Below are 57,671 nucleotides of genomic sequence, written 5' to 3'. Positions count from 1 at the left end.
TAAATTCTCTGGATTATCTGCATCTAAAAAAGTAAACTCAGAATTTTTTATAATATCTGCTTTTAAATCAATAAATTCATAATCTATTTCATCAATACTTTTCATATCAACAATAGCAGAAACCATTTCGCCACATTCATCCAAAATAGCCATATATGTTGGTGTTCTTCCATTTTCTAAAATCAAAGACTCTTGCATGTCATATCCAATAAGCTTAGAATGTTCTAACATACTGCGACCTTTTTCATCATTTCCTAAAACTGAAATAAATTTTGTGTTTACTCCTACACGTGCCATATTCTCAGCAATATTTCTACATACTCCTCCAAATGACATTTTTATACTACCTGGTGTAGAATTATAAGGTCTATAATTAACACTACTGAAACCAAAAATATCAACAATTGAAGCTCCAAAAACTAAAATATATGGTTCATTTTTAATACTCATCCTTGCTGCCTCTCCTTCCAATTATCAACCATACTATTTTATCACATTTATATTCATTTAATAGTACATATTTCGTTTTTTCTACATTTTTCATTCAGCTGTTAGCATAATTTATAATATTATCCTTTAATTGTTATTAAGTATTTTAGAAAACAAAAATAGCGAGGCTGCTCACCTCACTATTTTTTATTATTTCAGTATTATTTTACCTTCTTTTAATTCTACCTTTATATTAGAACCTTCACCAAATTTATTTTCAAGATACTGCTCAGCAATTTCATCTTCAATGTATTTTTGGATAGTCCTTCTTAAAGGTCTTGCACCATATTTTTCATCATATCCTTTTTCTAATATAAAATCTTTTGCATTATCTGAAATTTCTATATTAATTCCTTTTTCTTTAACTTCATCAATTACTTCTTTTAACATCAAGTCAATAATTTCTCGTAATTCTCCCTTATTAAGCTGTGTAAATACAATGGTTTCATCCACTCTATTTAAAAATTCAGGTCTAAAGGTTTCTCTTAAAACATCTTTTACTCTACTTTCAAGAGCATCATATCCACCTTTTCCAAATCCAATACTATTCCCCTTGAAATGAGTACCTGCATTAGATGTCATAATGATTACAGTATTTTCAAAGAAAACAGTTCTGCCTTGACTATCTGTTAATCTTCCATCTTCAAGAATTTGAAGCAGCATATTAAATACATCTGGATGAGCTTTTTCTATTTCATCCAGTAGGATAACAGAATATGGTTTCCTTCTTACCTTTTCAGTAAGCTGACCTGCCTGTTCGTATCCCACATATCCAGGAGGCGCTCCAATTAGCTTTGAAACTGTATGTTTTTCCATGTACTCAGACATATCTACACGAATCATTGCTTCTTCACTTCCAAAAAGTTCACAAGCCAATGCCTTTACTAATTCTGTTTTACCTACTCCAGTAGGTCCAACAAAAATAAATGATGAAGGCTTTTTCTTTTTTCTGAATCCAGAACGATTGCGTCGTATTGTTCTTGCCAAGCTTACAATCGCCTCATTTTGACCTATAACTCTCTTATGAAGTCTGTCTTCTAAGCTTAAAAGTTTTTGTGCTTCCTCTTCCGTTATTCTTTGTACAGGGATTTTAGTCCAAGCTTCAATAACAAATGCAATATCTTCAACAGTAATGTGTACATCATTATATTTTTTCTCTGATTCTTTAATCTCTTCTGTAACTTTGCATTCCTGCATCTTACATTCTGCCGCTTTTTCATAATCATTATTATGTGCTGCCATTAGTTTTTCCTGTTGAATTTTTTCTAACTCTTCTTTCAAAGCTTTCAGCTCTATTAGCCCTTGATTTTTAAGATTTGCTCTTGACCCAGCTTCATCAATTACATCTATCGCTTTGTCAGGCAGATATCTGTCCATAATATACCTTTCTGATAACTTCGCAGCAGCTTCAATTACTTCATCAGATATTTTTACTTTATGATAGTCTTCATAATAATTTTTTATACCTTGTAAAATTTCTATAGTTTCCTTAACAGTAGGTTCTTCAACTAGTACAGATTGAAATCTTCTTTCCAGTGCAGAGTCCTTTTCAATATGCTTTCTATACTCATCTATGGTAGTTGCACCAATTACTTGTATTTCTCCTTTAGCAAGAGCAGGTTTTAAAATATTAGCCGCATTCATAACACCGCCCTGCACTTCTCCTGCACCCATAATATTATGAATCTCATCAATAACTAATATAACATTTTCATTTTCTTTAGCTTCTTTTATAATTGATTTCATACGGCCTTCGAATTGTCCTCTAAATTGAGTACCTGCTACTACAGCAGTTAAATCCAAAAGATAAATTTCCGAATCAATCAATTTGGCTGGAACCTGTTTTTCAACAATTCTTACAGCCAAGCCTTCTGCAATAGCTGTTTTCCCAACACCAGGTTCTCCAATAAGTATAGGATTGTTCTTAGTTCTTCTATTAAGAATTTGTACTACTCTATCTATCTCTCTATTTCTTCCAATAATCCTGTCAACTTCATTTTTCTTTGCCTTTTCCGTTAAATTTGTACCATACATTTCTAGGTTTTTTCTCTTTTTTTTGAAAACTTTACTCTTCTCTTTAATATTTGATTCTTCTTTCACTTCAGAAGAGCTCTCTTTATTCTCCAAATTAATGTTTGCATCTTTTGTATTTTCATCATTCATTTGTGGGAAAGCACTATTAATCAGCTTAGCAAATAAGTTATTCTCATCAGATTCTTCTGAATCCATATCTAAATCTAAATCTATCTCTTGAAACATATCATTAATTTGTTCAGTCAAATTTTCAACTTCTTCTGAACTCATTCCAGTTTGCTTCATAAGCTGATCCATAACAGGTATACCCATTTTTTTTGCGCATTCTATACATAATCCCTTAACTTCTGACTTTCCTTCTTGAATTATTGATGCAAATATAGTTGCTACATTTTTCTTACAAACAGAACACATCTTCATATAACCATCTCCATAATTCTATATGTTAAATCCAATTGTCATTATATTATAAAGTATAACATATTTTTTATCTACATTATTTTTATCAATAAATAGTTTATAAAAAATTTACTACCTATGAAGTTTATAACAGAACTTCATTATACATTATATTTATCATTTATTACTTATGATACGCTTTTTATAAATACATATTCTGAGTATTTCTTGTCTTTTACTATATGGCATATAAAAAATAACTGTTGGTATACCACCAACAGTTATTTTTTATACAAAGTTCTTTAACTACATTATTACTTTAATGCAAATTCAACTGCAGAAGTAGCATGTATTGTTGTTGTATCAAAAACTGGTATGCTAACATCTTCCTGCTATATGTAAAACTTTGATTCCTGCATTATTTTCTATATCATTAGCCATTTTATGCATAGTATTAGTACATATTATAATAAAATCAGCTCCACTATTTTTTAAACATTTAGCAGCATTTATCATTATATTTGTTAATTCACTCCATTTATTTTGATGCTGTAATATTTCGATTTCTTGAAAATCAACAGAATACATTAAGCATTTTGCAGAATGAAGTCCACCTAGTTTTGCTTTAACAGTTTCATTTAAAACTCTATAATATTCCAATGATGATTCCCAACTCATTCCACCTATTAGTCCAATTGTTTTCATAATGCACTCCTTTTTCCAAGGATTTTTTTATTAATAACTTAGAATCTATATTATTGGAAATTTTACACCAGATATAATATCCACCTTTAGGAATTTTAAAAGAAATTCCATCCAAAAAATTTTGTTGAAGCTCTTTAATCATTAAATTCCTTTTAGCCAAATACTCTTTCTTTATTCTTTTAAGATGATTTTCATAATAATCATTCTTTAGAAATTGACATATCATAGTTTGACTTAATGTATTAACCTGTAAATCTGTTATCTGCTTTAATGAGCTTAACTTTCCTATTACTTTTTCTGGTGCAGCTATCCACCCTACTCTCAATCCTAGAGAAATAGTTTTTGAAAATGTACCTAAATAAATGACTTGATTGTGTATATCTAATGCTTTTAATGAAAGTAAATCATCGCCTTCATATCTCAATTCTCCATAAGCATCATCTTCAATTATTGGAACATTATACTTTGAAGATATTTTTATAAGTTCATATCTTCTCTCCAAACTCATAGTTATACCTGTAGGATTATGAAAGGTTGGAATAGTATAGATAAATTTAGGATTATGTTTATTTATTAAATATTCTAATATATCAATACAAATACCATCATCATCCATAGGAACTCCTATAACTCTTGCCCCTACTGTATTAAATAATTGAATAGCTCCAAAAAATGTAGGTTCTTCTACTAAAATCACATCACCAGAGTTTATAAAAGTTCTAACTATAAGGTCTAGTCCCTGCTGTGAACCAGATGTAATCATTATTTCCTTAGTTAATGCTTTAATTCCTATATCTAACATTAACTTGCTAATTTCCTTTTTAAATGAACTACAACCTGATACTGGGCTGTGAGAAAATATTTTTTCTATCTTACCTTTTAGTAAGTCAATTTGAATTTTTTCAAATTCTTCTTTAGGAAATAAATCGGGTGATGGAATTCCTCCTGAAAATGAAATTATATTTTCACTGCTAGCAATATTCATTATCTCACTTATAATATCACTATAATTCTTCCTTGTACTATTACTATATATTTCATCCCAAAAGAAAGGCTGTGCAAAATTATTTGTTTTACTACCATCCTCTTCATCATGATAAATAACATAAGTTCCTTTACCAATTTCCGAATTAACTAACCCCTCTGCTTTGAGCTCTTGATACGCTTTAATAACCGTACTTCTATTGACATCTAACCTTTTAGCAAGCTCCCTTTCAGATGGTAATATGTAATTTTCCGGAAACTTTTTAGAGTAAATTCTTTTTCTTATTTGATTTCTTATTTGAATATATAGAGCTTCTCTACTATTTTTATCTATGTAAATTCTCATCTAATCACTCTCTCAAATTAATTCTCTAAATAACTTAAACTTATTATATCAATTTAACTAGATTTGAAAACGACCAATTTTTACTTTTGTTAACCCATCCAATTTAAATAAAAATTTTATCACTACAAAATAAAAACGAGGTATACGACCTCGTTTTTATTTTACTCAATACATTATAAATATTTTTTCATAGAAATATGATTAATTCCAGCTTCCTCAAAAATTTCACCATAAGCTTCAAACCCTAAATTTTCATAAAAATTTTTAGCATAAAATTGAGCATGTAATCTAATTTCTTTTGCCCCTAAATCTTTTGCCTTTGTTAATATATTTTCCATGACTATTTTACCATATTGCTTTCCTCTAAATTCCTTTAGAACGGCTACTCTTCCTATTACATAATGATTTCCTTTCTCCAACAATCTTCCAACAGTAACTGGCTTATGATTTTCATATATTACTATATGATGTGCTGCATCATCAAATTCATCCATTTCAATTTCTATTGGGACATTTTGTTCCTTTACAAATACTTCTTCTCGAATCATACTTGCATCTTTTAAATCTTCTTTTCCTTTTGACCATTTTATTTGCATCGTATATTCCTCCAATTTAATTAGTGATAAATACTTTGTTCATATATATTCTATAATTTTTTAAGCAGTTTATATATTTCTCTTAGGTTCAGAAAAATAATATCCTTGTGAAAAATCTATATCCATACTACTTACTTTTTTATATATTTCCTCGTCTGAAACAAATTCCGCAATTGTATTTATGCCTAGCTTTTTTGCAAAACTGACAATAGTCTCTGCCACAACTTCTGCTGATTTATCTTTATTTATATTTTTTATTATTGAACCATCAATTTTTATATAATCAACCTTTAACTTTATCAGATAACTAAAATTCGAATAGCCTGTGCCGAAATCATCTATTGCTATTTTAGCTCCAATTTTTTTTATCAATTGTATAAACTTGTTTACTTCACTAAAATTTTCAATTCCTTCTGATTCCACAATCTCAAATACAATTTGTTTAGCCAATCCTGAAGTTTGTAATTTTTCAATAATAAATTCTCTTGTTTTATTGTCTAATATATCTTCTACCGATAAATTAATTGCAAATTCATAATCGGTATTTTTAAATCTACCAACAGTCTTATTAATCACTATTCTAGTAAGCTCATTATATATTCTAGCTTCTTTTGCAATATCTAAAAAATAATATGGAGTTATAACCTTTCCTTCCTTATCTATCATCCTAATTAACGACTCAAACTTTTCTATTTTTCCAGTATGATTATTGAATATAGGCTGAAAATACGGTACTATTCTATCATCTTCAATGGCATCATTTATTTTTTTTGTCCAAATTAAATTGTTCTCATAGGATTTTAAAATATTCAGATTTTCATCATATATCTGAAAGTTTTTTTTATGTTTTTTAGCATAGTTAAGAGCCATATCTGCTTTTTCAATAAGTTGAACATCTTCTGTAGCTATCCCTACGCTTACATTTATGAAAAATTTGTGCTCCATATAAAAGAAACACTGCTGTTTTATGATTTTTTGAAGATTACTTAAAACTTCTTTAAATGTTACATCATCAACATCATCACTACTGACTAAAGCAAAAGTATTAGCATGTATTCTATATGCTTCAAATCCTTTTTCTTCTGCAAAATATGTCATTAATTTCGCTAATTCAATCAATATAACATCTCCAACTTTATTTCCATAAAAATCATTAAGTTCTGTAAACGAATTTATATCGATTAATGCTAGCTTTCTATATTTTTTTTTCAAAATATCCACAGTCAATCTGTTTCGATTAGGTAATCCTGTTAATAGATCCGTATAATACTGTCCCTTTAATTCTTTTCCACTCACTTCACCTCCTACTGTTTTGTCTTTTACTATCTTATTTTCATTAAATATAAAAGCTTCTGATTCACTTCCTATACTTGCTGTAAGACCTCCTGCAATAATACTCTCTTTTGATACAGAATCTATTCCTCGTAAAAATTCTTCACCATTCAAATTAGTTTCATCATCAAAGATAATTAAAACCTTTGCATTTTTTTTCACAAGTTTTTGTCCTAGAATTTGTCCACATTGAAAATCAGATAAATTATCTTTCCTGGCAGTATGGGCAGTTAACTCTAGATTATTGAAAACAGTTATAGAAATTCCACAACTATTATTTATAATATTTTCATTTAAAATATCTCCTGAAGAAGTTATTCCAATAACTTTTGCCTGCGGCAGAACATTTAATATATCCTTTTTTATTTTGCAAACACAATCTTTATTTCCTATTCCACTATAAATCTGTACGAGAATTTTATTATAGCTGCTAATATTATTTTTACAAATATACTCATTTAAACTATGGAAATCTTCATAAATAAAATTATATGTTTTCATAAAACACCCCGATTCCATTTAATCACAATATTCAGTGTACTTTTTGTACCTAGCCTGCTTTAACACAAACTTGTTTCTATAATATAAAAAAGTATTAATAATTATGTATATTAATTTTTCTTATAAAAAATAAGCAGCATTATAAATTACTGCTTATTTTAATAGTATTAAACTTCTTTATTATCTATTCTTAACATATTAACTAAATTCTTATTTTTTAATATATATTTGAACAAAGGATATCCAATGATTGTTACTACCACAAATTCTCCTATAGCTACCTGTAAAGCAGATAGCCAAAATGGCAAACCTAAAACATAATAAAGTTCTGCTCCTACAATAACACCATTTATTATAGTAGACCAAAGTGAAGCTATAAATAAATTTTTTGTCTTGCTTATCAAATATGCACTAATAAGTGTAGCAAAACTTCCCACAACTATATCTACAATTCCTATGGTACTAGTTACATTTGAAATAGCACACCCAAGAACTAATCCTGGTATATATAAAGGATCTATAAATGCCAGCAGTGTCATAATGTCTGCTATTCTAAATTGAATTGGTCCATAGCTCATAAAACCCAGTATCATTGTCAGAGCTGCATAAAGACCAGCTACTACCGCACTTTCAACTAAAAATTCTGTTTTTATATTTTTCTCCATTAAATTTTTCCTCCAACTATAAAATTATCATTATTCCATAAAATCTCTATGTATTCATTTTTCCCCCCTTTCCTTTCTCAACTATTTAAAATTTTAACTTTTGAAATTCCACACTACAAACACAAAAAAACTGCCTTAATAAACATAAGGCAGTCATATCAATCTAAAACATAAAAAACTACACACAAAATACAGCATAGTATATATACGTACACTTTGATTGTTATGCCTTAGTTTTATTTACAGACAGGAGGCTCTCGAACTGTCTTTTATTAGCTTGTTTAAAACTTACTTTATAATTATATCACCATTATTTGTTATTTTAAAGACAAAAAATATATAGTGAAGCTTAATATAAATTAAGGGTATGTCTCAAAATAGAAATTGCATTCTATTTTGAGACATACCCTTTAAATTATTCTTTTAAAATTTTTATATGAATTCAACAATGTATAACTGTATTTTAAGCACTCTGCTCCTGTGACAGTTCTTTTAAATCTATACTAATGACTTGATTTCCAGCCAAATCTCTTTGCACACCTACTATGCGAGTCTTGATTTTTTCCCCATTAAGGTTGATATATAATACACTATGCTCTCCTTTTCTTGCTATGTATTTTTGAAATTCATTTGCACTAATGCAGAAAGGAATATTTCCTCTGTATCCACCATAAAGTATTCCAGGTAATTTGCCAACTCGTCTTGCTTTTTTAGCTTTTTCATTAACATCTCGTACACTTGCTAATAATTCATTCATAACAAAATCCCCCTTTACTTTTATCAAAATAAACCTCATATTAAAATGATAGTAAATTTTTTCCATTTTGTCAATAATTTTCTTAATATTTCGAAATTTCCAACCCAAAAACAGAGTACATTTATGCTATTTGCATAAATGTACTCTGTTTTTTTAATCCTTATAATATCTAAGAGTAAGTCTTACAATTCTTTCACATAATCTTTTTGCTACTGGATAAGGTACCCCATACCTTACCATAGTCCTCAAAATTCCTGGATTATATCTTTCTATCATTCTACATATTCTCTCAACATCTCTATAATTATAATCTTTGTCATAATAATCTTTATCACCATAATAATCTTTATCTCCGTTGTTCTTGCTGTTCTTCTCTCTATATTCTTCTTCTTTTTCATCTTTATCTACTTCCAGTGATGACAAATCCTCTACAATAGGATCTATAGTTCTTGGCATGTACATATAATCTGATATTTCAAAAGGCATCATGTAATTAATTTCTTCCATATTATTATTGTTGTACAATTTATATACCTCCATATTTTTACTACTACATTAGTAAAATATGGTTTTTTATGAATTTTGCTACTAAAATTCATAAAAGCTATGGAGTAATTTTATTTTAAACATATATATATTACTTTAATAAAGTATACGCTTTTCCATTACGCTGCAATAAACTAAATTCATTAAATCTAATTTTTTGATTTATGAATGTATCATGTTTTATGTCTACATCAAATTTACCCCAGAATTCTTGTAAAAACTCCTTTTGAGAGGCCTCTATTGTACTTAATCCAGTTTTTTTGGATTTTTGTACCATATCTTTAGCCTTTATAAGTAATTTTTCTTTTGGACAATCTTTTGAAGTAAAATATGAAATATACTTGTTAAATTCTATCTTTTTATTTACCTTACCGTCCATTGTATATACTACTTCTATTTTTTTATCATATTCCTTAGCTGCTACTTCAGATTCTCCTTCACATAAAAGCTGATTTTCCATACCACAAACTACTACAAACTTTGTGGTAGTGGTTTCTGAAGTTATTGCTCCAAAGCTTTTTATCACTTCTTTTTTTAATACATTTAAGCTTTTTTTCTTTAAAGTTGAAGCTGATTTTAACTTTTTTTCCTCTACACTATTTGTAATATCTCCATCTATAGAAGATATAATTTTAATTTTTCCTGAAAAATTAAGTGGAATCACCTGATATGAAATAGTTGCTAAATGTATATTTTCAAAACTAACCATTCTTTTAGTGTTAATCTCTACTCTTTTTCCTTTTGGTGATTGCCAAATTAAATGTCTATGTAAAATTCCTTCTTTCAGATCAAGCGTTCTATTATATTCAAATATAGTACCTTTCAGCATATTGAATTCTTCATCTTCTATATATATCCTTATAATTTTCTCATTAATTACATTAAATATATTTTCATTTTGCCCAAAATAAGCACATGCTTCTTCACTATCTACATTAGATTGTACATCATATATTCCCTTAATATACGTACCTTTTTGTTCATAATCCCCTTCTTCAAAACCACCCTTTATTCCTATATATCCATTTCCAAGATAAAATACTACTTCTTCTAAAAAGTTATATTTAACATTAAATTCTTTTTCAATGATTTTCCATCCATCAAAAATATAGCTGCTATTATTTTTTAAATTTTTGTTATTCACTGACGTTCCCCCTTTTCATTCAAGAAATCGTTCTCAGAAATACTTATTGAATAAAACCATCTTTTATTTTAACTTTTGTTTTTCCTTTATTTACCATAAATTATATACTATTTATACACTTTTTTCAATTTATTGAAACATATATTCGCTAAGATAATATTTTATTCTAAGTTTGAACTTTTAACTTTTCAAATTCTATATCTATTATTTTTTTTGTAAATTTGAAGGATTTTTTTAACGTTAATAGAATTTTATATTAGTTAATACTTTGTATAATAAAAATGACCTTGTAAGTAAATTAGTATAATTATTTTTATGTAAAAATATTAAAAAAATATTTCAAATACAACTTTATGAAAACGTTTTAAATTTTCCGAATATTCCTTTTGTTTAGGGTTGTTTTAATATTTTTACATTTTCACCATTACATTTTTTTGTTTTTATAATGTTATTTTTTTATCAAATTTATTTATGATTGAGGGGGTAAAAGTAGTGTGTACAAATATTTTAGCTAATGAAAAGTTTCAAGAATTAGAATATTTCATTGATACTCTTGAAGATAAACAAGGCGCATTAATTGAGGTACTTCATAAGGCTCAAGGATTATTTGGTTATCTTCCAGAAGAGGTTCAAAGATTTGTAGCTAAAAAATTAAATATCAATGTTGCAAAAGTATGTGGTGTTGTAAGCTTTTATTCTTATTTTACTACAGAACCAAGAGGTAAATATGTAATAAGTATCTGTATGGGAACAGCTTGTTTTGTAAAGGGAGCTGGAGACGTATTAAAAGAATTTGAAAAGCAGCTAAATATAAAAGCAGGCGAAACTACACAAGATTCAAAATTTACTGTTGATGTGTTAAGATGCGTAGGGGCCTGTGGTCTTGCTCCAGTCGTTACAATAAATGATAAGGTTTATGGTCATTTTACAACTGATATGGTAAGTAAAGTATTACAAGATTATGCTGAATTGGAGGGATAAACCTTGAGTAAAATTAATTCAATTGCAGAACTTAAAACACTCAGAGATAAATACAAAGATTTAGTTGATATGCGTAAATTATCTGAAGATATCGAAGTGTGCAGTAAAAATACTAGCTCAAAAAGAGAGATACTAATCTGTGGAGGTACTGGTTGTAAATCCTCTAGAAGTGATGAAATATTAGAAAATTTAAAGCTGGAAGTAGAAAAAGCTGGATTATCGGATAAAGTACATATTTCTATAACAGGGTGTTTTGGATTCTGTGAAAAAGGTCCTATAGTAAAAGTAGCTCCAGATAATGTTTTTTATGTTCATGTTTCACCAGAAGATGCAGAAGAAATTATCCAAAAACACTTGCTTAAAGGTGAAGTAGTTGAAAGACTTCTATATATTGAACCTACTATCAGAGAAAAAGTACAGAAACAAAATGAAATGTCTTTCTACAAAAAGCAGATGAGAATTGCTCTTAGAAATTGTGGATTAATAAATCCTGAAAAAATTACTGACTATATAGGAGAAGATGGATATCTTGCTCTTGGTAAAATACTCACTGAAATGACTGGTGATGATGTCATTAAATTAATTTCTGATTCTGGATTACGTGGACGTGGAGGCGGCGGCTTCCCTACAGGTAGAAAGTGGTCTTTTGCAAAAATGTTCAATGCTGACCAAAAATATATAATCTGTAATGCTGATGAAGGTGATCCAGGTGCTTTCATGGATCGTTCTATCTTAGAAGGAGACCCTCACAGTGTTCTTGAAGCTATGGCTATAGCAGGATACGCTATTGGGGCTTCTATAGGATGTATCTATATAAGAGCAGAGTATCCTCTTGCAATACAAAGATTAAGAACGGCTATAAGCCAGGCACATGAATATGGCCTTCTTGGAAATAATATTTTAGGTAGTGACTTTAGCTTTGATATTAAAATAAAATATGGTGCAGGAGCTTTTGTATGTGGAGAAGAAACTGCATTAATTCACTCAATTGAAGGATGCAGAGGTGAACCTACAAACAAACCTCCATTCCCTGCTGAAAACGGATTATGGGACAAACCTACATGTGTAAACAATGTTGAAACTCTATCTAATATACCTGCTATTATAAACAACGGTCCAGAATGGTACAGTTCAATCGGTACGGCAACTTCTAAAGGAACAAAGGTATTCGCTCTTGCTGGAAAAATAAATAACGTCGGTCTTGTGGAAGTTCCTATGGGTACAACTCTTAGAGAGATTATCTATGAAATTGGCGGCGGAATTAAAAATGGCCGTAAATTTAAATCTGTGCAAACTGGCGGACCTTCCGGTGGATGTATACCAGAACAATTTCTAGACATCCCTATAGATTATGAATCATTATCCTCTATAGGCTCTATGATGGGGTCCGGTGGTATGATTGTTATGGATGAAGATAATTGTATGGTTGATATTGCTAAATTCTATCTTGATTTTACTGTTGAAGAATCCTGTGGAAAGTGTACTCCTTGCCGTATAGGAAATAAGCGTTTGCTTGAAACTCTCGAAAAAATAACAGCTGGCAAAGGTACAGCCCAAGATTTAGAAAATTTAAAAGAATTAAGTGAAACAATAAAAGATACTTCTCTTTGCGGACTTGGACAAACTGCCCCGAATCCCATTCTAAGCACTATGAAATATTTCATGAATGAATACGAAGCTCATATATACGAAAAACGCTGTCCTGCTGGTGTTTGCAGTAATCTTCTTAAATATGAAATCACAAGTGGCTGCATAGGATGTACTAAATGTGCAAGACAATGCCCTATGTCGTGTATTAGTGGAAAAGTTAAAGAAAAACACATTATTGACCAAGAAAAGTGTATCAAATGTGGTCAATGCTACAGTGCATGTCCAGTTGGCGCAATAATAAAAAAATAATAAATTAAGTAGTAATATTATAAAGGAAGAGGTGTAAGATTTGAGTCTAGTAACTCTAACTATAAATAATAGACAAGTTCAAGTAGAACAAGGTACAACTATTTTAGAAGCAGCAAAAACACTTAATATTGATATACCTGCATTATGTCATTTAAAACTGCACGATAATAAAACTGTAAATCATCCTGGTTCTTGTAGAGTTTGCGTTGTTGAAGTAGAAGGAAGACGTAACTTAGCTCCATCTTGTTCAACTCCTGTTAGTGAAGGAATGGTTATAAAAACTAACTCTATAAGAGCTATTAAAGCCCGTAGAAACATTGTAGAACTTATGCTTTCAAATCACCCTCAAGATTGTTTATTATGTGAAAAAAATACATCTTGCGAACTTCAAAAACTAGCTGCTGACTTAGGTATACATGAAATAAAATATCAAGGGGAAAAAACAACATTTCCTAAGGATAATTCAAGTCATTCAATAATAAGAGATATGGATAAATGCATACTTTGCAGACGATGTGAAACAGTCTGTAGTGAAATCCAAACTGTAGGTGTATTATCTGCTATGAATAGAGGCTTTAATACTATTGTCAGTCCCGCTTTTAACCTTCCTATGTCAGAAACAAAATGTACTTTCTGTGGTCAATGTGTAGCAGTCTGTCCTACTGGTGCTTTAACTGAAGTTAACTATGTTTCACAAGTATGGGATGCAATAAATAATGAAGATAAAGTAGTTATTGTACAAACTGCACCTGCAATTCGTGCTGCTCTTGGAGAAGAATTTGGTCTTGAACCTGGTACACCTGTAACAGGGAAAATGGTATCTGCTCTTCGTGCACTTGGCTTTGATAAGGTATTCGATACAGATTTTGCAGCAGACTTAACTATAATGGAAGAAGCTAGCGAATTTTTACACAGAGTTAACCATGGTGGAAGACTTCCAATGTTAACTAGCTGCTGCCCTGGATGGATTAAATTCATTGAACATGATTTTAGTGATCTTTTAGATATTCCATCTACATGTAAATCTCCACAACAAATGTTTGGTGCAATAGCAAAAACTTATTTTGCTGCAAAAATGAATATAGATCCTGAGAACATAGTAGTAGTTTCAGTTATGCCTTGTCTTGCTAAAAAATATGAAGCTGCAAGACCTGAAATGAATACTAATGGTATACAAGATGTAGATATTGTTATAAGTACAAGAGAGCTTGCTAAAATGATAAAAGAAGCGGGTATTCATTTTATTTCATTAAAAGATGAATATTTTGATTCTCCTCTTGGTGAATCTACAGGTGCTGGTGTAATATTTGGTGCATCTGGTGGAGTTATGGAAGCAGCATTACGTACAGCTTATGAATGGATAACTAAAGAGTCTATTCCTAATTTAGAATTTAAAGCTGTACGTGGCCTTGAAGGAATAAAGGAATCTACAATCAAAATAAAAGATATGGATGTAAAAGTAGCTATTGCAAATGGTCTTGGAAATGCTCGTAAGCTTCTAAAAGCTATCCAATCTGGTGAATCAAACTATCATATGATAGAAATCATGGCTTGCCCTGGTGGATGTATAGGCGGTGGCGGACAACCTTATAGCCAAGCAAATAGTGAAGTATTAGAAAAAAGAATCGAAGCCCTTTATAAAGAAGATAAAAATAAAGCGTTAAGGAAATCTCATGATAATCCATATATAGATAAATTATATAAAGAGTTTTTGGGCGAACCATATGGTGAAAAAGCTCATAAACTTCTTCATACACATTATACAAAGAGATAAGAAATTAAGTACATTGCAGACGGAGCGTAGAAATAATCTACGCTCTGATTTTTTTTTCTTAAATTTACATTAAATTTATTGTTTTAAGTATAATTTCACAATGAACTATGCTAATATTTAGCTATAAATGTAAATCATTTAATTATTTACATTTATATGAATAAGATTATATGAAAAAGGGGGGAATTGCTCAATTTTCAGAGCAATAATATTATGAAAAATAATAAACTTAAAAACTTTACGTGTTTTTTAACAACTTTGTTGTTACTGTTATGCATCAAGCTTCCTACTGCTTTTGCAAAAGAAGGAACAAACAATTATAAAATTAATGCTTCCTTCAACGAAAGCACCAAAACACTTACCGTTAACGAAACCGTTACTTTCAAAAATACTTATAATACTTCCTTAAAAAATATAGTATTTCATCTTTATCCTGATGCTTACAACAAAGCTGAAACTAAACCTCGAATTGGCGGACAACCTGAAGAATTATCTAAAGATGAAGTAGGCGATATAACCATAACTAAAGTTTTTGTAAATGATAAAAAAGTTAATTTTACTCAAGATAATCAAGTACTTAAACTTAATCTTGATAAAGCTATCATAATAAATGAAGAAACTAAAGTATATATTGAGTTTACATTTAAACTTCCATTTGGTACTGATCGTATGGGATATTTTGAAGATATATATTCCTTTACTAACTGGTATCCAATTTTATCAATTTATGATTCACAAACTAATAGATGGGATGAAAATCCTTTCCATCCTGTTGGAGAATCCAATTATGCAAACTCTTCAAACTATGATGTTACATTAAATGTTTCTAAAGATATGAAAGTGGCTTCTACTGGTGTAGATAAAAATATAAGCTATAAAAATGATATTAAAACCATAAACATAAAAGCAGAAAATGTTAGAGACTTTGTGTTTGTTATGAGCCCTAAATTTAAGATTATATCTAAACAGATTAATGGCACTAAAGTAAACAGCTTCTATTATGAGGAAAAGGGTGAAGACAAAAATTCATCAAAAAAGAGAGCTTCTATAATTCTTGAAGCTGCAGCAGATTCTTTAGATTTTTTCAGCAATAAATTTGGGAAATACCCATTCGAAGAATACGATGTTGTCGAAACTTACCTTAGTGGTGGTGCTATGGAATATCCTCAACTTATCCAAATGGGTAACTACCACTTTGATACTGAAAATTTATCCTATGAACTAGGAAGTTATATACCTTTTGAAATTGAAGCTGCTGTTCATGAAACCGGTCATCAATGGTGGTTTTCTTTGGTTGGAAATAATGAATTTAAACAATCTTTCTTAGATGAATCCTTAACTGTATACTCCACAGCTTACTATTTTGAACAAAAATACGGCAAATATTGTCCTGCTGGAACAATTATAAATTTCAGAATGTATCCTTACCGCAGCTATGGAAACGACCGTGCGCTCAATACAAGTGTTGATAAATTCAATTCATGGATGGATTATAGCCAAACAATATATAATAAAGGACCTTTAGCTTTTGAAGACTTACGACAAAGAGTTGGAGATGAACAATTCTTAAAGGTTCTCCAAACTTATTTCAAAAAATATGAATATAAAAATGCAACAATTGATGGTCTTCTAAATACAATTGAAGAAGTTGCTGGTAAGGATGTTAGAACGGCTATGCATACTGCTATAACTTCTAAAAACTATTCTCCTGAAAACATAGCTGTTTCTGATGAAGAAAGAGAATTAATAGATAGAGAAAGATTAAAAGCAGATATTTTACAAAGAGAAAAAACATACGGTCTTTCCCTACTTAGTATTCAAACTAAAGCAATTCTTGGAGAAAAAATTTATATAGTTAAACCTTCTAATTTGTCTGAAGACCTTACTAAATCTATAGACAATTTTATTGAAAATATTAAATCACAATGTGAAAATTTAGGTATAGATAATAATCTGATTGTAAAATTTGATAAAGATTTAACTTCTGAAGAAATGCACAGTAATAACTTAATACTAATAGGTAACCCTTGGACTAACGCAACACTAAATTCATTAAATACAAGCCTTCCGATTTCATTAACTAAATACTCATTAACTATGGAAGATACAAATATATATAATTCTAATGTAAGTGGAAGTTTTGTAGCTAAAAATCCTTACAATAAAGATAAAACTTTGCTAGTAGTTTTTTGGAATAAGGATCTAAACCTTGAAAATTTAATTGAAAATACTTCTTATGATGACGATGCAAATCAATTTTTAATAAATATAAATAACAAAAAAAGATTATCTGGAAGGTTCTAGCAACAATAATCAGATTGTTAATTTATACAAATATTTTCATATACTGTACCCAGCAATAAAAAACTGTAACTTAGTTTATTTTAATTTTATAAGCTAAGCTACAGTTTCTTTTTAGTTTGTAATTTTTTATTTGATAAAACCTACTGGTTACTATAACTTACCATTCCCTTGAAATACTTCTCGTGCGATTTGTACTGCTTCCTGAGCATCCTTTGCATAGTAATCTGCCTTTATCATATCTGCATATTCTTGATTAAGCACAGCTCCTCCTACGAACACTTGGCATTCTACATTATTTTCTCTAAGAGCCTTTATAGTTTCCTCCATACTCTTTACTGTAGTTGTCATAAGTGCACTAAGTCCAACAAGCTTTATGTTTTCTCTTTTAGCAGTTTCTACTACCATTTCTATTGGAACATCCTTGCCTAAATCTATAACATCAAAACCATAATTTTCAAGGATAACCTTGACAATATTTTTACCTATATCATGTATATCACCTTTTACTGTGGCTAAAATAATCTTCCCTTTTGAAATTGTTCCCTGATTGTCTTGAAGCATTTTTTCTTTTATAATTTCAAAGGCTTTTTTTACTGTTTCTGCTGACTGTATAAGCTGTGGTAAGAATATTTCACCTTTTTCATATTTATTACCAACAATATCCAAAGCTGGTATTAAATATTCATCCACAATTTCTATACTGGCTTTTGTTTTTAGTAATTCTTTTGTCCTTGCTGCAGCTTCCTCTTTTATCCCTTTTACAATTATCTCTCTTAAAGTCTTATCCTGATTTTGAATCGTAACATCCTTATTCTCGGTTGTTTGAGAATATATCTTTACATACTCCTTAGCCTCTTTATCATCATTGGAAAGCACTTTAAAAGCATTTATAGTATCCATGACTTCTTTGTTATTAGGATTTAATATTGGAGCATCCAAGCCTTGTGATAAAGCCATAGCCAAAAACGTTTTATTTAATAATCCCCTGTTTGGTAATCCAAAGGATACATTACTTACTCCAAGAAGTGTTTTAACTCCAAATTTTTCTTTTACCATTCTTACGGCTTTTATTGTTTCTATAACTTCTTGCTGTTGAGCTGACGCTGTTAGCACCAAACAATCAATCAGTATATCTTCCTTTTTTATTCCATATTCTTTAGCTGTATTTATAATTCTCTCAGCAATTTCAACTCTCTCTTCAGCTTTAGCAGGAATTCCGCTCTCATCCAATGTAAGTCCTACAACACAGGCCCCATATTTTTTAGCAATAGGAAATATTTCTTCCATAATTTCTTTTTTACCATTTACTGAATTTATCATTGGTTTTCCATTATAAATTCTAGCAGCAGCTTCTATAACTTCTGCACTGGAACTATCTATTTGAAGAGGTAAATTTATAATAGACTGTATTTCCTTAATAACCTTTACCATTACTTCTTCTTCATTGATTTCAGGAAGCCCTACATTTACATCTAATATATCTGCACCAGCTTCCTGCTGATTAATAGCTTCCGTCAATATATAATCTAAATTATTATTTCTAAGAGCTTCTTTAAACTTTTTCTTTCCTGTTGGATTTATCCTCTCTCCTATAACCTTTGCCCCTTCACCTAAAATTACAGTTTTAGAAGATGAACTTGTAGCTGTAATGTTCTTCTCTTTTACCTCTAAAGGTTTTAATTCTCCTAACTCCTCTATAATTGTTCTTATAAAATCATCATTTGTTCCACAACATCCACCCAGAATAGATACTCCCTTTTGACCCATACTTTTTATGTAATAGGCAAATTCTTCTGGAGTAATATCATATATAGTTTCACCATTCTCAACCCTTGGAAGCCCTGCATTTGGCTGCACCATAACAGGAATTGACGAGTATTCCAGAATTTTTTCTACTGTTGGCAGCATTTCCTTTGGTCCAAGAGAACAGTTTAATCCCAAAGCATCAACTCCAAGCCCTTGTAAAACCATAACCATAGTAAGTGGATCAGTCCCTGTAAAGGTTCTTCCATCCTCTCCAAAGGTCATAGTACAAAATACTGGCAAGCTGCTGTTTTCTTTTGCAGCAAGAACTGCCGCTTTTGCTTCATATAGATCTGAAATAGTTTCAATTAAAATAAGATCACAGCCTGCTTCTACGCCTGCTTTTACCTGTCTTTCAAATATTTCATAGGCTTTTTCAAATTTAAGTGTGCCTATTGGTTCTAATAACTGACCAGTAGGTCCTATATCTAACGCAACATATTTATTCTTATTATCTTTTTTAGCTTCCTTAGCAATTTCTACAGCTTTGCTTATAACTTCTTCAACAGAATATCCTGTTTCTTTAAGTTTTAATTCATTAGCTCCAAAAGTATTAGTAGTTATTATATCTGCCCCTGATTTGATATATTTTTCATGAATATCCCTTATTATTTCTGGATGTAATATATTATAAAGTTCTGGTATTTCTCCTGCTTTAAGCCCTCTGTTCTGCAGCATAGTACCCATAGCTCCATCGAAAAATATAAATTTCCTGCTAAGTATATCCTTAATCTCCACAGTAGTTGCCCCCTTTTTTGTACTCACAATTTTTATTCCTACTGCAGCTTTTACATCCCGGATGTTCACTTATAATATTTCTATCTTGAAATCCTATTACTGCAGTTACTGACTTTCTAGGTATTAGAATACTGTCCTCTGTAACAGAAAGACCAATTTTTTTCTGTGCCTCTAAAATATCCAATATATTCTTCTGAATATCTATTGGAAAATCTCCATATCCAGGACTATATCTATAAGTTATTCCTAGATTTGTTTTCAAAGCCTGCTTTCTAATTTCCTCTTGTACTTCATCACAGGCACTTTCTATCAGAGTAGTAGCACAGGCATCTAAAATTAAGGCCTTTGTCAAATTAAATTTTTCATAATATCTTATCTTTTCATCCACTAAACTTCCTAGAGTTATAGCCATAACAGCACATTGTTCAGAATATTTAAGGTGTTCTTCAATATCCCTACCTTCAAATACTAAATTGCTATTTAATACTTCTACCCCTTTTATATTTTTAACTATATCAAATACTTTAAAGTTAAAGTTTAAACTTACATATTTCTTAATCTCATCTATACATTCATCTATTAATAAATTTATAGACTTTTCAACTATTTGATTTTTATGTCCTAAATAGCGTAATACTTCTTTTTTATCAATATTCAAACAATTCCCTCTTCTCAAAATAATAGTTACTTTTTATCTATAAAAGTTAGTGCTAAAGCCTTTATCCAATACATACTTTGCGTATTCCTTTGCCCCAAATAAAGATAAATCTCTATAATTGCCGCATTGTATATAATTAGCTGCCGGGATTTCTTCTGCATCTAATACTTGTCTTAAAGAAAGGTCTAACGCCTCCTTAATAACTTTCGGCTCTACATCTCCCCAAAGGATAAGATAAAATCCTGTTCTGCATCCCATAGGAGATATATCAATTATTTTATCCAAATGCTCTCTTAAAAATCCTGCTAAAAGATGCTCAAGCGCATGTAGTGAAGCAGTTGGTATAGCTTCTTTATTAGGTTGTACAAACCTTAAATCAAACTTTGATACTACATCTCCCTGTTCACCAGTTAATGTACAGCATTTTCTTACATAAGGTGCCGCTACCTTTCTATGATCTAATTGAAAGCTTTCTACTTGTGGCATCAAAAATTCCTCCCCTTGTTCTTAAACTAAATAACAACATTACGATTTAATGCATATACAATAGATGATATGTTTTGAACTATTCTCTTTGCAACCTCTGGATTGTTCATAGTATAAATATGAATACCATCTATTCCAGAAGACAATAAGTCAATTATCTGTTCAGTAGCATAAGCAATTCCTGCATCCTTTAAAGCTTCAGGATTATTTTCATATCTGTTCATTATTTTAATGAATTTTTCTGGAATATGAGTTCCACATAAAGATACTATTCTCTCTATTTGTTTTTTATTTATAACTGGCATAATACCTGCCTCAATTGGCACATTTATACCTAATTTATCAGCCTTTGTCTTAAAATCATAAAAAAAGTTATTATCAAAAAATAGCTGGCTTATAAGAAAATCTGTACCTGCATCTATCTTATTTTTTAGATACAATAAATCCTCTTCAATATTTTCACATTCAATATGACCTTCTGGATAGCAAGTACCTCCTATACAAAAATCATCAGTATTTTTTATATGATTTACTAAATCCACAGCATGCCCAAAATTCAGTGGATTAGGAAATTGGAAATCAGTATCTTCTGGAATATCTCCTCTAAGAGCTAATACATTATTAATATTATTTTTTTTCAATTCCTCTAATATATTGTTTATATCACTTTTAGTAGATGTTATACATGTCAAATGTGCTAAAGCTTCTATATTGTATTTATTCTTTATTATTGATGCTATTTCCACAGTTTTATTATTTACTGTGCTTCCTCCTGCCCCATATGTTACACTTATATAGTCTGGATTCAACGGCGCCAAAGCATCTATAGTTTTATATATAGTATCTATAGATGACGCCTTTTTTGGTGGAAATATTTCGAATGAAATTACAGGTTTCTTTTTTGAAAATATATCTTTTATATGCATGAAATGCCCCCCTATTTATTTAATCTATGAAAATTTAGCTAATTGAAAATCATCACACTCCTCAACTTATTACTAAATAGTAATTTTATCTATGCCCCTGATTCTTAATAAAAAAAATAAGACCTAAAGGATATCCTTTAGGTCTGGTTTTTGCCTATAGATCCTTATCTTTCAGCTTTTGCTGTAGGATTTAGCACCATTGTACGTGTTATAAAACATCATACTGGTTGCCGGGCTTCACAGGGCCAGTCCCTCCACCTCTCTTGATAAGAAATATTACATTTTCATATTAGTTCACATTATATATTTTTTTATTCGTTATGTCAATATTTTATTTCACAAATTAAAACTTATACATAATTCACTTTTACCTTTTTGCCTAACTTTTTCATAAGGTCACATAGTTCGTCTACTAAATTCAGCTTTATATTTAAATCCGTAGGAAAATCTGGGTTTTGGTGTGCTAAGTTTACCGATCTTCCAACCCATAAATTTAAATGTGTGCAGTCCTCTAATAACATTTTTACCAAAAGAGAAACTCCATCTTTTTCTGCAATATTATAAATAATTTCGCTCTGTGAATAACACTCCATCCCATTTTTCAACTTATCTACAGCTTTACTTAAAGTCAAAACTCCTTCTGTTATCAAATCAATCCCCTGCATGCTTGATGTTGGCGGAACGTCTTTATAGAGAACATCCATATTCACTGTTATTTTCTTATTCAATTCCCTTGCTGCAATATTTGCAGCAGTTCCACCACATATAATTTTTTTACCTTTGCCTTGCATAATTTTTTTTATAACATAGCTGTCATTGGCAGTATTTACTGGTGGCCCCGTAAATAAATCAATATATTCCGGCTCTCTTATTTTAATTGCTACCACAGTAGTATCGTCTCCTGGCTTTTTTCCATATAAATCCCAGCATACTTCTACTAAATCTCTTGAGATATTTTTAGCAGATTTTTTTCTAAAGCAGCTTCTCTCCAAATAATTATCTACCTTGTCCCATGTCCATCCTAGGTTTAATACTTGCCCTATTCCTGCATGAATCACTCCATCACTTACTGCAACCAGAACATCACCTTTTCTTGCCATAAAATCACTAACAAAAACTTTCTTTCCTTTTATATTCAGTTCCTTTTTAGGTAATTTTAAACTTTCATTATTTCTTATAATAAATAAGGGGGGATTATCATATTCAGCTGCAAAAACTCTACCATCATTATATATTTTCAAAATAGTAAAAGTTGAGTATGCAATATTTCTAACCTTACATACTGGGAGAGTATTTATTATTGTATCCACAGTTTCATAAATATCTTCTCCTTCTTTTAACATAGTAGCTGCAATTTTAGTTGTAAGTGTAGACAATATATTAGCCTTAACTCCACTTCCAAGCCCATCTGCCATAACTACAATAATACTGTCTTCCAGCTTAACGATTTCTACATTATCACCACAAAGTTCTTCTTCATATTTTATTAAGCTGTCATAAGCAATATCTATGAATAAACTCACTCAATATCATCCTCCTCTCCCTCAACAATTCTCCTTAATTTATTTAAAATCACCTTTGTTTCTGCTGTAGTTTCTCCAAGAACCCCTGCAATTTCCTGAGCAACTCTCATTTGTTTTTCTATTACCTCTTGTGCAGCATTTATAGTATTTTTCTTAACCCTGTTTAATGCTCTTTTATTCTTTTCTTCTTCCATTATATTTGTCATAGTCGCTAAAATTAAATCTTGTTTATGAAGATAATTTATATTTGTCATAAATACAGCATTATATTGGTTATAAAACACTTTCTTACCTACTATATTTTCACCTGTTTCTTTAACTTTTCTAAAATCAGAGTCGTCTATTAACAAACTCAATGGCTTACCCGAAATATTTTCATATTTTACCATAAAACTCTGCTGAGCAGCTGGATTTATTTCTACAACATTCATTTCGCCATCTACCATTATAATACTATTAGCTGTATTTTCAATTATTACGTTACTTAAACTTTCTGCCTTACTTCTCATGAAATGTAAGCACATGTCTGTTTCAGCCATACCTTCGAATATAGCTTGTGCTTTTTCTCTACAAGTATCATATCCACATACCCCACAATTAAGTTTATCTTCTTTTGTGAATTTACCCATGCGCTTCATAATTTTCTCTATATCTTTTTCCCCTGCTACTAGTCTTTTAAAACTCTTGTCTTCAAATTCTCTACGGAAGTTTATATTTTCTATTATAATTTCTGCATTATTAAAAGTATTATCTTTTTCCCTGCATTCTTTTCTCTTTATATATTCTTTAGTTTTTTGAAGTCTACTATAGTATTGTTTTTTATTCTTCATCATATTATGTCCACCTATACATCCGCCTCTGCAAATATTTAGCTCTGCAACTACACCTTTAATAGCTCCCATCTGAATACTGTCCAATATCTCAATACATTCTTCTGTTCCACTACTAATGATAGAGTGTAGTTGATTTTCCAGTATGGTATTTTGAATCGAGTTAATTACTTCTCCTTCTAATAAAAAACTCTTTCCCTTCCTGTGGATATTCCTATCAAATTTTTCAGATTTAAGTTCATCGAATTTTATTCCTTCTTCATATATCCATCTATTAACTTCATTAAAATTTAAAACTGCATCGATTATTTTTTCATTTTTAAACTCATTAGCTTCAATTTTTTTAGCAATACATGGATCTATAAATACAATAAAACAATCTTCTCCATATACTCTCTTTAGCAGCATAGCCTGTGCAATCATGGGTGAAACTACTGGAATCATATATTTAATTAATTCAGGATAATATTTTTGTATTAATGAATTTGCAGAAGGGCAAAAAGTAGTTATATAATTTTCAAGTTTATTCTCATTTAAATATTTTTCATAATAATGAGCCAAAACATCTGTTCCTAAATCGTTTTCTTCAACAAATGAAAAACCCACTCTTCTCAATGCAGCTACTATTTTTCCCTCTTCTACATTAAAAAATCCCGCAAAAGATGGAGTTACACTTACAATAACCTTTCTTTTAGCTACTATTGCTTCTTTAACTCTATCTAAATTACTTACAACCTTTGTAGCATTTTGAGGACAAATTTCCATACACTGACCACATGCAATACATCTTTCCTGTACAATTTCAGCTTGTCCCTCTTCAAATTTAATTGCTTTTACCAGACATGCTCTTAAACATTTATAGCAGTTCTTACAACTGGCTTTAGAAAAATTTATATAATTCACTAACTATTCCCCCTTTTGTCCTAACTCATTTTGTCATTTTTGCAATTTACTTATAATATTTTCTTGAAAAAATACCTCTAAACTGCTCTCATCAACTGAAAGAACAGGACCATCATCAACTTTTATAGAAACTGGCTTGCAGCAGTTTTCAAGACAGCAAGCCCCTTTAATAACTACTCTATCTTCAAGTTTATTTTCTTCTACTAACTTCTTCAATCCATTTATTACATTATAAGACCCCTTAAGATAACATGTGCTTCCTACGCATACTGTAATGTCCATCACTATAATCACCTTTTCCTAAAATTTTATCTTTTTTACGTTTTTAGTGTTTATCTTCTCCTGCAACAACTTTTCTTAACTTGTTTAATATAACTTTTGTTTCTGCTGTAGTTTCTCCAAGTAATCCTGCTATTTCTTGAGCTACTCTCATCTGCTTTTCTATTACTTCTTCAGCAGCATTTAAGGTATTTTCTTTTACTCTTATTAATTCTTCCTTATTTTTCTCTTCCTCAACAATATTTATCATAGAAGCTAAAACTAAATTCTGTTTAGGAAGATATACTATATTTTCTATAAAAACAGCATTATACTGTGGATACTCAACCTTTTTACCAATTATGCTATTACCTGTTTCTTTAACTTTTCTAAAGTCCTCATCATTAATTAGTGCTGCTACAGGTTTACCTTTTATATTTTCAGCTTCTACCATAAAAACTTCTTGTGCTGCCGGATTGATCTCTTTAACATTTAACTCTTCATCTATTAATATAACACTACTGGCAGTATTTTCAAAGATTACGTTAGTTAATCTTTCAGCTTTACTTCTCATAAAATGAAGGCACATATCTGTCTCTGCCATTCCTTGATAAATGGCCTTAGCTTTTTCTCTACAAGTATTATAACCACATACTCCACAATTCAATTCATCTTTAGGTTCAAATTTGCCCATTTCTCTCATTATTCTTTTTATATCGGCTTCCTCTACATTAGCTATTTTTATGCTTTTGTCCCTAAAACTCTTATTTAAATTTATATAGCTTGTTAAAACTTTAAGTGTATTCTTATCAAATTTCTTATCTTTGGAAGCATTTTCTCTTTTTTTGATATATTTCTTTACCTTTTGTAACTTTTCATAATAATCCTGTTGATTATTAACCATATTAGATCCACCTATACAACTACCTTTGCACACACTCATCTCAACAAATACTGATTTTAAAGTTCCACTTTTCATACTTTTTAATATATTAATACAATCTTCTGTTCCACTTACTGAAATTCCTTGAAGTTGTTTTTTTTCTAATTCATCTTTTACAGCTTCAATAATTCCTCCATCTACCGGATAATTATGACCTCTTTTTTCTCCACACTTATTAATCTCTTCTCTTTTAATTTCTTCCATATCAATTTTAGACTCTAAAATCCATTGATTAATTTCTTCAAAGGTTAAAACTGCATCTATAAACTTATTATTTTTTACACTTCCCGCTTCAATTTTTTTTGCAGCGCATGGCCCTATAAATATCACAAAACTTTCTTTACCATAGATACTTTTTAATATTTGTCCATGAGCAATCATAGGTGAAACTGCTGGAATCATGTATGGAACTAATTCTGGAAAGTATTTTTCTACTAAATAATTAGCAGAAGGACAACAGGTAGTTATATAAGCAGTATCTTTATTCTTTTCAACATATTCACTATAGAAATTTGATACAATTTCTGCACCCACAGCAGTTTCCTCAATAAAATCAAATCCTAATTTTTTCAAAACAGCAACTATTTTCCCTTCTTCTATATTAAAATATCCTGGAAAGGATGGAGCTATACTTGCTATAACATTTTTTTCACTAGCTATTAAATTTTTTACTTTTTCTAAATCACTTACAATTTCTCTAGCATTTTGCGGACATACTTCAAGACAATGTCCACATCCAATACACCTTTCTTCTACTATTTCTGCCTGTTGATTTTTAAATCTTATTGCCTTAACAGGACACGACCTTAAACATTTATAACAATTTTTACAACTAGCATTAGAAAAATTCATATATTTCATTACTTTTCTCTCCTAAATACCAAATTTTATTTATTTAACAATTCTCAATCTTCGAACATCTCAGTATAAAATATATTATAAATCAATAAAAAATTTTTTTCACTATTCAAACTCAACATAATATCTATAAATACATTCTCATCTTTTAAAATTTTATACCTTTTTTATTTTCAGAATATTGACAATTTTAAATTAATGATGTATTATAAATATATAAACAAACCAAACAAAAATATAGATGGAGGTGTTGCAAATTTATATAACCAATAGGAAAATTTAAAAGGATTGGGGTGATTCCACCAAAACATATTAACTATAAGAGGAGTTAGATACTTGGAAATAGAAATTAATCAGTTTTATGACTAGCGTACATTTATTATTAGATTGAATAAATGTACGCTAGTGTTTTTTTTGAAAAAAAACAGCAAGCTTATATGCTTACTGTAAAAAATCCTTTTTGTAAAATTTTTTCTATCTCATTTGCTTCATATGGTTTACTAAAGAAATATCCTTGTATTTTGTCACATTTCTTATCTGCCAATATTTTTAACTGCTCCTGAATCTCTACCCCTTCGGCAACTACATCTAAAGCCATCTCATGAGCAATAATTATAATTCCTTCTATAATTGACTTTTGACTATAATTAGTACAAACATCATCTATAAATGTTTTATCTATTTTAAGAGTATCAATTGGTATATTTATTAAATAATTTAGTGAAGAATATCCTGTACCAAAATCGTCTAACGCTGTTTTGACTCCTATTTTTCTTAATTCATTGAGTATTTCAATACTTTTTTCCAAGGATTCCATAAGTACACTTTCTGTAATTTCAAGTTCAAGAAACTCTGGTTTTAATCCTGTTTCCGTAAGAATATTTTTTACTAAATCTACAAACCCTCTTTGTCTTAATTGCAATGAGGACACATTAACTGCAATAGTATCATAAAAATAATCTTTGTTTTTCCATTCTTTATTTTGCTTACATGCAGTTCTTATTACCCATTCTCCAATATCAACAATAAGACCTGTCTCTTCTGCTATGGGGATAAATTCCATTGGCGAAATAAAACCCAACTCAGGATTTGTCCATCTTATAAGTGCTTCAAGACTAACTATTCTTCCTGTACTTACTTCTATCTGAGGTTGATAATACAACTCAAACTCATCATTTTTTACAGCTTCCCTTAAAGCTTTTTCAATTTCTGTCTTTCTAAGCACTTGATCAAACATTGATTTTTTAAAAAATGTGTATCTATTCTTCCCTGAGAATTTTGCATCATATGCTGCAGTATCTACATTTCTTAAGATTATATTTACATCCTCTCCATCATCAGGATATACTGTAATTCCTATACTAGGAGTAATATAAAGCTTATGTTCTCCTAATATCCACAAATCTTTAAATATGTCTATAATTTTATTAGCGCTTTCTACAGCTTCTTCATATGTATTTATATCAGGCTGAAGTATCAAAAACTCATCTCCGCCAAATCTTGAAATAGTATCTTCTTTTCTTATCACTTCTTTTAGTCTATTGGCGATGATCTCTAATAATTTATCCCCGATATCATGACCTAAAGTATCATTTATATTTTTAAAATTATCTAAGTCTAAGAACAGAACTATACCCTTACTGGCTTTATTTGAATTCCTACTAAATTCTAAAGCCTTTTTTAATATTTTTTCAAAACATCTTCTATTAGGCAGTCCTGTTAGTGAATCATAGTACGCCATATTAAAAATTGTTTTTTCTCTTTTTATTCTTTTATCTATATCAGTATATGTGCCCACAACACGAACAGGCTTTCCTTCATTATCCCACATAGCAATAGCACTGTCCTGTATCCAAATATAAGAACCATCTTTTTTTCTAAAGCGATACTCTATATTATATTTATCAATCTCTCTGTTAAGATATTTATTTCTAATACTTAATACAGTTTTTCTATCTTCTGGATATATTGATTTTTCCAAAATTTCACATATATCTATTAACTCATTTTCATCATACCCAATAATTTTTTTCCAAGTTTTAGAATAAAACATTGTATCATTTTTGGTATCCCAATCATACATTCCGTCTTTAGAAGCCACAGATGCCAGTTCATATCTTTCTTCATTTTTTCTAAGTAACTCTTCATTTTCCTGAAGTTTATTATACTTAATCCTCAGTTCTTTCTCAGTTGCAGTTAAATCATCATATATAGCAGAAAGTGCTTCGTAACTTTCTCTAAGTTTTTTTTCTTTTTCCTTAGTCTCAGTTATATCTACAATAATTCCACCTATCAACTTCTCTTTATCATCAAATTCAATTGGAAATTTATACCCTTTATATATCAACTTTTTTCCATATATATATATTTCTTCTTCAGTTGTCAAGTATTGTCCATTGCTCAATTTAAAAACTTCTAAGTCATTCTTAGTCATTTCACACGCTACTTCTTTTTGCCAAATTTCTTCATTAGTCTTTCCAATTATATTTTTTAGCGGCTCTTTTAGCAGATTTTCAAATTCTCTGCTCAAGTATAATGCTCTTGTATCTCTATCCTTAACAAAAGCTAATTCAGGTAAATTTTCAATAAAAAGCTTTAAAGCCTCACTATTTTTGATATTTTTCATGCTCTTTCACCTACCTTGAAATACAGCTTTAGTTATAATAATTGATAATTATAACTAAACTAGTATAATTACTAACATTATAATACCACATATTATCATTTTCAAATACTATTATTAATACTTTTGTATATTCTACACTATTTTTCCTTTTAGAAATGTAATTATTTTATTTATATAACATTTTATCTTATAAAACAAAAATCCGAATAACCTAATATATGAATAATGTTAATTCTAGTTTTAACCATACACAGTTTTTTATTTTATGTTATAATATAAAAAACTGTGTATTATTATTTAAGTTATATAGATGTTTCTATAATCTATACTGTCTAAAATGATACTAATGAGAAAGAAGGTTGATTTATGTCAAAAATTCAAGAAAAAACTTATCTTTGTGGCATGGAACTTACTATGGATATAATAGGCGGAAAATGGAAGGGTGTAATCCTGTGGAATTTGAGAAACAGAACTCTTAGATTTAGTCAATTGAAAAGAAGACTCAATGGTGTAACTCAAAAAATGTTAACCCAACAATTGCGTGAACTAGAGGAAGATGGTCTTATAAACAGAAAAGTATTTCCTCAAGTTCCTCCAAAAGTAGAATACAGTCTTACTGAATATGGTAAAACTATTGTTCCTGTTCTTTATGGTATATATCAATGGGGAATTAAATACTCAATGCAATTTGATGTGAATTTAGACATACCTAATGAAATCATAGACAAGATTATGAAACGTGAATTATAAAAATGACTGTTGTATTACAACAGTCATTCATTTTAACATATTATCTTCTATTATTATTATTTCTTTGTTGTTTTCTTTTTTTTCTACAATCAGGACATCTTACAGGATCATTTTCAAAACCTTTTTCTTTGTAAAATGCTTGTTCTCCTTCAGTAAATAAGAAATCTTTTCCACAATCTTTACATACTAATGTTTTATCTGCCATTATAACTATCTCCTCTTTTTTAAATTGCGATTCACTTTATCAAAACTATACTGCTTAAATGAAGTTTCCTAAATGCCCTGTAATGATATCTTAATCGCTGTATTATTCTTCACTTAAGTTTAACATATTAATATTCTCTATTCAATAAATTTATAAACTTATTTTTCGACAGATTATTTATTAAAGTTGCTGTCCTTTCTATACTTATAAGAATAATTGTAGCTAATTTAATAATATATATTTTTACTCATTTTTATATTTTCTTATTTTATTTTCCTTCCTGTTCACTAAATTTTTCTATCTTAAATCTGCTAACTTTCTGTGCAAATTCATCTGCCATACTGGTTAACTCTTCTGCTGAAGCTGAAAGTTCTGCCACTGAAGCTGATTGAGATTCTACTGAAGCTGCAATTTCTTCAGTAGATGCTGCTGTTTCCTGCGAAACACAATTTATATTTTCTATTTTTTCAACAATTCTATTTTTTTCTTTAATTGACTTATCTACTGCCATATACACATTTTCTATATGTGGTAAAGTTTCTTCAACCTGATTAACTATATGTTTGAATGATTCTACTGTACTACCTACTGTTTGCATTTCTGTTTTCATCTTATTTGATACCAGTTCAGTAGTTTGAGAAACTTCTTTTGTATTAGCCATTATTGTTTGGACAAGTTCAGTAATACTCTTTGAAGATTCTAAAACCTGCTCAGCAAGCTTTCTTATTTCATCTGCAACTACTGAAAATCCTTTTCCTGCTTCTCCTGCTCTAGCTGCTTCAATAGCTGCATTTAAAGCTAAAAGATTAGTTTGTTCTGCAACTGCATTTATTACATCCATTACCTCTGTTATTTTACCTACATTATTATCTAAGAAAGCAATTTTTTCTGCTGAATTCTCAAAGGCTAACTTCATATCATCTATTACTGAAACAAGTGATTTAAGATCCTTTCCTCCTATATCCGCTGACTTTTTAATATTATTACTGTTCTTTGCAACCTTATCTATTCCATTATGTATTAAATCTAATTGTTTTGAAAAATTCTCTACATATTCAGCAGTATCACTAACACCAACTGCTTGTTCACTTGATGCATTGGCAACCTCTTCAGCACTTTTTGATACTTGTTCTCCTGAAGCTGCAATCTCTTCACATGAAGCAGAAAGATTCTGACAAACACTGTCCAGATTGCCTGCAGCAATCTGTATTCCGCCTATTAAATCTCTTAATGTATGCATTACATAATCTAAAGCCTTCATAAGGTTTCCAATTTCATCATCGGATTTAGCATGAAATTCTATAGTAAAATCTCCATCTGCTACTTTTTCCATTCTTCTTACAACTAAATTTAATGGTTTTACTATATTTCTTGCCAATATAATACCTATTGTCAATGATACTGCTAGTATTATAAAGGCTACAATTAGTACCCATTTTACATATTGTTTAAAAATTACATTCATTTCTTCTGTAGAAATTCCTACTGAAATTATTCCAACAACCTTATCTTCATCATAAAAAGGCATAGAAACATTATATACCCATTCTCCATCCGCTCTTTTATAATATCCACCTACTGTTTCACCATTCAATGCTCTATCAAACATCTCATCTTTTGCTCCAGTAGTTCCTATTTTCGAAGAATCACTGTGAGCTAACAATTTAGTATTCTCATCTGCAAAAGATATATATGCAATATCTTTACTGCTCTCATTTTGAATTTCACTAAATATTTTACTCATTGTACTTACATCTTCAACTTTTAATTTGCTTACAGTCTGTCTAGCAATTTTACCAATAGTTTGACCTGTTTTTTCCATTTGATCTGTTAGGCCTTTATTTGTCTCATATAGTGAAATTGACGTAAGTAATACTCCACATATAACTGTTACTAAAATAAAACCTGCTATTATTTTTTTCTTAAAAGAATTCAACATACTAAACTCCCCCTTTACCTAATCATATTCTTATTTTCAAAATTAACTTTATATATATCCTCCATCTACAGTTATGACTTGTGCAGTAACATATTTAGCATTGTCGCTTGCTAAATATGTAACAAGTTTTGCTATATCATCCCCTTCTCCAAATTTCATCATAGGTATTTCTTCTATTAAGCTGTGTCTTTCTTCTTTTGATAACCATTTATTCATCTCTGTATCTATAACTCCTGGTTGTACCGCATTAACCCTTATGCCTGATGCCGCAAGTTCCTTTCCAAGAGCTTTTGTAAAAGAATTAACTCCTCCTTTTGAAGCAGAATATAACACTTCACATGAAGCACCTACCCCACCCCAAATAGATGAAATATTAATTATATTACCATTTCTCTTATTAAGCATATATTTTGAAACATTATGACATGTATTAAAAATCCCCTTTAAATTAGTTCCTATAACATCATCAAAGTCTTCTTCTTGCATATCTATAAAAAGACCTATTTTAGATATTCCTGCATTATTTACAAGTATATCTATCTTTCCAAATTTGTTAATTATATCCTCTACCATATTCTTTACAAAATTATAGTCACTAATGTCTCCTTTTATAGCCACTGCATAACCACCTAAAGCCTTAATATCACATAGGGTTTCTTCAGCAGCATCATTATTACTTTTATAATTTATAACTACACTAGCTCCAAGCTTTGCAAATTCTACTGCTATGCTCTTTCCAATTCCTCTGCTGCCGCCAGTAATCAATACTACCTTTCCTTTGAAATCCACTATTTCACCTACTTTATAAATTTTCATTACAATTCTTTAGTATATCATTCCATTTTTTCATTGTCAATATAATCGAATACAGTGTTTTTGTTACATTTTCACCAATATATTGTATATCATTTTTTTATTAAATATATTACAAAATAGTTTCAAAAAAATTGAGCTGAAACATAGATGTATTCTACATGCTATTGTTGAAATTAAGTAATTTTTATCATGATGTATATTTATTGTACTCATAAACGTACTTATTAAAGTTTCACTCATCAACTCCATCCTAGCTTAATCATTTACTTTTAAATATTCATTATTATGCTAGGTTCAACTCCTTGTAATACAAGACTTGCAACTTTTTCTTTACACTGATCATATTCTTGAAAAATTTTCTTTGCATAGTCATTATTATGATAAACCTTCCAATATCCAAACATTAAACACTGCTTATCAGGATTTTTAATGAATTCAATAACGTCTTCCATCGGATATCCTAAAAATACTCCAATTTCATGGGGACATACTGTTTTATATCTTTTTTTCAACATTAGCAAACTCTCCTCTACAGACATCTGGGTACTATAACCTAGTTCCTTTAAAAACTTTACATATCTATATTCACTTAATATTTTACTTATATCTTCTTCATTATAGAAAAGTACTGCCGTACTGTTGTAAAATCTTTTCAATTCATAAACACTCATACTAATTTCTTTTTTCACATCTTTTTTATATTTTTCCCATAAATTATATAAATTTCTTTTTCCTTTTTCATGAAAAATTATAAGATATGATGCTTTTTGTTTTGCTATAGCAGGTGCTGTGTTATATGCTATAAACGATAACAAATAGTTTTTATCATCAAATTTATCTATTCTATGAAAGAAATTATTCATTAGTTCCTTATTCACTTATTATCTCTCCCTCATATTCCATTTATTGTACTTTTTTAGCCACTTATTGCGTGTATTATATTGTTTGCATTATGAAATTATATATTATATTTGTTTTAATTAAATAGGTATATAATATCTGTTAAAAGTACATTATATAAATGTGAAAATAAGTTTGAGTTGAGGAGGTTTTTTTATGGCTTTTATAATTAAAGATTCTTGTGTAAGCTGTGGAGCATGCGAACCCGAATGTCCTGTTAATGCTATTAGCCAAGGTGATCAATACTATGTTATAGATCCAAATACTTGTATAGATTGTGGTGCATGTGCGAATGTATGCCCTGTTGGTGCTCCTGTACCTGAAGAATAGAATTAAGACTTTCCCTATACAATTAATGAAAAATAGAGACGAACACAAATATAAATTTTTTTCATATTTGTGTTCGTCTCTATTAAAAATTAAATCTATGAATATAAAAAAGTTATAATGATAATTATTTTTATCATATACCTTGACATTAATAAATTCAATTAGTTAAATAATGAATTATTTATAGACAAAAAAAATGTAAGTTGCTTAAAGCAACTTACATTTTGACTTTTTATTATTCTTGAACTATAGCTCCTGTTGGGCAAGCATTAGCGCAAGCTCCACAATCTATGCAAGAACCTGCATCAATATTGAATTGATCATCTCCTTGACTTATAGCTCCTACTGGACATTCTGAAACACAAGCTCCACAGCTTACACATGCATCTGTAATTTTAAATGCCATAATAAACCCCTCCATTTTTTATATTTTTATGTATTTTGCCTTAAAGCAAACTTACCAAATATATATTACCATATTTATAATTATAAACAAAGGCTTATTTAATATTTTTTTGAAATAATTAATAACGTTTACCACGTAATAATTATAAATATTGTTTTTTTATTGATTTAATTCTATTATTTGTTTGTATATCACATAAATAACCACCTAATAATATTGTAATTTATAATAATAAATATAAATATTTTAAATAAATAAAAATTAAAGTATATATTGTACAATATACTAAAACTAACCATTTTCAAAATTCACAAAACTAAATTATTCGGCTTACATAGAAACTGATAAAAATATGCAAACTAGTATAGAGGGTGTATTTGCTATTATGTACTCCCAAAAATGTTCAGACAACTACCTACAACTGCATCACATGATACAATTGCAGCCCTTAAAGTCGAAGAATATATAATCAAAAATAAAAGGAGGACTAAAATATGATAAAAGTATATTCCACGCCAACATGTCCTTGGTCTCAAAAGGTTAAAGATTATTTAAAATCTAAAAATGCTCGTTTTGTTTATGTAAATGTGGCCTCAGATAGAGAGGAAAGAGAGAATATGATAGAACTCTCTGGTCAACAAAGTGTTCCTGTTATAGATATAAACGGAGAAGTAGTTATTGGATTTGATAAAGCTGCTATAAATAATGCTTTAGATAAAACTATGTCTTTAACTCGCTAATTCATAATTGAAATTGGAGGAAATACCATGGAAAGATTAGTTGGTAAACCTGCTCCTGCCTTTAAGATGAACGCAGTTACTGGAGATGGTTCAGATTTTATTAAAGTAAACTCCGAAGATTATCAAGATAAATGGCTTGTTCTATTCTTTTACCCTCTTGATTTTACTTTTGTATGTCCAACAGAAATTACTGGTTTCAGTAAAAAATATGAGAAATTCAAAGAACTTGGAGCAGAAATTCTAGGTGTAAGTTGTGACAGCCAATACTCTCACCAAGCTTGGATAAAACAGAGTAAAGACAATGGTGGTTTAGGCAAAATTAATTTTCCTCTTGCGTCAGATTTAACAAAATCTGTTTCTGAACAATATGGTGTATTGATAGAAGATGAGGGTATTTCTCTTAGAGGACTATTTATAATAGACCCAAAAGGAGTAATTAAATATTCTGTAACTCATGACTTAAATGTTGGAAGAAGTGTAGATGAAACCCTTCGTGTACTTAAGGCATTAAAAACCGGAGGATTATGCGCTATAAATTGGGAAGAAGGAGATCCTAATCTATAATTTAAAATTAAATACTTTAAAAAACTAAAATAAAAAACATAATTGTAAAGCTTATCTAACCTTACAATTATGTTTTTTACCTTATAACTATATATTTCTTAAATTTTTGTACAATAAAAGCATGTACTAACTCTCAACTTTCCACTTTCAATTATCAACTACACTTTAATATTCTCATAGAATTAAATACAGCTATTAATGCCACTCCTACATCCGCAAAAACAGCAAGCCACATTGAAGCAATTCCAAAAGCTGATAAAACTAGCACTAGCAATTTAACACTTAAAGTAAATACTATATTCTGCATAACTATTTTTTTAGTTTTTTCAGCTATTCTAATAACAGTTGCTAGCTTAGACGGCTCATCATTCATTATCACTATATCTGCTGCTTCTATGGCTGCATCTGAACCTACTGCCCCCATAGCTATTCCAATATCTGCTCTAGCTAATACTGGGGCATCATTTATTCCATCTCCAACAAAAACTAATTTTTCTTTATGGTTTTTGCCATTATATAACTCTTCTACCTTATCAACTTTTTCATGTGGTAATAGTTCAGAATAAACATAATCTATTTTAAGCTTCTCAGCAACAGCTTCTGCATTTTCTTTTCTATCACCTGTCAGCATAACTATTTTCTTAATTCCGCTCTTTTTTAGCAATCTAATTCCTGAAGCAGAATCCTTCTTAATCTGATCTTTTATTGCAATATATCCTGCATATTTATCATCTATCGCAGTGTGTACTACAGTTCCATTATTATTTACTTCATCACATTTTATCCCTAAAGCTTCTATAAAATTTTTATTTCCACTAGCTACTCTTATTCCATTTACAACTGCTTCAACTCCATTACCAGTAACTTCTTTGTAATTTTCTATATTAGCCTTATGCAATTCACCTTTATATTCCTCTGTTATAGACTTAGCTATTGGGTGATTCGAGAAACTTTCTACATAAGCTGTATATTTTAATAATTCTTCCTCGTTAATATTTCCTTTTGGCATTATATCTGTAACTTTGAAATTACCTTTCGTAAGAGTTCCTGTTTTGTCAAAAACTACTACTGATACATCCGTTAGTGCTTCTAAATAATTACCACCCTTAACTAAAATTCCTGCTTTTGATGATGCTCCAATTCCAGCAAAATATCCTAAAGGTACTGATATTACAAGAGCACATGGACAGGAAACAACTAAAAAGGTAGCTGCTCTGTATACCCAAGTTGAAAAATCCCAACCTTTTATGATTGGAGGTAATATAGCTATTGCCAACGCAGCAATTACCACTGCTGGAGTATAGTATTTTGCAAATTTAGTTACAAATTTTTCAGCTTTTGCTTTTTTTGCAGCAGCATTTTGTACTAAATCCAGAATCTTTGAAACTGCTGATTCTTTAAAACTTTTATCAACTTTTATAGTCAGTAAACCGCTTATATTTATAAAACCACTCAAAATACTCTCTCCTATTTTAACATCTCTTGGAATTGATTCTCCTGTAAGTGCTGAAGTATCTACTGCTGATTTTCCTTCTATTATTACTCCATCCAAAGGCACTTTTTCTCCAGGTTTTACAATAATAATATCACCAATATTAACTTTATCTGGAGATACCCTCTTAATATCATTTTCTATTTTCAAATTAGCATACTCTGGTCTTATATCCATTAAACTTGCTATAGATTTTCTAGATGAATTAACTGCACGCTCTTGGAAATACTCGCCTATCTCATATAAAAACATTACCATTACTGCCTCTGGATATTCTCCTACTGAAAAGGCGGCTATTGAAGCTGCACTCATTAAAAAGTTTTCATCAAAAACCTCTCCCCTTAAAATATTTCTAAAAGATAGTATTAAAATATCTCCTCCAATTATTAAATAACTGGCCAAATACATAAAAATACTGAAATTTTGTTTTTCAAAAAATTTAGCTAATATAAAAAATGTTATTCCAATCCCAAACTTTAACAACCTTTTTTTATTATTACCAATATCACCCACTGAATAACCCTGTTTATTACTCTCCGCATCAGTGTTCAGTTTTTTATTAACAGTAGCATGTCCATTGCCGCAGCATCCGCATTCACATTTTACTTCTGTTTCCTCACTTCTATGATTTAATATTTCTTTATCAATAACTTTTGTATGAGGTTCTAAATCTGTAACTATATTCATGGTTTTTTCTACAACTGTTAATATATCTTCCGTGTCAGCAGTTATAGTTAAAGTAGATGTTGCAAAATTTAAAACAGCATCTTTTACATCTTCCAATTTTTTAACTCTGTCTTCAATTTTAGCTGCACACCCTGCACAATGCAATCCGTCTAACAGCAATTCTTTTTTTATATCCATTTTCCCCCCCCTAGTTCTCTCCTCTTCTAAGCCTTATTTTTGCTTTCTATATTATCTTATTTTATCTTTTACCTATGTTTTTCCACTTACTTTTTTTTGGTTACTATTAATTACTCATAATTATCTTTTCTTTAAATCTAGTGCCCTATATGATCAAGTCCCTGTCTAAATACATTTTCCACATGCTCATCATCTAAAGAGTAATAAACTACTTTTCCTTCTTTTCTATATTTAACAAGTCTTGCATTTCTTAATACTCTAAGCTGATGAGATACTGCTGATTGACTCATATCAAGAAGCTTACTTATATCACATACGCACATTTCATTTACAGATAGAGCATATAAAATTTTTATCCTTGTAGAATCTCCTAAGACTTTAAAGAATTCAGCTAAAATAATGCTTGTCTCTTCTGATATCATATTTTCTTCTACTTTACCAATAATATCATTGTGTATTTCATTGCACTTGCAAAATTCTATTTCTGTTCCTTTATTATGTTTCTCCATAAAATCCTCCTTTAATTCATTATATGAATATATGTTCATATGTTCACTTCTATAATAACATTATCTATTCTTTTTTTCAATAAAAAAAGAATAGATTTTCTAACCTATTCTTTAAATAAAATATTTAGATTTTACCTTCTACAAATTCAAGCATAATTCCTTTTTTTAGCATGTCTGCTGTATCTTTACCTACAAGCCTTTCCACAAGCTTTAAAGCAAAATATACAGAAGTTGCAGGTCCTCTACTTGTAATAATATTACTATCCTCTACAACTACTTCTTCACAGTAAATTGCTTCTTTCAGTTCTCCTTCAAATCCAGGATATGAAGTAACTCTTCTACCTTTAACGATTTCAGCTTTTCCTAAAACAATAGGTGCTGCACAAATTGCTGCAATAAGCTTTCCTTCTTCATTAAATTCTTTAACCCAAGTTAAAATTTTATCACATTCCTTTAAATTTGTAGAACCTGGCATTCCCCCTGGTAATATAAGCCCCTCATATTCTATTATATCTAATTCATCAATTACCTTATCTGCCTCAATTATTATATTATGTGCTCCCTTAACTTGCTTTCCTTTTAAAGAGCATGTATCACAAGTAATATTGGCCCTTCTTAAAATGTCTACAACAGTAAGAGCTTCAATTTCTTCAAACCCTTCTGCTAAAAAAACTACAACTTTTTTCACCAAAATTCCTCCTTCTAAATTATAATTTTTTCTCCGATTATTATATATTAAATTATATCCTCTATAAATATATCATTTTTTTCTTTTAAATCTATAAAATTGGAATCCACTAATAAAAGTGGTTTAGATATATTATGCTCGTCTATACTAACTATTTTTCCCACATTACCATTGTTTAATTTCACCATTTCACCTATATAACAATTCATCATACCTTTTAGAAAAACTGACCAATAATTATAATCTAATTTTGCTAAGGCCTCTTCCTGCATTATTTCCAGAACTTCAAAAAGTGATTTTTTGGACTTATATGTTCTATTTGAAGTCATTGCATCAAATTCATCTGCTATAGCTATTATTTTACCATAAGGATGTATCTTATCATTTTTTAGTCTCAAGGGATACCCTGAACCATCACATCTTTCATGATGCATAAGAACTCCCATAGATACCACTTCGTCCATATATGGTATTTGTTTCACAATTTCATATCCAATAACTGTATGTTTCTTCACAACTCTAAATTCTTCTGTTGTTAACCTACCTTTCTTATTTAATATTGTACTGTCTATTCTTATTTTACCTATATCATGTAACATCCCTGCATAAGTTAGAAGAGTCAGTTCTGTATTAGAAAGCCCTATCCATTTACCTAGCATATGACTTAAAATTCCAACATTAATTGAATGTCTATATATATATTCATCAACCTCTCTATCATTTATAATACTCCTCATAGTAACTCCATAATCTTTAGACCCTTCTAACATATTTTGCTGTAAATTTCTTAATTCAGTTAGGCTGATCTTAGGATTTTGTTCAATTTTCCTGCAAATATCATCTAATTTTCTTGATAGTTCTCCAAAAACCGTTTCCTTTTCATTAAGTTTTTTTATGGATTTGTAAATAAATTCATTAATTCCTTTTTCTTCTTCATCATTTTCATAGATTGTTACCTGTAGTAAAAAATCTACTTCTTTTATCTTTTCTATATATTTACTTGTTAAAATAATATCTTTATCAAGTAATTTTATTCCATTTTTTTCTATTTCTCTTGCTAAAATCATTCCTGGCAATAATTCAGTTACATTTATTTCTTTTACATTTTTATCCATAATCTCCCTCCACAACGTCATCCGTATTTTTGTATAAAAGTAAATTTTATCAAAAACAATATAATTATAATACTCTATATTATAATTATATTGTTTTTAACATATTCCTTCTATATAATTTAAATGTTTTATCTATAAATAGTAACTTTTACTATTTTAATTCATTATTCTCTATTATTGATAATTTTCTCAAACTGATATCATTTATTTAAATATCTATATTATTATCGATATATTTTAAAGATTTTGAATAATTTTCCTAAATCTAATACACCAAAATAATCAGAGCATACCTTTAATGCTCTGATTATTTTTATATTCTTGTTTATATTTTTTAAATTATTACTCTGTCTTTATAGCCTCAAGAGCACTTAATTTCATTGCCTTTCTTGCCGGTAAATATCCTGATATTAAGCCTATAATTGTAGTAAATCCAAGAGCTCCAAGTGCTAACCATAATGGAATTACTGACAATGCTGTGCCTTCTGGTAATTGGCCTTGTCCTTGCATAAAACTTCTTCCGACTACATTTATTCCCTGTGATAAAAGGAAACTAACTATTAAACCAAATGTTCCTCCTAATAAACCTATCATAGTTGCTTCAAATAAAAATAATTTTTTTATATCTTTAAGAGAAGCTCCTATAACTTTCATAACACCAATCTCTTTTCTTCTCTCATAAATTGCCATAACCATTGTATTAGTAATTCCTATAGCTGCAACAAGCAATGATATAGCTCCAATACCCCCAAGTACCATTTGTATAATATTTGTTGTTTTTTCTATATAGCTTAACTGATCTGCTAAACTATACGCTTCATATCCCATATCTTTTATTTTTTGTTGAGCTTCTTTAACTTTATTTACATCCTTAATTTTAACCTTAGCGCTTTCATATCCTTTAATTTTCTTACTCCTAGAATCCACTTTTTTATCATACTCTTCTTTTAACTTTTTAAGTTCATCTATGGACATAAAAACAGAATAATCATATGAAAAATCTTCTTTTAATACACCTACACCTTTAATTTTATGGGGAGGTATAACTTTCTTTTGTTTTGTTTGTTCATCAGCTTGTTCTTCCATCTGTTCAGCCAATGTTTTTTTTATTCCATAATCAGGATCAAAAGATAAAAGCATTTTATCTTTTAATACTTTTACTTTTGGTTTCATTTCTTTGCCATCTTCAGGATAATAATCATAATTTTCAGAAGCACCCTCTTTTACAAATCCAAGAGCTGCTTTATTTCCAAAAACTAAATTCAGCTTATCTCCACCCCTTAAAAGCCTACCTTCTTCTATTTCATAACCAAGTTTATCCATATATTCAGGTTTAACTCCCAAAATATTAACTTGAGCTGAATATCTTCCAGATATTAATTTAGCATTAACATTCATAATAGGACAGATTAACTCTACATCTCTTATTTTTTTTATTTTATCAAAGTCTGCTTTCTTTAATAAGTTTCTATGTTCTCCTCTAGACATCATACCGCTTCTATATTGTGGTCTTACATCTATTACACTTATATTTCCCCATTGCATTACCTGTTTTCTTGAAAATTCCTTTAAACCTACTCCCAAAGATACCGTTACAACAATAGATACAGTACCAATTATTATACCCAATGTAGTAAGAAACGTTCTAAGTTTTCTTCTAAATAGGTTTTTTAACCCCATTCGTATTAGGTCTATACTATTCATCTATAGTCAAACCTTTCTTTATTTTTCTCTTTCTTATTACTATTCCTGCAACTACAGCTGCAACTATTACACCAATTATAATACCAGTCTTCTTAGCACCTAAAGGTTTTTTTACATTTTCTGGTGCAATTTGTTCTGGATTTTCTGGAAGCATAGGTGCATCTGAAGCATTTAATAATATCTCTTTTCTTATTTCTCTATGCTCTCCATCAGCCTCATCATAAGAAAAGACTATTGTACCTTTAACTTCTCCTGCTGCCTTTGGAGTTATATCTACTTCATATGTATCACTTTTTCCATTTTCAAAATTTCCTACAAAATATTCTCCATTTTTAATATCAAAATTTCCTTCTGCTTTAACCATAAAATTATTCATTGTAGTTTTTCCAGTATTGTAGAATTGTACAGAAATAGTCGCTGGCTCTCCAACATATAATTCTGGTGGAAGCTGTATTTCACTTATACCCAGATTTGAAGGTTGAGTTACAGGAATCCCTATAATTTCTTTAGCCGTAAGCTTATTTCCTTCTGCATCTTCATATTCTATATTTGCTATAAGACTATAAGTTTTTGCCTTTGCATCTGGAAGTACATTCATAGTTAATTGTTTAACTTCATCTGCTTTAGATGCAATTTCATCTATATAAAAAGTATTACTGCTATTTACTGGTGTAAACACATTCCCTGATGCACTATCTTTTTCATCTACAGTAAGATATATTTTAACATTCTTAACTGATTTTGAAATATGTGTATTTAAAAAACTTATATTTATGTTAAAGTTAGTTCCTGCTGTTACAATTTCTGGATCCGTTTCATATCTATTTATTATAATTTTAGGTTCACTCTTAGTTGCTGCATCACTTTGTACATAAACACTAGTATATTGTTTAATTATTTTATCTCCATATTTAACTTCAATAGGAATTAAATAATTTTCACTTTTATCTCCCTTAACAGCTGCAAGTTGAAAAGTTAAACTACGTTTTTCTCCTGATTTTAAACTTTTAATCAATTGTAAACTTTGAGATTTATTTATAATTTTTTCTTTCCCATCAATAGAAACTGTAATATCTTCTCCTTCAGCATTACTTATATTTTCAACATCTAAAGATACTGAAAAAGCTTCATTTGGAACTACAACCTCACTTGAAAGCTTAACATTATCCACTGACAAGCTTACATTTTTTTCTTTATTTACTCTAACAAAGAATTGCTGTTCCTCTGTTCTTACCTCATTTTCTTCACTAGTATATTGAAGTTTTATACTTATTGGATAGTTTCCATCTTCCATTTTGGGATCTGCATATATATTAAATTTTACATCTTTTTGCTTCCCATTTGCATATATAGTATTTAGCTTTACATTATTAATATTACCTTTTAAAGTTAATCCTGATTTATCAAGTCCTACTAGTGAAGCATTAATATTCTTAGCATTTTGAGCACCTTTATTAGTTACGTCAAAAGATAAGACACCTGTTTTTCCTGCTTGTATAACTTGAGGACTTGTCTTAACATTACTAAGTACCAAATTAGGCTTAGATAATCCTCTGCCTACTCTTATATAAATAACTTCTTCCGTATTAAAAGCATTATCATAAAGATTTTCATAGCTATATTTTAAAGTAATAGGATAATTTTTAGGAGCAGCTGAAGATTTTATTTTAAAAGTATAACTTAATTCTGCCGTTTTACCAACTGGAAGTTCTTTTATTGCTTTTAGTAAAGTTATATCCCTTGTTTCAAATACATCACTATCTATTACTGGAGTTACTTCTATTTTTTTTGCCTGATAAGAACCATTGTTTTTTATTTTTAATTTTAAAGTCAAATTTTGTCCTGCTATTCCTGAAGGCATAGTAGCTTTTTCTACATTTAATCTAGGCTTATAACCACTTGTATCAGTTGATGATGTTTTACTTCCGTCATCATCTGGATAAGCTTCATTAATACTTATAGTTTTAGTACATACCGTAGTATCATTACTCTTTATTTCTATATAAATTTTTTCATCATTTCCCCCATTATACTTAATATCATCTATTTTTACAGTTGCTGACTCATTAGCTTTTATATTTTGTACCTTTTGATAATGATCTCCAAAAGAACTCGAGTTAATGTCTACTGTTAGATTTTGCATATCACTTGAAGTATTATTTTTCAATGTAAGTGTTAAATAAAATTTATCTCCATCGTATATATGATTTTGAGACACTTCATAATTTTCAATAGTTATTTTCTGTGTATCAGCCGCTTGAGCAGTACCACTGACTATAAATACCATCATTGTAATTCCTAAAAATAAGCTCATTATCCTTTTCATATGTATTTATCCCTTCTTCTTTTAAATTTTTGCTTTATTCATTTCAACTTTTTCTATGTTTCCATCTCTTACATAAATAACTCTATCTGCATAAACTGCTGTTTCTTGATCATGCGTTACTATAATTAAGGTTTGATTATATTCTCTGCACATGTTAACCATTAATTCCATAATTTCAAAAGTAGTTTTAGTATCTAAGTTTCCTGTTGGTTCATCCGCAAAAACTATTTCAGGTTTAGCTACAAAAGCTCTAGCAATACTTACTCTTTGCTGCTGACCACCACTCATTTGTGAAGGTCTATGATGAAGTCTATCTCCCAATCCAACTGCCTTTAACATCTGTGCAGCTTGCTTGTCCCTTTTTTCCCTATGCATTCCTGCAAATACAAGAGGCATAGAAACGTTTTCCAATGCAGTTAAATTTGGAAGTAAATTATATGACTGAAAAACAAAGCCTACATTTTTTTGTCTAAAGTTTGTAACCTGCTTCTCATTCATTTTTTCAATATGTTTATTCTTAATTACAATGCTGCCTTTAGTTGGCTTCTCAAGACCAGCTATCATATTTAATAATGTAGATTTTCCTGAACCAGATGTTCCTAGCATACAACAAACTTCGCCTTTTTGGATTTCTAAACTTATTTCATCTAAAGCAACTACCTTTTCATTTCCCATCCTGTATATTTTTCTAAGATTTTCAATCTGAATTATAGGCTCCAAAGTTCTCCCCCTTTACTTTTATTTATTAGTACATATTGTATATCAGTGAATGTATGATTTTGCCATTTTCATTAATTCTATTTCCATACCATTATATAGTTTTATACTTAATTTCTTCTTAATGAATTCTTAAATTTATATTAAATTCTAATAACTTCATAGAACACTACTTAGTAGCTAATATCTTATTATAAAAAAAGTAGTAAAAGAAATTTACAAAAATTATCTTAAACTTCTTTTACTACTCTTTATTAGAATATTATATTTACAATATACTAATCATATATTTTATTAAAATATATATATCCTTTAACCCTCATCTATCACTTACAAATTCCACAAATGTGTTATACGAATTTATTAATTATAATTTACTTTATCATATTACTAACAATTTTAATATCTTTTTACTCTACAATAATATTACTGCAAAAATTATTGTTGCTGTAATGCCTAATAGAACAGGAATAAGATTTTTTCTTACAATTTCAAAAGGCTCAATGTCACAAACCGCTGCAATGGGAACAACACTCCATGGTATGATTGTTCCTCCTCCAATCCATATTGTAACTATCTGCCCCAAAGCCGCTATACCTTCTTTGCTAACCCCTATTGAACTGCTAAATACCTGTGCTAAAGTACCAACTAATGGCAGACCTGAGAAACCCGAACCTCCTACACCTAGCATGGCACTAATTCCAGTTTGCATTAATATAACAGAGATTTTTGACAGTGGAACCTTGCTTGAAATATACATTCCTATTTCTGTTAAGAATCCCTCAGTTTCTACTTGAAATACCATGCTGGCTGTTTCTTTACTTCCAAGAAAGAAAAATGCTCCTATAATAATTATAGGGGCAAATACCTTCATTCCAAAGATAAACCCTTCTATAATATATCCAGTAATTTTTCCTAATGCATTTTTAAAATTATATTCAATTATTACTGCAGCAGACATAATGATTACTGATGTTCCTCCAATAAGAGCAGTGGCATTTCCGCCCTTTAACTTATATATATACATCAACAATATATCAAAGAAAAATGCTACTGGAGTTATACCAGCAACTATTTTTGTACCAAAGTTTGGTTCAATATTTTTAATACCCTCTTCAGGAACCTTTATATTTTCTCTGTAATTTTTTTCAATATCCTTTTTCATAAATCCATATGCAACTGCTATAGTAACTATGCTCATAGCTGCCCAAAGTGGAACACTTGCCTTGATTATTTGAAAAGGGTCATCTATTCCTGCCGTTTTAGAAGTTATAGAAGGTGCCGCTTGTATAAAATAATCACTAGATAAAGCTGCTCCATTGCCAAACAAATCTAAAGCTACTGCCGCCCAAATTGCTGGAAGACCTGCACTTATTGCTGCTGGCACCATTATAGCTCCAATAAAAGCTACAGCTGGTGTTGGCCATATAAACCAAGAGATAATTATCATGGTACCTCCTAAGACAAAAAAGGAAGTACTGCTGTTTACCATAAGCTTCTTAATTGGCTTTATCATAAGTTCATCAGCACCCATATCTTTCAAAACTTTAGACATGGCATTAACAAGAGAAATAATAATAATTATTTCTATAAATTCTCTTCCTGATACAACAATAGCATTAAATATAATTTGAACAGTCTTTAACAAACTTCCCGAAAATACATACCCTATTATTCCAATAGCAGCTATACACGGAAGTACAACATCTTTTTTAAGTAACATTATTAATAGAATAATAAAAATCATAGTTATATATATATAATGAATTAATCCTAACTCAACCATAGTCATCCTCCTATGTCAATTTCGATAAAATTTAATTATATGCTTTTATTATTCTATTAAAGATAAATATTTATTTAATAAAATTACTCATTTGTTTTAAAAATAAACAAAATAAAAAAGGCACAGATAAAATCTATACCTTTTACTATTTAAGCTTAGCAATTAAGAACTTGCTCTTTATTCCTTTTTCTTTAAATTTACTTTCATATTCTGTCATAATATTTTCTTCTGCATATTCACTATTATGCAAATCATATGTTTTATAAAGAATTTCAAATCCACTTTCCTCAAAATATTCAAAAGATTCTTCAAATAATTCTAAATCATCTGTTTTGAAGTGAATTTCTGTACCTTTCTTTATAAACTTCTTATATTCTGTTAAAAATCTTGTGTGAGTAAGTCTTCTTTTTTTATGTCTATCCTTTGGCCATGGATTGCAAAAATTTATATATATTCTGCTTATTTCATTTTCATCAAAAATTTCTGCAATACCCCCTATATTCATAGCTATAATTCTAACATTTGTAACTTCAGCCTCATTTATATTTTTAAGGGTCATAACTAAAATTTCATCTTTAAGATCTATAGCCACTATATTTTTATCAGGATATTTTAGAGCTGTTTTAGCTGTAAAACCACCTCTACCGCATCCTAATTCCAAATATATATCATTGTTATTTTTAAATTCTTCATTCCATCTTCCTTTTAGTTCTTTTGCCTCATCCAGTGATTTAAATACAGGACTAGCTTCTAGCTCTGGCCTTGCCCACCACTTCTTTCTAAGTCTCATCTATTTTCCTCCCTAAAGTTTTTCTTATATTTCAAATTTATCTCATTACCAACAATTCTAATATTGCTTGGATTTGTTCAACTAAAATTCCTATTACATTATACTTTAATTGTCATAACCACACAACAAATAATATTTTCTAGTAACCAGTGCACAGTAGCCAGTAACCAGTAGAGGAAGTTTTGCTAAGGCAAAACCTAAACTTAAATAAAAGAAAGAGCAAGAACATAGAGAATTTCTATATCCTTGCTCTTTTTTATGTTTATTTTTACTGAATTTAAAATTTTTAATCTTCTTTTTTCTGGCTACTGGTTACTGGTCACTGGCTACTGAAAAGTGCTTCGCACTTTTCTTATATACCGATATTTCTATTTCAACTTTAATGGAAGTCCACATGCCAATAAATAAACTTCATCACTTAATGAAGCAATATACTGATTTATCCATCCAGCAATATCTCTAAAAATTCTACTTACTTTATACTCTGGCACTAAGCCCCATCCGACTTCATTGGTAACCATAATAATATTTTTATCATTTTCTCTTGCTTTTAAAATAATTTTTTTTACTTCTTCTTTTATATCCTTTGAAATCTCATCTACTTCTTCCATGGTAATACTATCAAAATCCTCATACCTATCAAACATCAGATTAGTAACTAATATGGTTATGCAGTCTAAAAGTACATGCTTTTTATCTGTTTTCTCTACTACTTTATCTAATTCTTTAAACCCCTCATATGTAGACCATTTACTATTCCTTCTATTTTTATGTTTCTCTATTCTATCTTCCATTTCTTTATCTAATGGCTTTGCAGTAGCTATGTATAGAACATCATCTTCTTCCATCAAAAGCTTTTCTGCATAACTACTCTTACCACTTCTGCAAGCACCAGTAATTAAAATAACTTTACTCATTTTTTTCATTTCTCCCTTGTTATCAAAACCACGCTTTTATTTATAGTCTCTGTTTTAAATGAATATAAACACGTTACAATAAAACTTTTCTTTAGCAGCTTAAATATCTATTTTAGTTTGTTGAATTTATTTTCTATTTATTAAAATAAGTACTTACAGGAATTATGTGTGGACTTCCTGTTAAAGGATCTTCTATCATATTAACCTTTATTTTATAAACCTTCTCAATAATTTCTTTAGTTAAAACTTCTCTTGGAGAACCCTTCTGTATAATTTCTCCTTTATCCATTAATATTAGGTAATCACTATATCTAGCAGCTAAGTTTAAATCATGAAGAACAGCTATAACCGTAATATCTTCCTTTAAAAACTTTATTGTATCTAATAGTTCAATTTGATGCTGAATATCTAAATTTGATATAGGTTCATCTAAAATAATTATATCCGTATCTTGTGTAAGAGCTCTTGCTACTATAACTCGCTGCCGTTCTCCTCCACTTAATTCTTTTATATTTTTTTCTCTAAGCTGCCATACATTTGTCATCTTCATAGCTTTCTCAGCAATTTGAATATCTTCTTCCTGTTCAGATTGAAATCTTCTCATGTAAGGGGTTCTTCCCATTAAAACAATATCCATAACTGAAAAATCAAAATCTATTATTGTATTCTGAGGTACATAAGATATGTTTTGGGCTAACTTTTTATTTTTAATGGTTGTTACATCTAATTCATTGATATATATACATTCTTTTTTAGGAAAAAGTATTTTCGATATGTTTTTCAAAAGAGTTGTTTTACCTGATCCATTAGGTCCAATAACAGTATAAAATTTATTTCTTTCAATTTCCAAATTTATATTTTTAAGAACCTTTCTATCTCCGTAATTCCAAGCTAAGTCCTTTATTATTATTGGAAAGGAATCTTTTTTCTTCATAAATTCAATTCACCTGCTTTTTCTTTTTTAAAAGAAGATATATAAAATAAGGAGCACCAAATAATGATGTTATAGCTCCTACTGGTATTTCCATTGGTGGCACTAAACTACGTGCTAAAGTATCACACAGTATCATAAATATCGCTCCACACACCGCAGAAAAAGGCAATAAATTTCTATGATCTGATCCTACAATAATTCTCAATATGTGAGGAATAATCAATCCTACAAAGCCAATTATACCACTTACTGCCACGCATGCTGCTATGATTAATGAAGAAACTATTAAAATAATTTTCTTAACATTCTCTACTTCTATTCCAAGTGTTAAAGCTGTTTCATCTCCAGTAAGTATTAAATTTAAATCTCTAGAGAATGTATAAATAATTGTTCCTCCTATGAAAATAAATGGAATTATAACTAAAACATGTATAAAGCTTGCTTCTGAAACACTCCCCATAGTCCAAAATATTATTTTCTCAATCTGCTCCCGGTTAAATATCATCATAAGATATACCAAGGATGAAAATAAAAAGCTTATTGCAACTCCTGCTAAAAGCAGTATATTTACTGGTACTTTCCCTCCTACACTTGCTATATTATATACAATAAAAGTAGTAGCAATAGCACCTATAAATGCAAATATAGTTATTGTCCCTATTCCCTTAAAAATAAATTCAGCTCCCGTAATTATTGCAATAGTTGCTCCCAGAGATGCTCCAGAGGATATTCCTAAAATATAAGGATCTGCCATAGGATTTTTAAAAATAGCTTGAAAGGCTGTTCCAACTATTGCAAGTCCTGCCCCTACCAAGGCTGAAAGCATAATACGTGGAAGTCTTATGTTTAATATAATCAATCTATGGGTACTTGAAATATTACTTTGTGAAATTAATTTATTAACAAAAGGAACCCTGGATAAAATTATATTCACTGTTTGAGAAAAAGTTATATTAGCTATTCCCATTGCACTTGAAGCTATTATTAAAATAACCAAAAATACAATAGTTAAAATAAATTTTATTCTATACCTTTCTCTCTTTTTCATAAACATCATAAGGGTTCCTCTCTTTCTTTTATTTCCTATTTAAAAGCTTCTGGATGAATTACTTTAGCTAATTCTTCAAAACCATCTGCAAGTCTAGGTCCTTGTCTATTAATTAGGTTATCATCTATTTCATATAGTTTACCATTTTTTACAGCATCCAAATCTTTATATCCATTAGTATTTTCTATGCCTTCTTTAGTATCAAAGCGATTTGAACATACAATCATATCAGGATTTTTTTCTATAAGTTTTTCAATACTGTATTTCCAACCTTCAACATCATATGCTACATTTTTGCCTCCAGCCATTTCTATCATCTGGCTTATAAAGGTTCCTTTTCCAGCAGTATAATCTCCGCCTTTTCCATAGCCTACTACATAATAAACACTTGGTTTATTCTTCGCTTCTATCTTATTTTTAACCTCTTCAACTTTTTTCTTCATATTTGATACAATTTCTGCTGCTTTATCTTGTGCATTTAAAACTGTTCCTACTTTTTCTATTGTTTCATATGCTCCATCAAAGCTTTCTTCTCCATAAAGAACAACAACCTTCATGCCTAGTTCTTCAAATTTTTTTAATATTTTCTCATTAAAATGAGTTGAAGCAATTATTAAATCAGGTTTTAACTCAGTAATTTTTTCAATATTAGGCTTTGTTAGAGTTCCAATGGATTGCACCTTCTTAACTTCTTCTGGATAATCACAATACTCAGTTCTACCTATTAATTTCTCTCCTTTTTCTAAGGCAAAAACAGTTTCTGTAATGTTAGGTGCTATAGATATTACCCTTTTAGGCTCCTTGTCTATAGTCACTTCTCTACCATATGAGTCCTTAATCGTTAAAGGATATTTTGTTTCTCCTTTTATTTCTTTTGATTGTTCAGCATCATTTTTAACTGTACCTTTTTTACTTTTGCTAGAACAAGCTGTTACTGTAAAAAGCATTACCATTAATACTAATAATATTGATAGAATTTTTTTTCTTTTTAACATATACATCCTCCTTTTTCTTTTGTAAAAAACAAAAAACATTACAAAGATAGTCCTAGTAATGTTTTTATAACCTAGTTAACTGCCTATCCGCGTAAGCTATAACCTTCAAAATTTACAGGCAGGTCTCCTGGCTTAGAATCATCACATATTAGCACCTTCCCTGTTACCAAGTGGCTACAAGCTAATATATTCCTCATCACAGTGGCGGGACCGCATAAGCTTCACACTTATTTCCCTTTTAAATCTAATTATACAATCAGATACCTGTAAATTGTTTATTCTATTTTTAACATTAGCCTAAAGTATATCATCTTACTTTTAAATTATCAATGTTATATTGGCAACTCTTTTTTATTCTTTCTCTTCTTTTAAATAAAGCTTCCTGTTTTATCCGTATTCTTCATTTTAAAAGCTGCTACTAAAAATAAAACTACTGTAAAACCTATTAATATAAACATATTCATATATACACCTGTAATTCCTGCACCACTTTGAAGCTTTTCAATAGCTTCTATTGCCCATTTTTGTGGAATAAAATTAGCTATCTTTTGGAGCTTTTCTGGCATAACCTGTATTGGCCAAAAACATCCTCCCAACATACATGTTGGAATAATTATCAAGGTTGATAAATTTCCTGCTTCTGCTGTGGATTTAGAGAATGCCACAACAATCATACCTATTCCTATTGACACAGCTCCAACTAATAATAGAACTAAAAATAACTGATAAGCTGGCATATGCATATTTATTTTTAGTATTACCTTCATTGCAAATATAGCAAGTAAACTTTGAACTATTATAATTATAAAATTTACAAGTACATTTCCTATCACATATATTCTAGAATTTACTGGTGTAGAACATATTCTTTGATATGTTCTTTCTCTTTTTTCTTTTAATATGATATTAGAAGTAGAAGTCGCTCCAATAAGTATAAACATTATTAGAAATCCCATACCTGATTGAGTTAACTGTTTATTTAACCTTTTATCTTCAACCTTTTCACTTTTCAGTTTTAAAGCTTGATTTTTATATCCTTTATACATATCATTAAATTTATCTTTATTCCCTTCAGATGCTTTTGATATGTCTAAAAGATTTTGTATATACAAATTTGTATAATTTTCAATCCAAGCTGTAACTTCCTTTCCCTGAATTGAAACTATTTTTATATTTTCCAATTTATCATTGTATATATCCTCACTAAAATCTTCTGGAATAATCATAGCCAAACTAACTTCTTTATTTACTACTTTTTCATTTATGCTTTCTTCACTTATAGTGATATTTTGAAATTTACCTGTATCCTCCAAGTACTTTAACATATCTACTGAAAAAATACTATTATCCTTATCTATTACTCCAATTTTTATCTTACTGCTTCCGTTACCATTCATCACTCCCATAACAAGTAGTAGTGCAACTATAGGAATTATTAAATAAGTCAATATATTTGATTTTTTTCTAAAAGTAATCTTTAAAGTATTGAGAGCAAGTATTATCACATTTTTCATTTCTAAGCCTCCTCCCTTCTAAAAAGCATTGACGCTATTATCAAAAATATTACTGCTGCGGTAAAATTAATTGCTATAGTAGGAATTACTTTTTCATAATTATCTCTAAAAACAATATTTAATATGGAACTATTAATCCATCTTACTGGTGAAAAATTAGATATAATATTAAGTATTTCACTATTAAATTCTTCTAGTGGTACATATCCTCCCCCTAAAAATACCATTATAGGAATCATGAAGTTTAATATGCTATTCATAGCTGCTTCTGTTTTTGTTAAAAAAGCTACTCCTATTCCCATTGATACTGCCATTATAATCTCAGAACCTATTACTAATAACAACATTCCAATATTATTGCCCCAATTTACCCCAATTACATATTTACTAAAAATAATAACTATTGAAATTTGAAATATTGTAACAACTAATGCACCTAAAGTTTTACCTATAAAAATCTCTTTCTTCGTAACAGGTGCTGCTAATATCCTTGCTTCTGTTTTTCTGTTTTTTTCACCAATCATTCCATAAGCACCAGTAAATGCTGAATACAATATAATTAAGGTAGTCATAGTAACTCCATAACAATCTATGGCTCTAGGCTCTTTTTTCTCATTCAAAGATTGTACTATTATATATTTTTTATCACTACCTTTTACCACTTTTTCAAGAAATCTGGTTTTTTTCTCCTTTATCTCATTTATTACATTGTATCTCTGTACAAAAGTATTTAATATACCTTCAACAAAACTAGCACCTAAATAATATCTATTATTTTTATATATTTTTATATCTTTATTATTTTCATTAATTAACAGATAACAGGAGTAATTAGAGTTTTGAACATTGTTTTTGGCACTTTCAATATTTTTTGTTTCTTTAAAGCTAACATTATAATCCTTCAACTCTTTCTGCAACCCTTTAAAAGCTTCTCCTATATTTCCTTCTCCCTGTACAGTATATAAAACTTTAATTTTACCTAATTTAATATCATTACTCATACTCTTTGAAAAAGCTGTCCCTAAAATGACCATTAGAATTATAGGAAATAATATCATTATGGCTAATTTTCTTTTATTTCTAAAATTCTGCTTCACTTCTTTAGTGATTATATTTAATATTTTCATATCATCACCTCTAATCTCTTAATTTTCTTCCTGTTAAAGTTAAAAATACAGTTTCTAAATCTGGTCTTTGTGTTTCTATATTTCTTATTTCAATATTATTACTTGTAAAATAAAGTATTATCTTATCTAGATTACTAACTTCTCTATAGCTATTAATCTTTATTTTATTACCACTTACTTTAACCTCTATAACACCATTTACATTCTTTATATCTTCTTCTTTTATCTCTGCACTTGCATCTACAGTTATTTCTATAGTATTTTTATCTGTTACTATAGCTTTTAGCTCTTCCTTAGTTCCTTCTGCAATAACCTTGCCATGATCAATTATGCCTATTCTTGTACAAATAGCTTCAACCTCTTCCATATAGTGCGTTGTATAAATTATTGTACATCCCATAGAATTTAACTTTTTAACTGATTGAAGTATATGATTTCTAGACTGAGGATCTATTCCAACTGTAGGCTCATCCATAATTATAAGCTTTGGTCTATGCGCTATAGCACAAGCTATATTAAGCCTTCTTTTCATTCCACCTGAAAAATCCTTTGGTAATTCCTTTGCTTTATCAGAAAGCCCAACAAATTCTAAGGCTTCCATAGTCCTTTTTTTCAATTCTTCTCCCCTTAATCCATAAAGGCTTGCAAAAAACTTTACATTTTCAAAAGAGGTTAACTCCTCATATATAGCAATATCCTGAGGCACTACCCCTATATTCTTTTTAGTAAAATAAGCTTCCTTTTTAATATCTCTGTCTAAAATTTTAACTGTGCCTTTACCCATTGATAAAAGTCCACACATTATATTGATAATAGTACTCTTACCAGCTCCATTAGGTCCAAGCAATCCATATATTTCTTTGTCTTCTATGTTTAAATTTATATTATCTACAGCAGTTAAATCTCCAAATTTTTTAGTTAGATTTTCAATTTGAACTAACTTCATTTTTTTCACTCCTTTTATTATTTTATCTATTATTCTAGAATATTTTTTTATGTTTTTATTATATAAAAATAAGACTTTCTCTTTTAGTAGAGAAAGTCATTTATTGCATATGACAAAAGTCATGTTTTACATGAAATAAATATGTTTCCAATTTATCTCATATTCATTATTGATATTTATTATTATTGATGTATACTTTAATTAGATTATTTTATCAAGAAAGGAGTAAATTAATTTGAATGTAAAAAATTTTAAAAAAATATTCATTGTACTTTTTTGCTTTATTGTATTTTCACTTCCAAGTTCAGTAAGTGCTATTGAAATGAATATACCCCAAAATATCCAGTGGAATATATGGGATTCTAAGGATAATGTACCTATTGATAAAGTATGGAAAATAAATTTTAATGAACCTCTTGATATCAATACTATTAAAGAAAAAAACATCTGCATTACAGATGAAGATGAAAATGTTTTACCCATGTTCTATACTCAAAATTTAGGTAAGGATATGAGTATTTATATTGTACCAGTAAAAAATTATGAATATGGTAAAAACTATACTTTATGGGTTAAAGATTTAAAATCTAAAAACGGACAAGTATTATCTAAAAATATCAAGATGAAATTTACTATTGAACAAGGTAATACAAAACAAGAAGTAGTTGAAGTTAAAAATTCAAAGGAATTATTGGAAAATGTAGGCCCTAATAGAACTTTAATATTAAAGTCAGGTGACTATAATCTGTTAGAACCAAAGGTAATGGATAATAAATATATACATTATGAAGAAGTTTTTGATGGACATCAATTAGTAATAAAAAATGTCAATAATTTAACTATAAAAGGAGAAGATGAATCTAAAGTTAATCTTTTAATTGATCCAAGATATGCAAATGTGCTTACCTTTAGAGATTGTAACAATGTTAATATTTCTAATATTATTGCTGGACATTATCCTGATAAAGGTGAATGTACAGGAGGGGTTTTTGTATTTAATAATAGTAAAAATATTAGTATTGATAATTCTGTATTATTTGGATGTGGAACTGAAGGTGTAAATCTTGATAATGTAGAAAATTTTACTTTTGATAATTCTACAATTAAAGATTGTTCATATGGAATTATGACATTAATGAACTGTAAAAACATTAAATTTACTAATTCAAAATTTCACGATAATCGTCAATTTGATTTAATAACTATTTCAAATGGTAAATATGTAGAATTCAACAAATGTGAAATCTATAATAATAAAACTGGAGAGTTTGATTATTACTTATTTAATGTTGATATATATTCAAATGTTACCGTTAATAATTGTAACATACATGATAATAAAGTAAATTATTTTGTTGATAATAAGCAAAATATAACCTTTACCAATGTTAAATACAATAATAACAACTTTGATAATTGTAGAGTAGGTTGAAGGAAATTTTATTTCCTTCTTCCCCTCATCAAACCGTGCATGCGGTTTTCCCGCACACGGCTTTCCGATATTCTTCTTTCTAAGGCATTATAACCTTTAAAGAGAAAGT

At 29.3% G+C, this 57,671-nt stretch carries 48 protein-coding genes, 1 pseudogene and 2 riboswitches (1 of these 51 running past the window's edge); of the genes and pseudogenes, 9 read left to right on the top strand and 40 right to left on the bottom strand.

Annotated features, from left to right (window positions below; translation table 11 throughout):
• The 10 genes and pseudogenes from OIO11_RS00820 to OIO11_RS00775 all read right to left on the bottom strand — a co-directional run.
• Positions 1-450, bottom strand: the start of a protein-coding gene (locus OIO11_RS00820) for a carbohydrate kinase family protein (protein ID WP_268069428.1). It extends 504 nt beyond the left edge of the window; the window shows 450 of its 954 coding nt (coding positions 1-450); the start codon lies at positions 448-450; the stop codon falls past the left edge of the window.
• Between the two features lie 189 nt (positions 451-639).
• Entirely contained in the window at positions 640-2,943 is a 2,304-nt protein-coding gene (locus tag OIO11_RS00815) for an ATP-dependent Clp protease ATP-binding subunit (protein ID WP_268069427.1), read from the bottom strand.
• A 369-nt stretch (positions 2,944-3,312) separates the two neighbouring features.
• A pseudogene (locus tag OIO11_RS00810) lies at positions 3,313-3,627 on the bottom strand (aspartate/glutamate racemase family protein); the annotation flags it as partial.
• Entirely contained in the window at positions 3,569-4,957 is a 1,389-nt protein-coding gene (gene pdxR, locus OIO11_RS00805; RefSeq protein WP_268069426.1) for a MocR-like pyridoxine biosynthesis transcription factor PdxR, read from the bottom strand. The gene pdxR and the pseudogene OIO11_RS00810, both read right to left, overlap by 59 nt.
• A gap of 173 nt (positions 4,958-5,130) precedes the next feature.
• Positions 5,131-5,553, bottom strand: a complete 423-nt coding sequence (locus OIO11_RS00800; protein WP_268069425.1) for a GNAT family N-acetyltransferase — start codon at positions 5,551-5,553, stop codon at positions 5,131-5,133.
• A gap of 69 nt (positions 5,554-5,622) precedes the next feature.
• Complete coding sequence (locus OIO11_RS00795; protein ID WP_268069424.1) at positions 5,623-7,386, bottom strand: EAL domain-containing protein; 1,764 nt, start codon at positions 7,384-7,386, stop codon at positions 5,623-5,625.
• Positions 7,387-7,553: 167 nt separating this feature from the next.
• Positions 7,554-8,051 (bottom strand): QueT transporter family protein, encoded by a 498-nt coding sequence (locus OIO11_RS00790; protein ID WP_268069423.1) that lies wholly within the window; start codon positions 8,049-8,051, stop codon positions 7,554-7,556.
• 463 nt (positions 8,052-8,514) lie between these two features.
• Positions 8,515-8,808, bottom strand: a complete 294-nt coding sequence (locus tag OIO11_RS00785) for a hypothetical protein (protein ID WP_268069422.1) — start codon at positions 8,806-8,808, stop codon at positions 8,515-8,517.
• A 153-nt stretch (positions 8,809-8,961) separates the two neighbouring features.
• The gene (locus tag OIO11_RS00780) at positions 8,962-9,333 is read right to left on the bottom strand and encodes a hypothetical protein (protein WP_268069421.1); all 372 of its coding nucleotides are present in this window, start codon (positions 9,331-9,333) and stop codon (positions 8,962-8,964) included.
• 112 nt (positions 9,334-9,445) lie between these two features.
• On the bottom strand, positions 9,446-10,498 hold the full coding sequence (locus tag OIO11_RS00775; protein WP_268069420.1) for a hypothetical protein: 1,053 nt from the start codon (positions 10,496-10,498) through the stop codon (positions 9,446-9,448).
• A gap of 492 nt (positions 10,499-10,990) precedes the next feature.
• Here OIO11_RS00775 and OIO11_RS00770 point away from each other — a divergent pair, with 492 nt between their 5' ends.
• The 4 genes from OIO11_RS00770 to OIO11_RS00755 all read left to right on the top strand — a co-directional run bounded on the left by OIO11_RS00770 (position 10,991) and on the right by OIO11_RS00755 (position 17,456).
• Positions 10,991-11,479, top strand: coding sequence for an NADH-quinone oxidoreductase subunit NuoE family protein (locus tag OIO11_RS00770; protein WP_268069419.1), 489 nt, complete (start codon positions 10,991-10,993; stop codon positions 11,477-11,479).
• A 3-nt stretch (positions 11,480-11,482) separates the two neighbouring features.
• A complete protein-coding gene (locus tag OIO11_RS00765) occupies positions 11,483-13,378 on the top strand; it encodes an NADH-quinone oxidoreductase subunit NuoF (protein WP_326497903.1) in 1,896 nt (631 codons plus the stop codon).
• Positions 13,379-13,418: 40 nt separating this feature from the next.
• Entirely contained in the window at positions 13,419-15,152 is a 1,734-nt protein-coding gene (locus OIO11_RS00760; protein WP_268069418.1) for an NADH-dependent [FeFe] hydrogenase, group A6, read from the top strand.
• 213 nt (positions 15,153-15,365) lie between these two features.
• Positions 15,366-17,456 (top strand): M1 family metallopeptidase, encoded by a 2,091-nt coding sequence (locus tag OIO11_RS00755; RefSeq protein WP_268069417.1) that lies wholly within the window; start codon positions 15,366-15,368, stop codon positions 17,454-17,456.
• 150 nt (positions 17,457-17,606) lie between these two features.
• Here the strand turns inward: OIO11_RS00755 and OIO11_RS00750 are convergent, their stop codons facing one another.
• The 9 genes from OIO11_RS00750 to OIO11_RS00710 form a co-directional block, all read right to left on the bottom strand.
• Positions 17,607-19,997, bottom strand: coding sequence for a homocysteine S-methyltransferase family protein (locus tag OIO11_RS00750; protein WP_268069445.1), 2,391 nt, complete (start codon positions 19,995-19,997; stop codon positions 17,607-17,609).
• Positions 19,987-20,655, bottom strand: coding sequence for a vitamin B12 dependent-methionine synthase activation domain-containing protein (locus tag OIO11_RS00745; RefSeq protein WP_268069416.1), 669 nt, complete (start codon positions 20,653-20,655; stop codon positions 19,987-19,989). Before OIO11_RS00745 ends, OIO11_RS00750 begins: the two co-directional genes overlap by 11 nt.
• A 33-nt stretch (positions 20,656-20,688) precedes the next feature.
• Positions 20,689-21,141: an S-ribosylhomocysteine lyase gene (locus OIO11_RS00740; RefSeq protein ID WP_268069415.1), complete on the bottom strand. Its 453-nt coding sequence runs from the start codon at positions 21,139-21,141 to the stop codon at positions 20,689-20,691.
• A 26-nt stretch (positions 21,142-21,167) separates the two neighbouring features.
• Positions 21,168-22,067: a methylenetetrahydrofolate reductase [NAD(P)H] gene (gene metF / locus OIO11_RS00735; protein WP_268069414.1), complete on the bottom strand. Its 900-nt coding sequence runs from the start codon at positions 22,065-22,067 to the stop codon at positions 21,168-21,170.
• Between the two features lie 161 nt (positions 22,068-22,228).
• A riboswitch (SAM riboswitch) is annotated at positions 22,229-22,340 on the bottom strand.
• A 77-nt stretch (positions 22,341-22,417) separates the two neighbouring features.
• Positions 22,418-23,590, bottom strand: coding sequence for a SpoIIE family protein phosphatase (locus OIO11_RS00730; protein ID WP_268069413.1), 1,173 nt, complete (start codon positions 23,588-23,590; stop codon positions 22,418-22,420).
• Positions 23,587-25,323: a [Fe-Fe] hydrogenase large subunit C-terminal domain-containing protein gene (locus OIO11_RS00725; RefSeq protein WP_268069412.1), complete on the bottom strand. Its 1,737-nt coding sequence runs from the start codon at positions 25,321-25,323 to the stop codon at positions 23,587-23,589. The genes OIO11_RS00730 and OIO11_RS00725 overlap by 4 nt, the downstream gene beginning before the upstream one ends.
• Before the next feature lie 33 nt (positions 25,324-25,356).
• On the bottom strand, positions 25,357-25,605 hold the full coding sequence (locus tag OIO11_RS00720; protein WP_268069411.1) for a (2Fe-2S) ferredoxin domain-containing protein: 249 nt from the start codon (positions 25,603-25,605) through the stop codon (positions 25,357-25,359).
• 43 nt (positions 25,606-25,648) lie between these two features.
• A complete protein-coding gene (locus OIO11_RS00715; RefSeq protein WP_268069410.1) occupies positions 25,649-27,385 on the bottom strand; it encodes a [Fe-Fe] hydrogenase large subunit C-terminal domain-containing protein in 1,737 nt (578 codons plus the stop codon).
• Between the two features lie 430 nt (positions 27,386-27,815).
• Entirely contained in the window at positions 27,816-30,008 is a 2,193-nt protein-coding gene (locus OIO11_RS00710) for a sensor domain-containing protein (RefSeq protein ID WP_268069409.1), read from the bottom strand.
• A 366-nt stretch (positions 30,009-30,374) separates the two neighbouring features.
• On the opposite strand from OIO11_RS00710, the gene OIO11_RS00705 reads away from it, so the two are divergent.
• Positions 30,375-30,758 carry a winged helix-turn-helix transcriptional regulator gene (locus tag OIO11_RS00705; RefSeq protein WP_268069408.1) on the top strand — a complete coding sequence of 128 codons (384 nt, stop codon included), beginning with the start codon at positions 30,375-30,377 and terminating at the stop codon, positions 30,756-30,758.
• Between the two features lie 40 nt (positions 30,759-30,798).
• Here OIO11_RS00705 and OIO11_RS00700 read toward each other — a convergent pair whose 3' ends face one another.
• The 4 genes from OIO11_RS00700 to OIO11_RS00685 form a co-directional block, all read right to left on the bottom strand.
• Positions 30,799-30,963, bottom strand: a complete 165-nt coding sequence (locus OIO11_RS00700) for a zinc-ribbon domain-containing protein (protein ID WP_268069407.1) — start codon at positions 30,961-30,963, stop codon at positions 30,799-30,801.
• Between the two features lie 268 nt (positions 30,964-31,231).
• The gene (locus OIO11_RS00695) at positions 31,232-32,902 is read right to left on the bottom strand and encodes a methyl-accepting chemotaxis protein (protein WP_268069406.1); all 1,671 of its coding nucleotides are present in this window, start codon (positions 32,900-32,902) and stop codon (positions 31,232-31,234) included.
• Positions 32,903-32,950: 48 nt separating this feature from the next.
• Positions 32,951-33,718 (bottom strand): elongation factor P 5-aminopentanone reductase, encoded by a 768-nt coding sequence (ymfI, locus tag OIO11_RS00690; RefSeq protein WP_268069405.1) that lies wholly within the window; start codon positions 33,716-33,718, stop codon positions 32,951-32,953.
• A 269-nt stretch (positions 33,719-33,987) separates the two neighbouring features.
• Positions 33,988-34,596, bottom strand: a complete 609-nt coding sequence (locus OIO11_RS00685) for a DUF3793 family protein (protein ID WP_268069404.1) — start codon at positions 34,594-34,596, stop codon at positions 33,988-33,990.
• A 178-nt stretch (positions 34,597-34,774) separates the two neighbouring features.
• Here OIO11_RS00685 and OIO11_RS00680 point away from each other — a divergent pair, with 178 nt between their 5' ends.
• A complete protein-coding gene (locus tag OIO11_RS00680) occupies positions 34,775-34,948 on the top strand; it encodes a DUF362 domain-containing protein (RefSeq protein ID WP_268069403.1) in 174 nt (57 codons plus the stop codon).
• 235 nt (positions 34,949-35,183) lie between these two features.
• Here the strand turns inward: OIO11_RS00680 and OIO11_RS00675 are convergent, their stop codons facing one another.
• Positions 35,184-35,354 (bottom strand): DUF362 domain-containing protein, encoded by a 171-nt coding sequence (locus OIO11_RS00675; RefSeq protein WP_268069402.1) that lies wholly within the window; start codon positions 35,352-35,354, stop codon positions 35,184-35,186.
• Between the two features lie 494 nt (positions 35,355-35,848).
• On the opposite strand from OIO11_RS00675, the gene OIO11_RS00670 reads away from it, so the two are divergent.
• Both OIO11_RS00670 and OIO11_RS00665 read left to right on the top strand, forming a co-directional pair.
• Positions 35,849-36,094 carry a glutaredoxin domain-containing protein gene (locus tag OIO11_RS00670; RefSeq protein WP_268069401.1) on the top strand — a complete coding sequence of 82 codons (246 nt, stop codon included), beginning with the start codon at positions 35,849-35,851 and terminating at the stop codon, positions 36,092-36,094.
• Between the two features lie 27 nt (positions 36,095-36,121).
• On the top strand, positions 36,122-36,658 hold the full coding sequence (locus tag OIO11_RS00665) for a peroxiredoxin (RefSeq protein WP_268069400.1): 537 nt from the start codon (positions 36,122-36,124) through the stop codon (positions 36,656-36,658).
• Between the two features lie 154 nt (positions 36,659-36,812).
• Here OIO11_RS00665 and OIO11_RS00660 read toward each other — a convergent pair whose 3' ends face one another.
• The 16 genes from OIO11_RS00660 to OIO11_RS00585 form a co-directional block, all read right to left on the bottom strand.
• Positions 36,813-39,014 carry a heavy metal translocating P-type ATPase gene (locus OIO11_RS00660; RefSeq protein WP_268069399.1) on the bottom strand — a complete coding sequence of 734 codons (2,202 nt, stop codon included), beginning with the start codon at positions 39,012-39,014 and terminating at the stop codon, positions 36,813-36,815.
• 137 nt (positions 39,015-39,151) lie between these two features.
• Positions 39,152-39,523 (bottom strand): ArsR/SmtB family transcription factor, encoded by a 372-nt coding sequence (locus tag OIO11_RS00655; protein ID WP_268069398.1) that lies wholly within the window; start codon positions 39,521-39,523, stop codon positions 39,152-39,154.
• Between the two features lie 124 nt (positions 39,524-39,647).
• Positions 39,648-40,211 carry a DJ-1 family glyoxalase III gene (locus OIO11_RS00650; RefSeq protein ID WP_268069397.1) on the bottom strand — a complete coding sequence of 188 codons (564 nt, stop codon included), beginning with the start codon at positions 40,209-40,211 and terminating at the stop codon, positions 39,648-39,650.
• A 47-nt stretch (positions 40,212-40,258) separates the two neighbouring features.
• Positions 40,259-41,326 carry an HD-GYP domain-containing protein gene (locus OIO11_RS00645; protein ID WP_268069396.1) on the bottom strand — a complete coding sequence of 356 codons (1,068 nt, stop codon included), beginning with the start codon at positions 41,324-41,326 and terminating at the stop codon, positions 40,259-40,261.
• A gap of 342 nt (positions 41,327-41,668) precedes the next feature.
• Entirely contained in the window at positions 41,669-43,030 is a 1,362-nt protein-coding gene (locus OIO11_RS00640) for an ABC transporter permease (RefSeq protein WP_268069395.1), read from the bottom strand.
• Complete coding sequence (locus OIO11_RS00635; RefSeq protein WP_268069394.1) at positions 43,023-45,356, bottom strand: COG1361 S-layer family protein; 2,334 nt, start codon at positions 45,354-45,356, stop codon at positions 43,023-43,025. Before OIO11_RS00635 ends, OIO11_RS00640 begins: the two co-directional genes overlap by 8 nt.
• Before the next feature lie 21 nt (positions 45,357-45,377).
• Positions 45,378-46,076: an ABC transporter ATP-binding protein gene (locus tag OIO11_RS00630; RefSeq protein WP_442781199.1), complete on the bottom strand. Its 699-nt coding sequence runs from the start codon at positions 46,074-46,076 to the stop codon at positions 45,378-45,380.
• A 412-nt stretch (positions 46,077-46,488) separates the two neighbouring features.
• Positions 46,489-47,859 carry a hypothetical protein gene (locus OIO11_RS00625; protein WP_268069393.1) on the bottom strand — a complete coding sequence of 457 codons (1,371 nt, stop codon included), beginning with the start codon at positions 47,857-47,859 and terminating at the stop codon, positions 46,489-46,491.
• A 145-nt stretch (positions 47,860-48,004) separates the two neighbouring features.
• Entirely contained in the window at positions 48,005-48,649 is a 645-nt protein-coding gene (gene trmB, locus OIO11_RS00620; protein ID WP_268069392.1) for a tRNA (guanosine(46)-N7)-methyltransferase TrmB, read from the bottom strand.
• 368 nt (positions 48,650-49,017) lie between these two features.
• Entirely contained in the window at positions 49,018-49,575 is a 558-nt protein-coding gene (gene cobU, locus OIO11_RS00615) for a bifunctional adenosylcobinamide kinase/adenosylcobinamide-phosphate guanylyltransferase (protein ID WP_268069391.1), read from the bottom strand.
• Between the two features lie 124 nt (positions 49,576-49,699).
• Complete coding sequence (locus tag OIO11_RS00610; protein WP_268069390.1) at positions 49,700-50,500, bottom strand: ABC transporter ATP-binding protein; 801 nt, start codon at positions 50,498-50,500, stop codon at positions 49,700-49,702.
• 4 nt (positions 50,501-50,504) lie between these two features.
• Positions 50,505-51,557 (bottom strand): FecCD family ABC transporter permease, encoded by a 1,053-nt coding sequence (locus OIO11_RS00605; RefSeq protein WP_268069389.1) that lies wholly within the window; start codon positions 51,555-51,557, stop codon positions 50,505-50,507.
• Positions 51,558-51,583: 26 nt separating this feature from the next.
• On the bottom strand, positions 51,584-52,543 hold the full coding sequence (locus OIO11_RS00600; RefSeq protein WP_268069388.1) for an ABC transporter substrate-binding protein: 960 nt from the start codon (positions 52,541-52,543) through the stop codon (positions 51,584-51,586).
• Between the two features lie 100 nt (positions 52,544-52,643).
• A riboswitch (cobalamin riboswitch) is annotated at positions 52,644-52,826 on the bottom strand.
• Positions 52,827-52,911: 85 nt separating this feature from the next.
• The gene (locus OIO11_RS00595) at positions 52,912-54,057 is read right to left on the bottom strand and encodes an ABC transporter permease (RefSeq protein WP_268069387.1); all 1,146 of its coding nucleotides are present in this window, start codon (positions 54,055-54,057) and stop codon (positions 52,912-52,914) included.
• A gap of 2 nt (positions 54,058-54,059) precedes the next feature.
• Positions 54,060-55,184, bottom strand: coding sequence for an ABC transporter permease (locus tag OIO11_RS00590; protein ID WP_268069386.1), 1,125 nt, complete (start codon positions 55,182-55,184; stop codon positions 54,060-54,062).
• Between the two features lie 10 nt (positions 55,185-55,194).
• A complete protein-coding gene (locus OIO11_RS00585) occupies positions 55,195-56,130 on the bottom strand; it encodes an ABC transporter ATP-binding protein (RefSeq protein ID WP_268069385.1) in 936 nt (311 codons plus the stop codon).
• 235 nt (positions 56,131-56,365) lie between these two features.
• Between OIO11_RS00585 and OIO11_RS00580 the strand changes: the two genes are divergently transcribed.
• Positions 56,366-57,562, top strand: a complete 1,197-nt coding sequence (locus OIO11_RS00580; protein ID WP_268069384.1) for a right-handed parallel beta-helix repeat-containing protein — start codon at positions 56,366-56,368, stop codon at positions 57,560-57,562.
• Positions 57,563-57,671 lie beyond the last annotated feature (109 nt).

The sequence above is a fragment of the Clostridium sp. ZS2-4 genome (genome assembly GCF_026719745.1).
Classification (GTDB): Bacteria; Bacillota; Clostridia; order Clostridiales; family Clostridiaceae; genus Clostridium_H.
The sequence above is the reverse complement of the archived record's forward strand: the minus strand, read 5'-3'. Positions and strand labels throughout refer to the sequence as shown.

Coding starts and splice junctions, on each gene's coding strand:
- OIO11_RS00815 (WP_268069427.1), bottom strand. CDS start 2,943: ATGAAGATGTGTTCTGTTTGTAAGAAAAATGTAGCAACTATATTTGCA.
- pdxR (WP_268069426.1), bottom strand. CDS start 4,957: ATGAGAATTTACATAGATAAAAATAGTAGAGAAGCTCTATATATTCAA.
- OIO11_RS00800 (WP_268069425.1), bottom strand. CDS start 5,553: ATGCAAATAAAATGGTCAAAAGGAAAAGAAGATTTAAAAGATGCAAGT.
- OIO11_RS00795 (WP_268069424.1), bottom strand. CDS start 7,386: ATGAAAACATATAATTTTATTTATGAAGATTTCCATAGTTTAAATGAG.
- OIO11_RS00790 (WP_268069423.1), bottom strand. CDS start 8,051: ATGGAGAAAAATATAAAAACAGAATTTTTAGTTGAAAGTGCGGTAGTA.
- OIO11_RS00785 (WP_268069422.1), bottom strand. CDS start 8,808: ATGAATGAATTATTAGCAAGTGTACGAGATGTTAATGAAAAAGCTAAA.
- OIO11_RS00755 (WP_268069417.1), top strand. CDS start 15,366: ATGAAAAATAATAAACTTAAAAACTTTACGTGTTTTTTAACAACTTTG.
- OIO11_RS00740 (WP_268069415.1), bottom strand. CDS start 21,141: ATGCCACAAGTAGAAAGCTTTCAATTAGATCATAGAAAGGTAGCGGCA.
- metF (WP_268069414.1), bottom strand. CDS start 22,067: ATGCATATAAAAGATATATTTTCAAAAAAGAAACCTGTAATTTCATTC.
- OIO11_RS00720 (WP_268069411.1), bottom strand. CDS start 25,605: ATGGACATTACAGTATGCGTAGGAAGCACATGTTATCTTAAGGGGTCT.
- OIO11_RS00715 (WP_268069410.1), bottom strand. CDS start 27,385: ATGAAATATATGAATTTTTCTAATGCTAGTTGTAAAAATTGTTATAAA.
- OIO11_RS00710 (WP_268069409.1), bottom strand. CDS start 30,008: ATGAAAAATATCAAAAATAGTGAGGCTTTAAAGCTTTTTATTGAAAAT.
- OIO11_RS00705 (WP_268069408.1), top strand. CDS start 30,375: ATGTCAAAAATTCAAGAAAAAACTTATCTTTGTGGCATGGAACTTACT.
- OIO11_RS00700 (WP_268069407.1), bottom strand. CDS start 30,963: ATGGCAGATAAAACATTAGTATGTAAAGATTGTGGAAAAGATTTCTTA.
- OIO11_RS00695 (WP_268069406.1), bottom strand. CDS start 32,902: ATGTTGAATTCTTTTAAGAAAAAAATAATAGCAGGTTTTATTTTAGTA.
- ymfI (WP_268069405.1), bottom strand. CDS start 33,718: ATGAAAATTTATAAAGTAGGTGAAATAGTGGATTTCAAAGGAAAGGTA.
- OIO11_RS00680 (WP_268069403.1), top strand. CDS start 34,775: ATGGCTTTTATAATTAAAGATTCTTGTGTAAGCTGTGGAGCATGCGAA.
- OIO11_RS00675 (WP_268069402.1), bottom strand. CDS start 35,354: ATGGCATTTAAAATTACAGATGCATGTGTAAGCTGTGGAGCTTGTGTT.
- OIO11_RS00670 (WP_268069401.1), top strand. CDS start 35,849: ATGATAAAAGTATATTCCACGCCAACATGTCCTTGGTCTCAAAAGGTT.
- OIO11_RS00665 (WP_268069400.1), top strand. CDS start 36,122: ATGGAAAGATTAGTTGGTAAACCTGCTCCTGCCTTTAAGATGAACGCA.
- OIO11_RS00660 (WP_268069399.1), bottom strand. CDS start 39,014: ATGGATATAAAAAAAGAATTGCTGTTAGACGGATTGCATTGTGCAGGG.
- OIO11_RS00655 (WP_268069398.1), bottom strand. CDS start 39,523: ATGGAGAAACATAATAAAGGAACAGAAATAGAATTTTGCAAGTGCAAT.
- OIO11_RS00645 (WP_268069396.1), bottom strand. CDS start 41,326: ATGGATAAAAATGTAAAAGAAATAAATGTAACTGAATTATTGCCAGGA.
- OIO11_RS00640 (WP_268069395.1), bottom strand. CDS start 43,030: ATGAATAGTATAGACCTAATACGAATGGGGTTAAAAAACCTATTTAGA.
- OIO11_RS00635 (WP_268069394.1), bottom strand. CDS start 45,356: ATGAAAAGGATAATGAGCTTATTTTTAGGAATTACAATGATGGTATTT.
- OIO11_RS00625 (WP_268069393.1), bottom strand. CDS start 47,859: ATGGTTGAGTTAGGATTAATTCATTATATATATATAACTATGATTTTT.
- trmB (WP_268069392.1), bottom strand. CDS start 48,649: ATGAGACTTAGAAAGAAGTGGTGGGCAAGGCCAGAGCTAGAAGCTAGT.
- cobU (WP_268069391.1), bottom strand. CDS start 49,575: ATGAAAAAAATGAGTAAAGTTATTTTAATTACTGGTGCTTGCAGAAGT.
- OIO11_RS00610 (WP_268069390.1), bottom strand. CDS start 50,500: ATGAAGAAAAAAGATTCCTTTCCAATAATAATAAAGGACTTAGCTTGG.
- OIO11_RS00605 (WP_268069389.1), bottom strand. CDS start 51,557: ATGATGTTTATGAAAAAGAGAGAAAGGTATAGAATAAAATTTATTTTA.
- OIO11_RS00600 (WP_268069388.1), bottom strand. CDS start 52,543: ATGTTAAAAAGAAAAAAAATTCTATCAATATTATTAGTATTAATGGTA.
- OIO11_RS00595 (WP_268069387.1), bottom strand. CDS start 54,057: ATGAAAAATGTGATAATACTTGCTCTCAATACTTTAAAGATTACTTTT.
- OIO11_RS00590 (WP_268069386.1), bottom strand. CDS start 55,184: ATGAAAATATTAAATATAATCACTAAAGAAGTGAAGCAGAATTTTAGA.
- OIO11_RS00585 (WP_268069385.1), bottom strand. CDS start 56,130: ATGAAGTTAGTTCAAATTGAAAATCTAACTAAAAAATTTGGAGATTTA.